The sequence below is a fragment of the Novosphingobium panipatense genome, from assembly GCF_900182875.1.
Taxonomy (GTDB): Bacteria; Pseudomonadota; Alphaproteobacteria; order Sphingomonadales; family Sphingomonadaceae; genus Novosphingobium; species Novosphingobium panipatense.
On record NZ_FXUI01000017.1, the window covers coordinates 1 to 55,525 of the forward strand.

At 61.8% G+C, this 55,525-nt stretch carries 59 protein-coding genes and 3 pseudogenes; 23 read left to right on the forward strand and 39 right to left on the reverse strand.

Annotation, left to right across the window (positions count from 1 at the left end):
- Positions 1-187 precede the first annotated feature (187 nt).
- Positions 188-763, forward strand: coding sequence for a DUF4142 domain-containing protein (locus tag QOL62_RS17045; RefSeq protein ID WP_230588529.1), 576 nt, complete (start codon positions 188-190; stop codon positions 761-763).
- A gap of 100 nt (positions 764-863) precedes the next feature.
- On the opposite strand, the gene QOL62_RS17050 is transcribed toward QOL62_RS17045, so the two are convergent.
- The 3 genes from QOL62_RS17050 to QOL62_RS17060 form a co-directional block, all read right to left on the reverse strand.
- The gene (locus QOL62_RS17050) at positions 864-2,444 is read right to left on the reverse strand and encodes an ABC1 kinase family protein (protein ID WP_025550796.1); all 1,581 of its coding nucleotides are present in this window, start codon (positions 2,442-2,444) and stop codon (positions 864-866) included.
- Entirely contained in the window at positions 2,441-3,121 is a 681-nt protein-coding gene (locus QOL62_RS17055; protein ID WP_283407081.1) for a TetR/AcrR family transcriptional regulator, read from the reverse strand. Before QOL62_RS17055 ends, QOL62_RS17050 begins: the two co-directional genes overlap by 4 nt.
- Before the next feature lie 185 nt (positions 3,122-3,306).
- Complete coding sequence (locus QOL62_RS17060) at positions 3,307-4,344, reverse strand: MlaD family protein (RefSeq protein WP_283407082.1); 1,038 nt, start codon at positions 4,342-4,344, stop codon at positions 3,307-3,309.
- Positions 4,345-4,383: 39 nt separating this feature from the next.
- On the opposite strand from QOL62_RS17060, the gene QOL62_RS17065 reads away from it, so the two are divergent.
- The 9 genes and pseudogenes from QOL62_RS17065 to QOL62_RS17105 form a co-directional block, all read left to right on the forward strand.
- On the forward strand, positions 4,384-4,794 hold the full coding sequence (locus QOL62_RS17065) for a PaaI family thioesterase (protein WP_025550801.1): 411 nt from the start codon (positions 4,384-4,386) through the stop codon (positions 4,792-4,794).
- Complete coding sequence (locus QOL62_RS17070) at positions 4,791-5,201, forward strand: PaaI family thioesterase (protein WP_188083125.1); 411 nt, start codon at positions 4,791-4,793, stop codon at positions 5,199-5,201. The genes QOL62_RS17065 and QOL62_RS17070 overlap by 4 nt, the downstream gene beginning before the upstream one ends.
- 386 nt (positions 5,202-5,587) lie before the next feature.
- Positions 5,588-6,814, forward strand: a complete 1,227-nt coding sequence (locus QOL62_RS17075; protein WP_283407083.1) for an HlyD family secretion protein — start codon at positions 5,588-5,590, stop codon at positions 6,812-6,814.
- Positions 6,811-8,337, forward strand: coding sequence for an MDR family MFS transporter (locus QOL62_RS17080; protein WP_188083127.1), 1,527 nt, complete (start codon positions 6,811-6,813; stop codon positions 8,335-8,337). Before QOL62_RS17075 ends, QOL62_RS17080 begins: the two co-directional genes overlap by 4 nt.
- The gene (locus QOL62_RS17085) at positions 8,337-9,770 is read left to right on the forward strand and encodes an efflux transporter outer membrane subunit (RefSeq protein WP_188083128.1); all 1,434 of its coding nucleotides are present in this window, start codon (positions 8,337-8,339) and stop codon (positions 9,768-9,770) included. The genes QOL62_RS17080 and QOL62_RS17085 overlap by 1 nt, the downstream gene beginning before the upstream one ends.
- A 127-nt stretch (positions 9,771-9,897) precedes the next feature.
- Entirely contained in the window at positions 9,898-10,323 is a 426-nt protein-coding gene (locus QOL62_RS17090; protein ID WP_188083129.1) for an organic hydroperoxide resistance protein, read from the forward strand.
- Positions 10,320-10,805, forward strand: a complete 486-nt coding sequence (locus QOL62_RS17095; protein ID WP_283407084.1) for a MarR family winged helix-turn-helix transcriptional regulator — start codon at positions 10,320-10,322, stop codon at positions 10,803-10,805. The genes QOL62_RS17090 and QOL62_RS17095 overlap by 4 nt, the downstream gene beginning before the upstream one ends.
- Positions 10,806-10,839: 34 nt before the next feature.
- The gene (locus tag QOL62_RS17100; RefSeq protein WP_188083130.1) at positions 10,840-11,304 is read left to right on the forward strand and encodes a DUF4126 domain-containing protein; all 465 of its coding nucleotides are present in this window, start codon (positions 10,840-10,842) and stop codon (positions 11,302-11,304) included.
- Between the two features lie 219 nt (positions 11,305-11,523).
- A pseudogene (locus QOL62_RS17105) lies at positions 11,524-12,167 on the forward strand (Tn3 family transposase); the annotation flags it as partial.
- Positions 12,168-12,248: 81 nt separating this feature from the next.
- Here QOL62_RS17105 and QOL62_RS17110 read toward each other — a convergent pair.
- From QOL62_RS17110 to QOL62_RS17140, 7 genes are all read right to left on the reverse strand, one after another.
- Positions 12,249-12,872, reverse strand: a complete 624-nt coding sequence (locus QOL62_RS17110; RefSeq protein ID WP_379511687.1) for a hypothetical protein — start codon at positions 12,870-12,872, stop codon at positions 12,249-12,251.
- 68 nt (positions 12,873-12,940) lie between these two features.
- Positions 12,941-13,579, reverse strand: coding sequence for an ABC-type transport auxiliary lipoprotein family protein (locus QOL62_RS17115; RefSeq protein WP_188083131.1), 639 nt, complete (start codon positions 13,577-13,579; stop codon positions 12,941-12,943).
- Positions 13,576-14,511 carry an MlaD family protein gene (locus QOL62_RS17120; protein ID WP_283407085.1) on the reverse strand — a complete coding sequence of 312 codons (936 nt, stop codon included), beginning with the start codon at positions 14,509-14,511 and terminating at the stop codon, positions 13,576-13,578. The genes QOL62_RS17115 and QOL62_RS17120 overlap by 4 nt, the downstream gene beginning before the upstream one ends.
- Positions 14,511-15,203 (reverse strand): ABC transporter ATP-binding protein, encoded by a 693-nt coding sequence (locus tag QOL62_RS17125; protein WP_283407086.1) that lies wholly within the window; start codon positions 15,201-15,203, stop codon positions 14,511-14,513. Before QOL62_RS17125 ends, QOL62_RS17120 begins: the two co-directional genes overlap by 1 nt.
- A gap of 92 nt (positions 15,204-15,295) precedes the next feature.
- Positions 15,296-16,447, reverse strand: a complete 1,152-nt coding sequence (locus QOL62_RS17130; protein ID WP_188083133.1) for an MlaE family ABC transporter permease — start codon at positions 16,445-16,447, stop codon at positions 15,296-15,298.
- 142 nt (positions 16,448-16,589) lie between these two features.
- Positions 16,590-17,222: a sigma-70 family RNA polymerase sigma factor gene (locus tag QOL62_RS17135; RefSeq protein WP_283407087.1), complete on the reverse strand. Its 633-nt coding sequence runs from the start codon at positions 17,220-17,222 to the stop codon at positions 16,590-16,592.
- 167 nt (positions 17,223-17,389) lie between these two features.
- Positions 17,390-17,980, reverse strand: a complete 591-nt coding sequence (locus QOL62_RS17140) for a recombinase family protein (RefSeq protein ID WP_037508635.1) — start codon at positions 17,978-17,980, stop codon at positions 17,390-17,392.
- Between the two features lie 317 nt (positions 17,981-18,297).
- On the opposite strand from QOL62_RS17140, the pseudogene QOL62_RS17145 reads away from it, so the two are divergent.
- Positions 18,298-18,675 (forward strand): annotated as a pseudogene (locus tag QOL62_RS17145) (replication initiator protein A); the annotation flags it as partial.
- A 77-nt stretch (positions 18,676-18,752) separates the two neighbouring features.
- Here the strand turns inward: QOL62_RS17145 and QOL62_RS17150 are convergent.
- The 8 genes and pseudogenes from QOL62_RS17150 to QOL62_RS17185 all read right to left on the reverse strand — a co-directional run bounded on the left by QOL62_RS17150 (position 18,753) and on the right by QOL62_RS17185 (position 24,746).
- Positions 18,753-18,935 carry a transposase gene (locus QOL62_RS17150; protein WP_325414928.1) on the reverse strand — a complete coding sequence of 61 codons (183 nt, stop codon included), beginning with the start codon at positions 18,933-18,935 and terminating at the stop codon, positions 18,753-18,755.
- Between the two features lie 244 nt (positions 18,936-19,179).
- Positions 19,180-19,581, reverse strand: coding sequence for a fatty acid desaturase (locus QOL62_RS17155; protein WP_325414929.1), 402 nt, complete (start codon positions 19,579-19,581; stop codon positions 19,180-19,182).
- A 209-nt stretch (positions 19,582-19,790) separates the two neighbouring features.
- The gene (locus tag QOL62_RS17160) at positions 19,791-21,134 is read right to left on the reverse strand and encodes an OmpP1/FadL family transporter (RefSeq protein WP_206046438.1); all 1,344 of its coding nucleotides are present in this window, start codon (positions 21,132-21,134) and stop codon (positions 19,791-19,793) included.
- 81 nt (positions 21,135-21,215) lie between these two features.
- The gene (locus tag QOL62_RS17165) at positions 21,216-21,581 is read right to left on the reverse strand and encodes an aldehyde dehydrogenase family protein (RefSeq protein WP_037508640.1); all 366 of its coding nucleotides are present in this window, start codon (positions 21,579-21,581) and stop codon (positions 21,216-21,218) included.
- Positions 21,582-21,600: 19 nt separating this feature from the next.
- A pseudogene (locus QOL62_RS19860) lies at positions 21,601-22,014 on the reverse strand (aldehyde dehydrogenase family protein); the annotation flags it as partial.
- A 50-nt stretch (positions 22,015-22,064) separates the two neighbouring features.
- Entirely contained in the window at positions 22,065-22,562 is a 498-nt protein-coding gene (locus QOL62_RS17175) for an aromatic-ring-hydroxylating dioxygenase subunit beta (protein ID WP_037508646.1), read from the reverse strand.
- Positions 22,559-23,734: an aromatic ring-hydroxylating oxygenase subunit alpha gene (locus QOL62_RS17180; protein ID WP_037508651.1), complete on the reverse strand. Its 1,176-nt coding sequence runs from the start codon at positions 23,732-23,734 to the stop codon at positions 22,559-22,561. Before QOL62_RS17180 ends, QOL62_RS17175 begins: the two co-directional genes overlap by 4 nt.
- Positions 23,735-23,744: 10 nt before the next feature.
- A complete protein-coding gene (locus QOL62_RS17185; protein WP_025548219.1) occupies positions 23,745-24,746 on the reverse strand; it encodes a dihydrodipicolinate synthase family protein in 1,002 nt (333 codons plus the stop codon).
- Positions 24,747-24,921: 175 nt separating this feature from the next.
- On the opposite strand from QOL62_RS17185, the gene QOL62_RS17190 reads away from it, so the two are divergent.
- A complete protein-coding gene (locus QOL62_RS17190) occupies positions 24,922-25,707 on the forward strand; it encodes a 1,6-dihydroxycyclohexa-2,4-diene-1-carboxylate dehydrogenase (RefSeq protein WP_170978350.1) in 786 nt (261 codons plus the stop codon).
- A gap of 16 nt (positions 25,708-25,723) precedes the next feature.
- On the opposite strand, the gene QOL62_RS17195 is transcribed toward QOL62_RS17190, so the two are convergent.
- Positions 25,724-26,950, reverse strand: a complete 1,227-nt coding sequence (locus QOL62_RS17195) for an NAD(P)/FAD-dependent oxidoreductase (RefSeq protein WP_037508656.1) — start codon at positions 26,948-26,950, stop codon at positions 25,724-25,726.
- Positions 26,951-27,067: 117 nt separating this feature from the next.
- Positions 27,068-28,825, reverse strand: coding sequence for a sigma-54-dependent Fis family transcriptional regulator (locus QOL62_RS17200; protein WP_283407088.1), 1,758 nt, complete (start codon positions 28,823-28,825; stop codon positions 27,068-27,070).
- Positions 28,826-29,030: 205 nt separating this feature from the next.
- Between QOL62_RS17200 and QOL62_RS17205 the strand changes: the two genes are divergently transcribed.
- The 6 genes from QOL62_RS17205 to QOL62_RS17230 all read left to right on the forward strand — a co-directional run bounded on the left by QOL62_RS17205 (position 29,031) and on the right by QOL62_RS17230 (position 35,145).
- Positions 29,031-30,266, forward strand: coding sequence for an aromatic ring-hydroxylating dioxygenase subunit alpha (locus tag QOL62_RS17205; RefSeq protein ID WP_283407089.1), 1,236 nt, complete (start codon positions 29,031-29,033; stop codon positions 30,264-30,266).
- Entirely contained in the window at positions 30,259-30,786 is a 528-nt protein-coding gene (locus QOL62_RS17210) for an aromatic-ring-hydroxylating dioxygenase subunit beta (protein ID WP_025548211.1), read from the forward strand. Before QOL62_RS17205 ends, QOL62_RS17210 begins: the two co-directional genes overlap by 8 nt.
- Before the next feature lie 19 nt (positions 30,787-30,805).
- The gene (locus QOL62_RS17215; protein ID WP_240511586.1) at positions 30,806-32,179 is read left to right on the forward strand and encodes an aromatic ring-hydroxylating oxygenase subunit alpha; all 1,374 of its coding nucleotides are present in this window, start codon (positions 30,806-30,808) and stop codon (positions 32,177-32,179) included.
- Between the two features lie 14 nt (positions 32,180-32,193).
- Positions 32,194-32,745 carry a 3-phenylpropionate/cinnamic acid dioxygenase subunit beta gene (locus QOL62_RS17220; RefSeq protein WP_037508662.1) on the forward strand — a complete coding sequence of 184 codons (552 nt, stop codon included), beginning with the start codon at positions 32,194-32,196 and terminating at the stop codon, positions 32,743-32,745.
- A gap of 108 nt (positions 32,746-32,853) precedes the next feature.
- Positions 32,854-33,981 carry an alkane 1-monooxygenase gene (locus QOL62_RS17225; protein ID WP_276207874.1) on the forward strand — a complete coding sequence of 376 codons (1,128 nt, stop codon included), beginning with the start codon at positions 32,854-32,856 and terminating at the stop codon, positions 33,979-33,981.
- Positions 33,982-34,104: 123 nt separating this feature from the next.
- Positions 34,105-35,145 (forward strand): 2Fe-2S iron-sulfur cluster-binding protein, encoded by a 1,041-nt coding sequence (locus tag QOL62_RS17230; protein ID WP_037508665.1) that lies wholly within the window; start codon positions 34,105-34,107, stop codon positions 35,143-35,145.
- Positions 35,146-35,245: 100 nt separating this feature from the next.
- Here the strand turns inward: QOL62_RS17230 and QOL62_RS17235 are convergent, their stop codons facing one another.
- The 19 genes from QOL62_RS17235 to QOL62_RS17325 form a co-directional block, all read right to left on the reverse strand.
- Positions 35,246-35,626, reverse strand: a complete 381-nt coding sequence (locus QOL62_RS17235) for a hypothetical protein (RefSeq protein ID WP_025548202.1) — start codon at positions 35,624-35,626, stop codon at positions 35,246-35,248.
- 72 nt (positions 35,627-35,698) lie between these two features.
- Positions 35,699-36,505, reverse strand: a complete 807-nt coding sequence (hcaB, locus tag QOL62_RS17240; RefSeq protein ID WP_229742712.1) for a 3-(cis-5,6-dihydroxycyclohexa-1,3-dien-1-yl)propanoate dehydrogenase — start codon at positions 36,503-36,505, stop codon at positions 35,699-35,701.
- Positions 36,506-36,542: 37 nt separating this feature from the next.
- Positions 36,543-38,042: an aldehyde dehydrogenase family protein gene (locus QOL62_RS17245; protein WP_025548198.1), complete on the reverse strand. Its 1,500-nt coding sequence runs from the start codon at positions 38,040-38,042 to the stop codon at positions 36,543-36,545.
- 19 nt (positions 38,043-38,061) lie between these two features.
- A complete protein-coding gene (locus QOL62_RS17250; protein WP_025548196.1) occupies positions 38,062-38,340 on the reverse strand; it encodes a 2Fe-2S iron-sulfur cluster-binding protein in 279 nt (92 codons plus the stop codon).
- Positions 38,341-38,344: 4 nt separating this feature from the next.
- Entirely contained in the window at positions 38,345-38,557 is a 213-nt protein-coding gene (thmT, locus tag QOL62_RS17255; RefSeq protein WP_037508667.1) for a 2-hydroxymuconate tautomerase, read from the reverse strand.
- On the reverse strand, positions 38,558-39,328 hold the full coding sequence (locus QOL62_RS17260) for a 2-keto-4-pentenoate hydratase (RefSeq protein WP_037508671.1): 771 nt from the start codon (positions 39,326-39,328) through the stop codon (positions 38,558-38,560).
- 10 nt (positions 39,329-39,338) lie between these two features.
- Positions 39,339-40,370 carry a 4-hydroxy-2-oxovalerate aldolase gene (gene dmpG / locus QOL62_RS17265; RefSeq protein WP_037508674.1) on the reverse strand — a complete coding sequence of 344 codons (1,032 nt, stop codon included), beginning with the start codon at positions 40,368-40,370 and terminating at the stop codon, positions 39,339-39,341.
- Entirely contained in the window at positions 40,367-41,305 is a 939-nt protein-coding gene (locus tag QOL62_RS17270; protein WP_037508677.1) for an acetaldehyde dehydrogenase (acetylating), read from the reverse strand. The genes dmpG and QOL62_RS17270 overlap by 4 nt, the downstream gene beginning before the upstream one ends.
- Before the next feature lie 25 nt (positions 41,306-41,330).
- Positions 41,331-42,143 (reverse strand): 2-keto-4-pentenoate hydratase, encoded by an 813-nt coding sequence (locus QOL62_RS17275; protein WP_037508679.1) that lies wholly within the window; start codon positions 42,141-42,143, stop codon positions 41,331-41,333.
- A gap of 4 nt (positions 42,144-42,147) precedes the next feature.
- Positions 42,148-43,632: a 2-hydroxymuconic semialdehyde dehydrogenase gene (locus QOL62_RS17280; RefSeq protein WP_037508681.1), complete on the reverse strand. Its 1,485-nt coding sequence runs from the start codon at positions 43,630-43,632 to the stop codon at positions 42,148-42,150.
- A gap of 53 nt (positions 43,633-43,685) precedes the next feature.
- Positions 43,686-44,117, reverse strand: coding sequence for a GlcG/HbpS family heme-binding protein (locus tag QOL62_RS17285; RefSeq protein WP_037508687.1), 432 nt, complete (start codon positions 44,115-44,117; stop codon positions 43,686-43,688).
- Positions 44,118-44,119: 2 nt separating this feature from the next.
- Positions 44,120-45,043, reverse strand: a complete 924-nt coding sequence (locus QOL62_RS17290; RefSeq protein ID WP_037508695.1) for a catechol 2,3-dioxygenase — start codon at positions 45,041-45,043, stop codon at positions 44,120-44,122.
- A gap of 19 nt (positions 45,044-45,062) precedes the next feature.
- Positions 45,063-45,914 carry an alpha/beta fold hydrolase gene (locus QOL62_RS17295; protein ID WP_025548183.1) on the reverse strand — a complete coding sequence of 284 codons (852 nt, stop codon included), beginning with the start codon at positions 45,912-45,914 and terminating at the stop codon, positions 45,063-45,065.
- A gap of 182 nt (positions 45,915-46,096) precedes the next feature.
- On the reverse strand, positions 46,097-46,702 hold the full coding sequence (gene gstA / locus QOL62_RS17300; protein WP_037508698.1) for a glutathione transferase GstA: 606 nt from the start codon (positions 46,700-46,702) through the stop codon (positions 46,097-46,099).
- Positions 46,703-46,750: 48 nt separating this feature from the next.
- On the reverse strand, positions 46,751-47,230 hold the full coding sequence (locus QOL62_RS17305; RefSeq protein ID WP_037508701.1) for an aromatic-ring-hydroxylating dioxygenase subunit beta: 480 nt from the start codon (positions 47,228-47,230) through the stop codon (positions 46,751-46,753).
- Positions 47,227-48,501 carry an aromatic ring-hydroxylating dioxygenase subunit alpha gene (locus QOL62_RS17310; protein ID WP_037508704.1) on the reverse strand — a complete coding sequence of 425 codons (1,275 nt, stop codon included), beginning with the start codon at positions 48,499-48,501 and terminating at the stop codon, positions 47,227-47,229. The genes QOL62_RS17305 and QOL62_RS17310 overlap by 4 nt, the downstream gene beginning before the upstream one ends.
- A complete protein-coding gene (locus tag QOL62_RS17315; RefSeq protein ID WP_230588532.1) occupies positions 48,498-49,454 on the reverse strand; it encodes a PdxA family dehydrogenase in 957 nt (318 codons plus the stop codon). The genes QOL62_RS17310 and QOL62_RS17315 overlap by 4 nt, the downstream gene beginning before the upstream one ends.
- A gap of 43 nt (positions 49,455-49,497) precedes the next feature.
- Entirely contained in the window at positions 49,498-49,992 is a 495-nt protein-coding gene (locus tag QOL62_RS17320) for an aromatic-ring-hydroxylating dioxygenase subunit beta (protein ID WP_025548174.1), read from the reverse strand.
- On the reverse strand, positions 49,989-51,503 hold the full coding sequence (locus tag QOL62_RS17325) for an SRPBCC family protein (RefSeq protein ID WP_283407090.1): 1,515 nt from the start codon (positions 51,501-51,503) through the stop codon (positions 49,989-49,991). The genes QOL62_RS17320 and QOL62_RS17325 overlap by 4 nt, the downstream gene beginning before the upstream one ends.
- 187 nt (positions 51,504-51,690) lie before the next feature.
- Here QOL62_RS17325 and bphC point away from each other — a divergent pair, with 187 nt between their 5' ends.
- From bphC to QOL62_RS17350, 5 genes are read left to right on the forward strand one after another with little or no spacing between them, the layout of a single operon-like run.
- Positions 51,691-52,590, forward strand: coding sequence for a biphenyl-2,3-diol 1,2-dioxygenase (gene bphC / locus QOL62_RS17330; RefSeq protein ID WP_037508711.1), 900 nt, complete (start codon positions 51,691-51,693; stop codon positions 52,588-52,590).
- Positions 52,591-52,640: 50 nt separating this feature from the next.
- Positions 52,641-52,967, forward strand: a complete 327-nt coding sequence (locus tag QOL62_RS17335) for a non-heme iron oxygenase ferredoxin subunit (protein ID WP_025548169.1) — start codon at positions 52,641-52,643, stop codon at positions 52,965-52,967.
- The gene (locus QOL62_RS17340; protein ID WP_025548168.1) at positions 52,968-53,456 is read left to right on the forward strand and encodes an aromatic-ring-hydroxylating dioxygenase subunit beta; all 489 of its coding nucleotides are present in this window, start codon (positions 52,968-52,970) and stop codon (positions 53,454-53,456) included.
- 21 nt (positions 53,457-53,477) lie between these two features.
- Positions 53,478-54,740, forward strand: a complete 1,263-nt coding sequence (locus QOL62_RS17345; protein ID WP_052076599.1) for an aromatic ring-hydroxylating dioxygenase subunit alpha — start codon at positions 53,478-53,480, stop codon at positions 54,738-54,740.
- On the forward strand, positions 54,737-55,330 hold the full coding sequence (locus QOL62_RS17350; RefSeq protein ID WP_037508713.1) for a 2-hydroxychromene-2-carboxylate isomerase: 594 nt from the start codon (positions 54,737-54,739) through the stop codon (positions 55,328-55,330). The genes QOL62_RS17345 and QOL62_RS17350 overlap by 4 nt, the downstream gene beginning before the upstream one ends.
- Positions 55,331-55,525 lie beyond the last annotated feature (195 nt).

Sequence of the window (55,525 nt, forward strand, 5' to 3'; positions counted from 1 at the left end):
GGCCTTGCGCCGACCGCGGAGAGAAGCGAGTGATCCATGGGAATGATCATAAAGTCGAGAAAGCAGCTTGACCCACTAGGCCCCAATCAGAGAAGACTCTGAGCCGATCCACAAAAGGAACCAACCGGTTTCCTTTTCGTTTGCGGACTTGAATTCAAATTATCAAGATAAGCCACCAGAAAGGAAAATGATGAAGATCGTGATCTCCGCCGCGCTGCTTTCTTTGGTGTCGGTTCCGGCTTTCGCCCAAGCAGTTGCCCCATCCACGTCAGGAACGATGACCAGCGCGGATGTCGGGGTAGAGCCGATTGCCAGCCAAAGCGGCCCAAACTACGTTCTCGCCGCGTCGGACGCGAACGTCTATCAGATAAAGGCTGCCCAGCTTGCCGCAACGCGCGCGCAGCGGGACGACGTCAAATCCTACGCCAAGCGCGTCCTAGCCGAGGCACAAAGCAGCCAGAAAGCACTGATGGCAGCGCTCAAAAACGATCAGCGCACGATCAAGGCACCATCGTCAGCGTTGTCGGCCGACCGCGCTGCTCTTGTCAAGTTGCTGCAAAAGGCACCGAAGAGCGCTTTCGATAACCTTTATCTCACCCAGTCGGCGAAGGTGCAACAAGCGGCGTGGGCAATCCACAAGGGATACGCCCAAGACGGCACCGACCCAGCGCTGCAGCAGATCGCCGGCACGGCTGTTCCCGTGCTGGAAAACGAACTCACCACCGGCAAGTCACTCACACCCTCCGGGCTTGCGGGAAGGTGAACCTAGCTGGGCCGGGCCGCATAGCTCCCGGCGGCCTGGCCCAGCGTTTTGAACACCTTTTTATGATGGCATAATTCGATGAGGATACAACCAGTAAAATCTATCGATTTCTAGTAAGTGCCAATATGACCACAGCAATTCCCCATGAAGCTAGCGATATGTATATTTGTTGACTAAAGAGAACCGCTCCGCCTACGATCAGACCGGCAGCGAGTATATCTCTTTGGGGCGACGGCCTCTCCTTGTTCGGTGATGGTAATGACACGTGAACCGGGATTGTACCTGACTTTGCTACTTTCTCCACCAGTCCAATCAGGTCGGGAGAGGCTGCGGCCAAGCGGCCGATCCCTGTTGCCAGGCGGCGCCCACCTTTTCTCAGTTCGGCAGGACTAATTCGCTCGCGCGCAAGCTCGCGGGCGATCGGCATCGCCCTAGCCGCGATATCGAACTCTGGGTCTAGAGTCCGTACCAATCCCTCGGCGGTCAGTAATGTGCGCAGGAGCAAAGCAAGGTCGGGCGGCAATGCCAGACGGTATTGGCGCAGTAACGTGAACACGCGCGAGAATATCTCGGACAGATCAACCTGTTTCAAGACAGCGCCACGAAATTGACCGATCAAAGACTCAAGATCCCTTTGCAACCCATCCACCTCAACGGTCCGGTCGCCTGACCAGTTTATCAGCACATCCGCGACCGCGCGCGGATTTTCTCCCGCGATAGCGAGGACCAAGGTAACCAGCTCCGAGCGACGGTTTGGAGTCAGCGTTCCGGTGGCACCGAAGTCGATGAAAGCGATCTTTCGGCTTGGAAGCACGAATACGTTCCCCGGATGGGGATCTGCGTGAAACCGGCCGTAAAAGATGATCATGCGCAATATGGCGTCCGCGTAGGCGCCTGCAATTGCGGCCGCGTCTGTTACCTCGTCTGCTGCTATAAGGACGCCGCGCACCGAGACTCCTTCAAGCCGCTCCTGGACGTTGACGCGGCGGCCGACATAGTCCCAAAAGAATTTCGGTGTCCTCACGCCTAGCGTGTCGAGAAATGACCCAATCCCCTCACATGCTGCCGCTTCGGCGCTCAGATCCATTTCTTGAGACAGGCTCTCGGCGAAGAAGCGAAGCAGTTCGTCAATCTTGAGCCGCCGCAGTTCCGGCGAGCGCCGTTCGGCCAGGCGCGCAAGTCGTCGTAGCAATCTCAGGTCGGCGTCGACGCGGGTCGCTATTCCCGGGCGGCGCACCTTGACGACAACTTCGGTTCCATCGGAAAGGGCTGCACCGTGCACCTGGGCAATCGACGCCGCGGCGATTGGTATCCGATCGAAGCGCGCGAAAACATCAGCAACGGGCGCACCGAGAGACGAGACGAGTTCGGGTTCGATCTCGTGGAATGGTACCGCAGGAACTTGATCCTGTAATGTCGATAGCGCATTCACCCACTCCGGCCCCAGAAGATCGCCACGTGTGGCGAGAAGCTGGCCCAGCTTTATTGCGACCGGGCCTAGGTCGCGAAGAAGCGCGACTACCCGAGTTGATGCGTCCGGCTCGACGGACCATGTCAGCGGACCGCTCGCCAACCCAACGCGTGAGGCGAGGCCGCCGAGTCCGTGACGTGCGAAGATTCGCGCGAGCTCTCCAAATCTTTCCCGCTCACTCAACGGAATATCATCTGCGACCTCGGTCATTGCATATTCTCGGTTCCGAGTGCGGGAGGTAGACAGCCAATAATAAAAAGCTCGATGCCCCGTCTGACTCGGGCGCGGGCGTTTTCATCATAGGCCGGGGGGGCGAGGCCGAGTGCCGCGCGGCGCATCGGTGCTACGACCACGAGGGTCACGAACTGTTCAGCGGCGAAAACGGGATCCGGTAGATCGAGTTCACCCTTGGCGGCAGCAGCCCCGAGAATGCTCGCCACCCACTGAGCGGCGCGCTGAAAGCCGAACTCGTGAATGTTGGCGGCAAGCGCAGGAAAGCGCACGGCCTGCGCGATCACGACACGTTCCATTGAAGCGATACGTGGCGTAAGCAGCCACTCGAGAAGCACATCGGCTATCGACTGCAGCCTGTCCACGACAGCAAGATCCGCATCGACGGCCGGCTCCAGCGCCCGAAGTTGCGTGTCAATCTCGTCGAGGATCACAGCTTCGAACACACGCGCTTTGCTGCCGAACCTGGCGTAAAGGGTCCGCTTCGAGATCTTTGCACCCTCGGCGATCATATCAGCGCTCGCGCCGTCAAAGCCATGTTCGAAGAACATTTCACGAGCGCTTTGCAGAATATGGGAGGTGAGGCGGATCGCTGCCTCTGCCGTTGGCCTGCCAGTCCGACCGCCCCGCTTGCCGCTCCCCGATCGCACCTTCATTTCAATCTCGCCTCCGCGATGCCTGATAGTCGCTGAAGCTGAAATCGGCGACCGGTTGCCAAGATGCGCCACCATGTCCTGCTCACGCGCTCACGGCCACCGCCTTGTTCAATATGGGGAGGTCCCTGAATACAATCGGGGGCGGTCCCGAGGATGAACGTCACTCGTACCACGAAACGCTGGCGCTAGCGCGATGGTGGTGGCGACTGTTTTGCTGAATTGTAATCGGGCAACTTTGGCGCCCCGAACAGCTGGAGTCCTTCGCGATCAACGCGCTCGACCTGGTCGCCGAGGCGCTGTGTCGTGGATCGCGCCGAGCGAACGGACTCTGTGACCTCACGGCTTCGGCCTTCGAGGGCGCGAACGGCCGGGCGCAGCGCCTCCACATCGCCACGAAACTCTTCCGCCGCGCGCTGAGCGCTGCTCAGCTTGTCATCGATTCCAAGGCTGGCATCGCGACGCGCTTCCAGCTTGGCACGGATGCGGCCCGCTCGCTCGCCAGCGCGAGCGATTGAAGCGCCAGTGCTGAGGATCCGTCCGCGCGACCCGGTTAGCGTTTCAGATAACCGCGTCGCCCTGTCCGGCCACGCCGAGGAGGCGGCGCTGAGCGCTGCCAGTCGCTCGCGCGTATGCTGCTGTCCCCGGGCATCCAGATTGCTGGAAACATTGTCGACGGAACGGCTGATCTTTTCGATGAGTGCCATCGGGTCTCCGCCGGAACCCAGGAGCCCTCCCTCCTTCGCGGGGATGACGGGCAAGCCGCCATCGGTGGAAGCAGTGATCGCCGCGGCGCCCTTCACACTGCCGTCGATCGTGATCGTGGCGTCATCCCCGAGAAGCGACCGCACTATTTCGGCCTTAGCTCCATCCAAGATCGGGATGTCTGGATCTAGCCGCACCGTGACGAGGGCTACTGACGGATCTTGAAGGTCGAGACGGACATCGGTCACAACGCCCGCCCGAACCCCGGCATATGTCACGGAAGCGCCGCCCTTCAGCCCCCGGACGTCGTCGCTGAACCGGATCACGAAGTCTTGGCCATCGGGACTTTTGGCCGTCATCAGCCAGAAGGCGAAAACCGCGAGGGTCGCAAGCAGCGTGCCGACGACCAAGAAAACCAACAAGCGGTTTGAGCGCGTCTCCATACCTCCACGCAACTTAGCCAAGCAGCCATCAGATGTAAACCGTCCGGTGTATTTCCATATTTGCTGTTGACGCCTCATTGGTGCTGGGAAAGATTGCGCCACCGTGAGGAGAGCGATTTGGCCGACGTTCCGGGTTTCGCAGGCATAATCATTCCATGGAGTGCCGAACTGGATCTTGTGACGATCTCGGCGGACGATGGGTTGTGTTCGATGAGATTGCCCAGTCGGGCCGCCTTGGCGGACCATGCCGACGGGATCGCGCCCGGTGCGGTGGCAAGCCTCATCGACCATGTGTGCGGAGCCGCCATCATGTCGCGGCAGATGCCGATCTCGATCTCGACGCTGAACCTGAAGATCGACCATATTCGACCGGCGACGCCTGGGTCCGATGTGACGGCCTGGGGACATTGCTACCGGATGACCGACGCATTCGCCTTCGTGCGCGTAGAGGTCTGGGACCAAGACCCTTCAGATGTATTCGCCACGGCACAAGCCGTCTTTTCGGTGAAACACCGGGCAGCGGCATGAGCGCCGACGCGAAGATACAAGCGATCCTTGCCTCGTCGGGGTTCAGCTCGAAGCTCGCCAAGATGATTTCGGTCGAGGAGGCTGGCGCGCTCTGGAAGCTGTCTCCGACCGCGGAACTCGTCGGCAATCCGTTGGCTCAGGCGCTTCACGGCGGCGCCATCACGGCGTTTCTCGAACTGGCATGCGGCGCTGTCCTGTCACACCGGCTCGACCGAAACTGTCTGCCCCAACTCATTAGCATCAATGTGCAGTTTCTTGCCCCGATGCGGCTCGCCCCGGTCACGGCGCAGCCAAATCTGCGCAGGATCGGGCGGCGCGTCGCGGTCGCCCACGTTGATGCATGGCAGGATAGCCCGGACACGATTGTATGTGCGGCACAGTGCGAATTTCTGTGTGAATTCGCCTGACGCTGATTGGTCTCGCCGCGCGTCGATATCGGGGGGTATAGGTTAGCCCGGCGGCGACCGAAAACTGATCGGCTTCGCCAACGTCGACGACGGCGGGGCTCTGCTTATGTCTTGCGAGCATTCGGCCGTAGGCACTCCAGTCCCTATCCCGAACCCACGGCGGAGATCCCTGCTCAGGTTCTGGAAAGCGAATGCTGTCAAGTTGAAGCGCTTCCAGCCGGGATTATGGTGGAATACGCCCACACGCTTGCAGCCGCGACCGCAGGCGTCATGTTGGATGGGTGCGTCAGCCGGCCAATCGCTTTTTTCCGATCAAAATCGAAGGTAGAAAACAGCCGCATCAATTACTATGATACGATACGGTTTACATATTACAAGGTTGAAGAGTGGCAGATCGCAACGAACCCGAGACAGATGCGAGCGGGCATGACGACGAAGGGGAAGAGCGCGGCGACCGACCGACTGGCACTGATGGGGATGCGCCAGATAAACCGGGTCTCCTGACGCGATATCCCGTTATCCGCTACGCGCTGATCGCGGCGCTGGTGGCCGGGATCGTCGCGGCCGCCATGTGGTATGTCAATTATCGGGAACGCGGGCAGTATCGTCAATCGACGAACAATGCGTATGTGCGGGCCGACTTCGTGACCGTTTCTCCCAAACTGGGCGGTTATGTCGAACGGGTTCTCGTGCGTGACAACCAGCCCGTGAGACGCGGGCAGCTTCTGGCAGTGCTTGATCCGCGGGACTATCGTGCAAGCGTCGCACAGGCGCAGGCGCAGGTCGCCTCGGCCGTTGCCGGCATCCGGACAGCACGCAGCACGCTCGACGAGCAGCGCGCGGCCATCGCGCAGTCGGCGGCGCAAGTGTCCGCAGCCGAAGTCGCCGCCGAGGCCGCAGCCGCGGAGGTCCGGCGGTACGAGCCGCTCGCGCAGTCCGGGGCGGAGTCGCGCGAGCGGCTGGCGGCCCTGGTGGTCGATCGCGATCGCGCGGTCGCCAACCTGCGCACCCAACGCGCCACCTATCTGGCGGCAAGGCGCGGGCTGGAAACGCAGAGTGCCCGCATCGGCCAGGCTCTGGCTCAACGGGAAACCGCGCAAGCGCAACTCGACCGCGCCTCGACCGACCTTGGCGCTGTCGAGCTTCGCAGTAGCATTGACGGCGTGGTTGCCGACAAGGCGGTGCGGGTGGGGCAGTTCGTCCAGCCCGCGACCCGGCTCATGTCGATCGTGCCGGCGAACCAGCTCTATATCGAGGCGAACTTCAAGGAGACCCAGGTCGCCCTCATGCGCGTCGGCCAGCCGGCGACCATCAAGGTCGATGCGCTGGACGGGGCCGAACTGCGCGGCCGGATCGACAGCTTCGCACCCGGCACCGGTGCGCAATTCTCGGTGCTGCCGCCCGAGAACGCGACCGGCAACTTCACCAAGATCGTCCAGCGTGTGCCGGTGAGGATCAGCATCGAGGCCGGACCCGAAGCGCGCAAGGTCCTGCGGCCCGGACTATCGGTGGAGGTCACGATCGACACCATCGGTGCGAAGGGCAGCCGCAAGCGGATCGAGGAGGAGAGCGAGCGGCTTGGGCGCGACGAGGCGCAGGTCCAGCGACGATGACCCGTGAACGCGCAAGCGCGCGGGACTGGCTTGCGGTCGCCGCGGGCACGATCGGGTCCTTCATGGCGCTGCTCGACATCTCGATCGTCAACGCGGCGCTGCCGACAATTCAGGGGGAAATCGGCGCCAGCGGGACCGAGGGGACCTGGGTGGCAACGTCATACCTGGTCGCCGAGATCGTCATGATCCCGCTCAGCCCCTTCCTTGTACGGCTACTGGGCCTCCGAAATTTCCTGCTCGCCGCCGCCGTTTCGTTCACCGGCTTCTCGGTGATCTGCGGCCTCTCGACGACGCTGCCCATGATGATCGCCGGTCGCGTCGGTCAGGGATTCACCGGCGGCGCGCTCATTCCGACCGCCATGACGATCATCGCCACGCGGCTGCCACCCTCACAGCAGCCGATCGGGACCGCGGCCTTCGGCGGGACAGCCATCCTAGGACCCGTGCTCGGCCCGATCATCGGCGGATGGCTGACCGACAATTACAGCTGGCACTATGCGTTCTTCCTGAACGTGCCCGTGTGCGCCGGCCTGGCTGTGCTGCTGCTCGTCGGCCTCGATCACGAGCGCCTGCGCCTCAATCAACTGCGGAACGCCGATTGGCTGGGCATAGCTGGGCTGGCGATCGGGCTCGGCTCGCTCACCGTCATGCTGGAGGAGGGGCAGCGGGAGATGTGGTTTGAATCGGCGATGATTATCAAGCTCGCCATCGCCACGGTCTTTGGGTTCACACTCATCGCCATCGGCCAGGTGAGGTCGCCTCAGCCAGTCCTGAAATTGTCATTGATCTTCAGCCGCACCTTCGGCAGCGTGTTCGTGCTGAGCCTCGTGATCGGCGTCGTTCTCTACGGGGTGACCTTCCTGATCCCTCAGTTTCTGGCGGTAATGGCCGGCTACAGCGCGCTGCAGTCGGGGCAGGTCGTGTTTGTGTCCGGCATCCCCGCGCTGCTGATGATGCCGTTTCTCCCGCTCGCCTTCAAATATCTCGATGTCCGCGTGGCCGTCATCATCGGAATGGTCGCCATCGGGATCAGTTGCGCGATGGATTGGAGCATGACGGCGGACACCGCTGGCGGCGACCTCGTCGGATCGCAACTGGTCAGGGGTTTCGGCCAGATCTTCGCGATGATGTTCCTCAATCAGGCCGCGATCAGCGCCGTCGCGCCCGAGGACGCGGGCGATGCGTCCGCCCTCTTCAATGCGGGCCGCAACCTGGGCGGGTCCATCGGTCTCGCGATGATGGCAACCCTGCAGGATCGTCAAACCTTCCTGCATTTCAATCGGATCGCCGAATCAGCGTCGGCGAACGCGGCGGCGACGCAGGAATGGTTCGGTCGCGCGATGGCGGGGGCGGCCGGCGAAGCCGGGGCGTATCGTCAACTGGCAGGCCAGATGCTCCAGCAGGCGACCGTGATGGCCTATAACGACCTCTATGTCGTCCTTGCGATTGCGATCGCCGTCACGACCCCGCTGGCGCTGTTCCTTCGCCCCATCCCCTCCGGCACCCAGATGGCCATGCATTGATGATCCGCTTCCTGATCCCTGTACCACTCCTGCTTGCCGGCTGCACGGTCGGACCCGACTATGCGGGGCCACGCCCCGTCGCGAGTGCCGAAAGAGCGGGTGCGACGTTCCGCCGCGCCGACCCTGCCCAGACGGTTGCCGATCGTCCGCTGGCGCGGTGGTGGGAGGCGATGGCCGACCCGCGCCTCAACGCGCTCGTCGAGCGTGGGCTCGCTGCCAGTCCCGATGTCGCGATCGCAGAGGCGAGAGTGCGCAAGGCCCGCGCCGCGGCGCGTGAGCAACGGGCCAACCGGTCGCCCTCGATATCAGCCACTGGGACCGCCATCATTGCGGACCTCCCCGCCGGATCTCTCGCTCTCCCATCGCAGGGAGAGCAGGACGACCGGATCAAGGCCGAGTTCTATAACGTGGGCCTCGACGCCTCCTGGGAGATCGACCTGTTCGGCGGGCGCCGCCGCGCCGCGGAAGCCGCCTCCGCGCAGGCGGACGCGGCCCATGCCAACGTGGCGGATGCGCAGGTTCGCCTCTCCGCCGAGATCGCCGATAATTACGTGACGTTGCGGGAACTTCAGCAGCGCCTGGTGCTGTCGCGCCAATCCTCCGAGTTGCTCGCACGGTCGCTTGCACTTCTCGAGCAGCGCGAGCGGCGCGGCGCGTCGTCGCGCGACGACGTCGTCCGCCTGCGCACCGAACTCAACCGGACGCAAGGCGGCCTGTTACCGCTCGAAGGCCAGATCGCGGTGACGCTCGACCAGCTTGCGCTGCTCACGGGCGACGAGCCCGGTGCCCATGATGCCACCCTCTCCTCCTCCGGGGCCATCCCCTCCGTCCCGGCGAGCGTCGCGATCGGCGATCCTGAGGCGATGCTGCGGCGCCGGCCCGACGTCCGGGCCGCCGAACGGCAACTGGCCGCTGCCACCGCGCAGATCGGCGTCGACGTCGCGCGCCAGTTCCCCTCGGTCAGCATCATGGGAATCATCGGACTTGGCGGCCCGAATATCGGCGACGTCGTGGATACCGACAACGTGTCGAGCTTGTTGTTGCCGCGGATCAACTGGAGCTTTCTCGACTTCGGCCGCAATCGCGCCCGGGTGGAGCAGTCCCGCGCCGGACGGGACGAGGCGGAGGCGCAGTATCGCAAGTCCGTCCTTGCCGCCCTGTCCGATGCCGAGACGAGCCTGTCGCGCTTCGGCAATCTGCGCGCGACCCTCCTGTCGAGCTACCGGAGCGCTGAGGGCGCCCGGCAGTCTTCTCGCTTCGCAGACCAGCGGTTCGAGCGCGGAGCTGCACCGCTGACGTCGTCCATAGACGCAGAACGCGCGGCGCTGACGGCGGACATCTCCGCAGTGGAAGCGCAGGGACAGTTCGTTCGTGCGTTTGTGGGCCTCCACAAAGCGCTCGGGCTCGGCTGGGAGGGGTCCAAAGACCGCTAGTCCATGCCATCCGTCAGTGTCTGCTGAAGGAGCGACTAGCGTCGCTGCCAACGATAATGTCTTGCGTGCGATTTAATTGCCAGCGATAGGACTGCGTATAGGAATCGAAAGTCTGGCAGGAGAACCTATGGGTCATCTCTATACTACCAAGGTCACGGCTATCGGAGGTCGCAGCGGGACCGTTCGCAGCGAAGACGGGATCCTCGATCTGCAACTGGCGATGCCAAAGGAACTTGGCGGCAAGGGCGGTGCCACCAACCCCGAACAGCTCTTCGCGGCCGGCTATGCCGCCTGCTTCGGGAATGCGGTCATTCATGTGACCCGTGCGCAGGTCGACAGGGTTCGCGACGAGGATGTCGAGGTTACCGGCGAAGTGGGGCTGCTCCCCGACGACCGGGGTGGCTTCAGGCTCACCGTAACGCTTGGCATTGCGATCACGGGCGTCGATCAGGCTGCAGCCGAGAAAATCGTTCAGGCTGCTCATGCCGTCTGTCCCTATTCGAACGCGGTGAAAGGCAATGTCGACGTTCAACTCGACGTTACCACGCGGTGAGCGACGCGGGGCTGACCTTGGGGCTGGAGGAAGACCCGCTCCTGCTCGACCGCCAGATCTGCTTCCCGCTCTATGCAGCGACCAATCTGTTGGGCCGCCTCTATGGCCCGGTGTTGGGGAAGTTGAACCTCACCTATCCACAATATCTCGACATGCTGGTTTTGTGGGAACAGCAGCCGCAGACGATCGGGGCTCTGGGTGCACGACTCTATCTCGACAGCGGCACGCTGACGCCGCTGCTTAAGCGGATGGAGGGTGCGGGTTTGCTTTCCCGCGCCCGCGACCCGAACGATGAGCGGCGCGTTGTGGTCACGCTGACCGAACGGGGCAAGACGCTTCGGAGCCAGGCCTTGCACGTTCCTGAGACTATGGCGAACGGCTACAACGCTGAAGGCGTAGATGCGCTGCGCGACAGCGTGCGCGATCTGGTTTCCATCCTGGCGCAGCACAGCACGCGTTCCCGAGGTTCAAAGACCGCCTGAAAAAAACTCCTCGTTCCTTGATCGGAGAATTCATATGCTACGCTCCTTCCTTATCGGTCTGGTGGCGGGTCAGCGCGGCATGACCCCGCTGGCCGTGATTGCCACGGCCACCCGCCGGCAGGAGATCGCGCCCCACCTTCCGCTCCAGGAATTGATGCTGAACCCGATCATCGCCGCCGGCACTGCTGCCATGGCGGCAGCCGAGATGGCGGGCGACAAGATGAAGACAGCGCCCGATCGTACGGTGCCCATCGGTCTGGCCGTTCGCAGTGTCACCGCAGCCTACGCGGGTGCTGCGCTGGCGCCGCGCGACAAGCGCGTGTTGGGTGCTGTTATTGCAGTTGGCGCAGCGCTGGCGTCCTCCCACGCCGGCCTTGCGGCGCGCAGGTGGTCCATGCGGCGTTTTGGCCAGACCGGCACCGGCTTTGTTGAGGATGCGATCGTCTTCGGCAGCGGCTTAGCCGTTAGCAATCCTTCCCTGGTCTCGCATCAGGCTTGATCGTTCCTACTGGGCTTAGCGTCAGATCGAGAAGACCAAGGGCCTCGCCCAATACTTCATTGCTGGGATTCATCCCCTTCTCCCTCCGCGCCGATGCCGGAATATGTCGGTAGAGTGTAGGTATCGACACGCCGATCGCCGGCGCGACTTCACGCGCCGCATCACCGTCTTTAGCCCAAGACTTGCTGCCGATCGAGCGCAAGAACCGGGTCTGAGGCCGGCCTCACCAGCCACGGCACCGAACTGAAAATCGCCGAGCATTACACCGACACCGGCGGGGCGACCGATCATGTCTTCGCCCTGTGCGCCATGCTGGGATTTCGTTTCTGCCCGCGCTTGCGCGACTTTCCCGACAGACGGCTCGCGCCGATCGCGCCGGTCACGGCCTATCCGTCCATCACCCCGCTGTTGGGCAAGCGTATCCGCACCGACATCATCGGCGAGCAATGGGATGACGTGCTGCGCCTCGTAGGATCGATCAAGGCCGGCCACGTCGCCCCATCGATCATGCTCCCGAAGCTCGCCGCCTATGAGCGGCAGAACCAGCTCGACGTCGCGCTACAGGAAATCGGCAAGATCGAGCGGACGCTGTTCATGCTCGACTGGCTCGAAAACCCCGATCTGCGTCGGCGATGCCATCCCGGCCTCAACAACAGCGAACAACGCCATGCCCTGACGCAGGCGATCTACACCTTCCGCCAGGGCCGTATCATCGACCGCAGCCATGAGGCGCAACAATATCGGGCATCCGGCCTCAACCTGGTCATCGCCGCGATCGTCATTGGAACACGATCTACATGGACGCCGCCGCTTCCGCTGGCCGCAAGGTCCTCAATCTGCCGCCCGATAGCCGCGTCGCCTGAACGTTCGCTGATTGTTCGCCCTAAGCGTTGTTTAGCGTACCATCCACGCTATGCCCTCTAAAATGGAGGTATCCAACTTTATCATCCCTTTATCGGCCGAGCGGTAGTCAGTTTGCAACCGCGTGCAACGGCCAGTCCGCGAAGAAAGCCGCGCCTGACAAGTCCCGCGTCCAGCGCGGCATTGTAGCGGCGTTCTGCCGGTGCCGCCCCGCTCACCTCCCGAACTAGCCCGCGAAACGGGATGAGCGCGTTCACGACCGTCTTACCGCCGGCTTCGGCGAGCTTGCCAGCGCGATTTTCCTTCGTGCCATGTCCCGGCACATAGTCTGGGCCAAGGACCTCGCCGAGTTCGGCCATGGAAGCGCTGATCTGGGAGCATGTACGCGCCCCAGTAGTCGCATATGGGTCTTGAGCAGCGCGTTCTAAAACGGGAGGTATTTCGCGTTTTTTGGCGCCCACGTCGCGCACTGGCTGGGTCGCGATGTCGCCCGCCTTGTTCAAGGTGTTAGCAACGGGCCTCTTGTCCTCCTCCGTGGATGGGGTCGTTGGACGCACTTCTTGAGCCTGAGCGGTTGCTGGAAGAACTAAAATGGCCATAAGCGCCAGTTTGGGAATACGTGATAGCATGCGCACGTAACGCAATAGGCGTTTGAACGTTGCAATCAAATTACCATGGCAGTTTGAAATCTCCGTACCAATAATCATAGCTTGGCACTTCCATTCAAGTTTTCGGGGCAAAACGCCCGAGAAAAACTCGGGCACAATTTACGTCACTACGGACTGCTTGATTGAGTACGGACCCTCGTCCATTCGACGAGCTGGACGAGATATTGATCCGTGGCCACGCTGAACGCCGAGACGATCGCACTCACCCGATTGTCCTGCGCCGGAGCATCGGTCTCGAAGCGGCGGGTCGCCACCACCGTCCGGTCGCTCATGCGGAACAGGCGTGCCTCGCCCTCCACGCGCACGACCGGCGGGTCCTTTTTACCCGCTGCGGGTACGTAAACGGCCTCGAACCGATCGACCGATAGCTGAAGCGCATAATCGACGCCGGATGCCTGGCGCGGTGTCGTCAGCAGAATTTCGGATGCATGCGCGGCGAACACGGTTCTTGCCAGTCCAGCCAGCATGTCCGGTGCCGGAGTGACCCATCGGGCATCCTTGAGGTACAAGGTTTCAGCCCCGCGGCTGACGAGGATCCGATCGCTTCGCGCCTCGGCTGCGAAGTCGATCGGCAGGAAAATGATCGCCCGGCGGGCAGCAGGGTCGGATGCTTGCTGTACAGGCGGATCAAGAGCGGTTTCCAGCCGAAAAAGATTGTCGGGCTTCCCGCCGCCGAGCAGTGAGCCCACACAACCGCCGAGCAGCAAGGCGAGGCCCAAGGGAGCGATTTTCCCGATCCGGTTCACCGTGGTAACTCCAGTTCCTTGCCAGAGCCCTTTGTCAGCGTGGCGCGCGGATCGCGCCGAATGTCGCGTATCAGGCTATCCAGTGATCTCGCCGTTTCCTGGAGCTCTAGCATTGTTGCGTTGATGTTAGGCAAGGTTGTCGTCCCGATTGCGCTGCTCTGCGTGTCCAGCTTTGCGATGACTCCGCGCGCGTCGCGGATCCCGAGCTTTAGTTCAGCGGCAGCATCGGAAATGTCGGAGAAGGCCTGGCGCCCGTCGCCGTTGGCGATGGTTCGCACGGATCGCGCCGCGTCCTGGATGTCCGTCGCGGCCATGTCCAGTTTGGCCAGTGCCGAGCTTGCACGATCGAACATTTCGCGATTCTCGACGAGCGCGTCTGAGGTTTCCCGGACGTTCTGAAATGTTTTCTCGGCATTGGCGATAGTTCGGTCGGACAGTACACGGTTGACGCGGTCAAGCGCATCCGCGGCCTTCTGGATCAGTTGTCCGCCCCCCTGTAGGAGTGACGAGAGCGCATTGCCCTTGCTACGGATGACGGGGCGCTCCTCCTTCGAGACCTTATTCAACAAAGGACGACTGGGCGTGCCGGCGCTGATCTGGACGATGCTTACGCCGGAAATGCCCTCGCTTTCGAGAGTGGCGACCGAATCATCGCGCACCGGCGTTCCTGCCTTGATCTGAATATCGGTGATGACCCGATTGGGGTCACGTGGGTCCAGATCGATCCGTTCGATCTGGCCGACCTTGATTCCGTTGAACTGGACTTCCCCGCCCTCGCTCAGGCCTCGGACGGGTCCGCGGAAGAGGATCCGATAGTCATCGACCTTCCGGTTGATTTGCAGGCTGCCGAGCCAGATCACGAAGGCGGCAGCCGCGATGAAGACGATTGTCGAAATTACACCAACCAAGGCGTAGTGGGCGTGACGCTCCATCAGTTATAAGTCCTTTGCGCGGCGCGCCCGCGCGGCCCCTGAAAAAAGTCTCTTACCCATGGATGTTCCGACCGTTCGAGATCTTCCACGGGCGCGATGGCAATGACCTTCCTTTCGGCGAGGACGGCGACCCGGTCGCAGATCGCATGGAGCGTATCGAGATCATGGGTGATCAGGAAAACGGTGAGGCCAAGTGCGTCGCGCAGGGTCCGGATCAATTCGTCGAACTCATTTGCGGCAATGGGATCGAGACCGGAAGTCGGCTCATCCAGAAAGAGCAGCGCTGGATCGAGCGCGATCGCTCGCGCGATTCCGGCCCGTTTTCTCATTCCGCCCGACAGCTCTGCCGGCTTCTTCGCACCGGCGTCTTCGGGTAGTCCTGCCAATTTGATCTTGAGCGCAGCCAGCTTTCCAACAAGTTCCATCGGCAGGTCTGAGTGCTCGAGGAACGGCGCCTCGACATTCTCCTGCACGGTCAGAGCCGAGAACAGCGCGCCGTTCTGGAAAAGGACCCCGATCCGCCGCTCGACTTCGTCGCGCTCGCTCCCCTCCTGAATGTCATGGCCGAACAGTTCGACTTTACCAGCATCGGGCGTCTTTAGTCCGAGTATCGTATTTAGCAGAACCGACTTGCCTGATCCCGATCCGCCGACGAGCCCGAGGATTTCCCCCGCCTTCACGTCGAGATTCAAATCGTCGTGAATAAGCGCGTCGCCGAACTCCGTTCGCAGACCGGTGACGCGGATCGGCGGCGCTGCGCTTCCACGATCGGGAGCATCACTGGTCACAGATCAAGCTCCATGAAGATCACGGCGAAGATCGCGTCAAACATGATGATCAAGAAAATCGACTGGACGACGGCGGAGGTGACACCCTTTCCGAGACTTTCCGTATCGCCGCTGACCGCAAGTCCCTTGCCGCATCCCGCGGCGGCGATCACCAAGGCGAAAAAGGGCGCCTTGACGAGCCCGATCCAGAAATGCGTCAAGCTCACGGTGTCGACCGTGCGTTCGAGAAAGAAGACCGGGCTGATGTCCATCGTGGCCCAGCTGACCAGCAGTCCGCCCAGGATGCCGCCGATGTCGCCGCAGAAGGTCAGGATCGGAACCATCAGAAGCGCGGCAAGGACCCTCGGCACAACGAGGGCGTCGAATTCGTCAACGCCCATAACCTTCATCGCATCGACTTCCTGGTTCATGCGCATTGCGCCGATCTCCGCCGCGAAAGCAGAAGCGGACCGGCCGGCAAACAGGATTGCGGCGATGACCGCCCCGAACTCTCGCAAGATGGCTACGCCGACCAGCTCCACGGTGAAGGCGGAAACGCCAAACGTCGAAAGCAGGTTGGCGCCGACAAGCGCCACGATTGCGCCGATGAAGAAGCACATCATCATCACGATCGGAATTGCATTGATGCCCGCCTGCTCCATCACGCTGAAAAGCGGTGTCAGGCGCAAGCGCTTCGGGTTCCTGAGGTGCCGGCCTAGCGCGACAACCAGGCGCCCTTGGAAATCCATCACCGCCCAGATTTGGCCTATGAATCTTTCAACCTGCCTGCCGATACGAGCAAAGAACGTGTTAATGGCGGAGGCTGCGGGCTCGGTAACCTGGCGGGCTTCGGACGGTGCGCCCACCAGATCCGCGAGCCGGCGAAGATCCTGACGATCACTGGCCTCCAGCGGCGCTGTTGAGCCGAGCGCTTCGACGAGTGCCAAGGCACCCGCACTGTCCACGTGACCGAGGCTCTGAACGTCCAGCGCTTTGGGCCGGGAACCTTCGGTGAGCGACCGCATGATTTCCGTTGGCAGGTTGCCCAGTCCGAATGCGGTCCAGTCGCCGCCAATCGCAAGGCAGAGCCCTTCGCCAGACTGGCGCAGCTCGTAACGTGCGGACTCGACGCCGACTTCAAAGGGGGGGTTGTGGCCCGGCACGCTCATCAAAAACCGATATCTCCCCTAAACGCTAATCATCGAGGAACAAGCCCAGAATGAGCAACTTATGGAACTAATCATGTCGTCATGTCCTTGTCGCCTAAAATCTTTAAAGATCCCCCGCCCTCCCCCATGTCAACAAACAGAGTTATCCGATCTTTACGCCCCGCCAGTCCCGTTTCTTCTTTCTCGGTCTGGCAGACCGATCGGCCGCTGGTGCGGCCTCGTCCCGGCCGTCTCTGTCCGCCAACAGCGGCGTCGATCGCTCCTCGATGAGCGCGCGCAGCCGAGTGCGGCCCCGCGCTATGCGACTTTTGACCGTTCCTGTGGTAACGCCAAGCCGCATCGCGGCCTCTTCGATCGACGCGCCCTGGCTCGCCAGCAGCACCGCCTCGCGCTGATGGGGCGGCAGTTCGCCGAGCGCCCAATCCGTATCCCGCAGCCAGATGGCGAGGCTCTGGGTCTCGTCCACCTTCAGCATCCGGTCGCGCGCCTCCTCGGGAAGGTCCGCCTGAAAGCGGGCGCGACGACGACCGGTGAGGAAGTTGTTCTTCATCACGGTTCGAGCCCAGGCAATCAGGCTCGTCCCGGCCGCGAAGCTGGCCCGCGCGCTCCAGCAGCGTAGCAGGGTATCCTGCAAGAGGTCGTCGGCGTCCGCACCGCCCGCGGTCAGCCGTCGGGCATAAGCGCTGAGCGCGGCCGTCTGCTCGATCAGTGCCGCTCCGAAATGATCGTCGGGCATGGCGACTGGGGAAGCATGGACGGGCACCTCGGGCGGCATCTTGTTCTCCGGACAGGCTTTTCCTGCCCTCAGGTGATATAGGGTACGCAAGGCGGGAATGTTGCCGGCTAGAATGCTTCGAGCCCGGTTCGTCCCGTCCCGGGCGATCGGAGCTGTGCCCGCTATAGAGTAAGATTGATACGGCCGAAGATCGGCAAAGATCTCTTTTAGGCATCGTCGCCTTTCTTCTCCGCGCCGATTGCATCCTGCGCAGACGCCGGAAAATGCCGGTAGAGCGTAGGGACCGATACGCCGATTGCCGGCGCGACTTCGCGCACCGTCATCCCCGACGCGAACAGCCTTCGAGCTGCTTCAATACGCTTGGAGGTCATCACTGTCTTTCTCCCACCGACCCTCCCCTCGCGCCTTGCGGCTATCAGTGCGGCTGTAGTGCGCTCGCGAATGAGATCACGCTCCATTTCAGCTAATGCAGCGAGAATGCGGAACACGAACTTGCCAGCCGTTCCTGACGTGTCGATACCGTCGGTTATCGAGCGCAGACCAATGTCGCGCATCTCCAGCTCGATTGAGAGATCGATTAATCCCTTGGATGTTCGACCTAGCCGATCCAGTTTCCAGATTACCAGTATGTCACCGGAGCGCGCATGCGAGAGGGCTTCAGCTAGGCCGGCACGATTGGCATTGGACCCACTAGCCTTGTCGGTGAATGTACGCTCGCAACCCACCGCGCGGAGCGCGTCGAGCTGAGGTGTTAGATCCTGTTCGGGCGTCGAGACGCGGGCGTAGCCAATCAGCATGGGTTATTCTCAAAACTTACCGTCCGCACCTATCACGAGCCAGCTCAATCGAGAAAGTGTTTTGATACGTGCTGCACGCCTGCTATGCTTTCTCACATGGTCCCGCTTCATAATCGATCGTTTGTGAGAAGGCCGCGGGGGCTGTCCCGTCCGTCGGTTTCCGAAAGCACGAATGGCGATGCCAACGCCGTCGTCCGGTTATCGAAAGCACGAACTTTGACCGTAAAATCGGCCATCACAGGGGAGCGCCACCGGGCAGCAGCCCTAATCTTCGTGCTTTCGACAACCGGCCGGAACCCGATGGGGCTGCGGACCACATGAGCTTGCCTATCCAACAGGGCGACCTGTTTTCGCTCGATAGCCCGCTGTTGAAGGAGGTTCGCGGCGAACGGTCGCTGATGGCGTTCCCGTTCTTTGCGTTGGGCAAGGGTAAGTGGACCAAGCCGCTCGCCTACAAGACCGACGCGGTTTCGATCGAGATCGTCGCCACCGCGAAGGGCGTTGCGACGATCTACGACAAAGAGGTGTTGCTTTACATCGCGAGCCTCATGGTGGCGAAGCTGGAGGCCGGCGTGGACGTCTCCCAGGACTTCTATTTTACCGCTCACGACCTATTCCACGTCACCGGCGTCAACGGCTCGGCCCGCTCCTATACGCGCCTGTCGGACGCGCTGGAACGGCTACAGGGCACGAAGACCGGCGCTTCCGAACGAGGTGTTGCCGGAAGACGACCGTCAGCCTCGAACTGCTTCCGCAAATCCCGTCGCCAGGCCTAGACTTGCGACGGATCCAACCCGTGACGGCGCGCGACGGCGCTGACACCTTCACCTACGTAACACTCGGCGACAATCGAGGCCTTTACCTCAGGCGGCCAGTCCCGTCGCTTGCCCGCGCCCGTGAATACCTCAAACCGCTGCGCGCCCTTGCTCACAGGATCATCACTCGTGATCATCATAGTAGCAGCGCACCCCAGTCCGTCAGGGCGCGGAGACTCGGCGCTGCTTCCTACGACCGCAAGGTGGGGTCAGGGCTCCGCTTACGGACAAGCCAAACTCGAGCGGGCCACAATTGCCACGGTGACGAGCTGGGTGCGCCACCGAGATTTACCAGCATGATCGGAAGCTTGTTGACTATGAACACCATGCGGCCGGCAAAGTTGATATAGCGCCGCCTTAAAACTACGCTGTCTAGAGTCGTTCCTACTCGGCAGGAACCGCTATCGCATCCTTCATCCGCCGGAATGCCCGGTGCGATTCGATATTTTCCGGTGCCAGCCCAAATGCAGTCTGCCGCGGAATGTCCTGCGCGTTGATCTCATCGTAGCGCAGGTAATAGGCCTTGTGCATCCGGTAGAAGGGTATCTCCGGATAAAGGTGATGGATCAGGTGATAGTTCTGATAGACCAGCAGGGGGGTCAGCAGCCATTCGAGCCCGAACCGCATGGTCGTCGCCATATAGGGCCTGCATCGCAAGTGGGCCGATGCCACCGAGTTCCGCTTCGGCAAGGAGCCTGCCGCGTTGGCGGCATAACCCTGAAAGAAGGATCTGAGGCATACGCAGAACAAATTTTTGCCCGAGAGGGCGAAATCCGGATCGTCCACGGGGACGATGGGCGAGGTGATCTCGTTGAGAGCCCCCAACCTGCAGCGCCAATCCCCGCAAGGTCGTGAAACAGATTGAGACGCCTTGCTCTCCTGACCCCATCATGCGGCGGCCACAGCGCCGACCGCGAAGAGAAGCGCGTGACCCGTGCGATGAACCGGAAAAGCCGACAGGAGTTGACTTCAACAGCCCCAATCAGAGAGGACTCTCAGAAGTGCTTCCGGAAGGCGATCGAGGCCGCGATCTGGCTATGCGTCGCTTCGATCGGCGCGGCCGTGTTGGGAGGCCCGTCATTGGACACGCTCTTGGGAAAGGCATAGGTCAAAGCGAAATCGAGGGCACTGTTCTTGCCGAGCGCCCAGGAACCGCCGCCCGTGATGTTGGTGGTCGGTGTGGACGGGATGATCGCCAACACCCCGTGGCCCGGGGTGGGCTCGTCCGCATAGTGAAAGCCGCCCCGCACCGCGAAGCGCGGGGTCAGTCGATATTGCACACCCACGCCGACCACATTGGTGTCCCGGTAGTTGGTCGGAAAGGACAGATTGATGTCGGCGCCCGAAGCGTCGTCCTTGAAACCCACCGAGACATTCTTCATCGCGCTTCCCCAGAACACGCGCTGATAGTCGACCGCCACGGAGAGCCTGTCCGAGAACTCATGGAACACGCCCGCCGTGAATTGCGCGGGGCCCTGGAAATCGCGCACCCGCACCTTCCCGCTGAGCGGGATGTTGCCGGCCACCGCACTCACCGCGGTAAGCGTCGAGTGGCCGGTGAGATCGCTGACCGAGGTCTTAAAACTATAGACGATGCCCAACCGCGTTCTGCGCGATACCTGATAGGTCGCGCCGAGCTTGCCGCCGATGCCCCAACCCTCGGCCGCTCCGCCGACGATGCTGTGGTTGGTGAAGTTCAAATAGCCACCCGAGAGCTGGGGAATGCCGAGCAGGGTCGGCACCAGCGACCCGGACAGGCGCTGTTGGGCGGCGAGCGTCCCGATCTGTGATGTGTCGAGGAGCAGCCCCACGTTCATCGAGGTCCAGACCACGTCCAGCGAGCCGCCGACCGCAAGCCTGTCCGTCACCTGGTAGGCGGCTGAAACCGGAATCCGCAGCGTCAGCATGCGAGAGAAGTTTCGCAGGCCCGTGTCGGTGGTATTGGTGACGGTGCGCGACAGAAAGCTGTCCGCGGCATATTGGGTTCCAACGCCGGCTGCCGCGAAGGAGCCGATGCCCAGCGTGTATCGCCCCTTCCGGCAGACGAAGGCGACCTCCGGCGCATAATAGGGCCCGTTATTGGTGCCCTCGCTGTTGGAATGCGCGACCTCGCCCGTTGCGGTATTCCGGATCTTGAGATTGCTGGTGATGATGTCGCCACCGATCTGGCCGTCGCATCCGTCCGGCATCAGCGCGAGCGTTGCGGGATTGATCATCATGCCGGCCGGGCCGATGTCGTAGGCCGCGCCGGTTCCGCCCATCGCGATCGACGTCGGGCCATAGCCGATGAAATTGAAGCCATCTGTGGCATGAGCGCTGCCGGACCAGAACAGCGCCATGCAGAAACCCGATGCCAATACTAACTTGCTTTTCATTCCCCGTCTCCCTTCTTGCGCGTCGCCTATGCTGACGATCGCGGCCTATTGATCCCTGCTGTCTGTGAACTTGTCGTAGTGAATGTCGTCGACCGAAATGCCATGGTGGGTCAGCCCGGTAATGGCCGCATCGACCACCTTGTCGTAGACGCTGTCCTGGACGAACAGCCGGATGGCCGCGAAGCAGATTTGGCCCGAATTGAAGAACATCGCCAGTACGGCGCCCAGCCCCACTTGATCGAGATCGGCATCGTCAAACACGATTCTCGGCGACTTGCCGCCAAGCTCGAGCGTGACCCGCTTCATGTCGCCCAGCGAATATTCGACGATCTTCTTGCCGACAGCGGTCGATCCGGTGAAGGTGATCTTGTCGACACCCCGGGTGGCTGGCGAGCGCCTCGCCCGCTTCATGGCCATAGCCGTTGACGATGTTAAGGTCGCCCGCGGGCAGGCCCGCCTCGAGGCACAGCTCGGCCAGGCGCATCGTGCTGAGCGGGGTCAGCTCGGAAGGCTTGACGACCACGGTGCATCCGGGGCCAGCGCCGAAGCAATCTTCCAGGAACCGAGCGCCAGTGGATAGTTCCCAAGGCGTAATGGCCCACCACGCTGACCGGCCCACACCTCGTGCAGGCATTCCACCGGACAACTGCAGGTCTGGCCCCCACTGCATCCATAATCTTGACGTTCTGGTCCGCGCTCTCATCCAGCAGACGATCGGAAAACTGCGCACGATAGCTACTGCCATATTGCCCCTGAAACCACGAGGTTGCTCCCTGTACGCGTCGAGTGCTGCAGGCGCGACAAGGCGCGCATGGGCGCCGATCATCGGCACTTTGCTATCCATTGAGAATTCCAACCATGGCTGGCGCTTTCAGCAATGTTCAGCAGCCGATATCAAATCGGATATACCAGATACCGGGGCAGAACGGACGTATCGAGCTCGGCCCGTCTGGACAGCAGCTTCAACGCACCGGCTTTTTCCAAACGGATGGTATCAAGATATTGACCCGCAGCCAGGACTTGGGTGATGCCGCTATCGGTGGGCGTCATGAAGAGCGAGAAATTCGATCGCATCGAGATAGTAGAGGCATCGGCGCGTTGATACGCGACGCGCTGGACGAAGTGACGGGTGCGATAGTCCTGGAACGTACCGACCCAGATATCGTTCACGAAAGTGACGCGATCCTCGAGCCGGGATCGGCAATCGTCGTACATGAACCCCAGGGCGAGACCATTTTCCGAATTTTCGGCGGCACGGCAGATATAGGAGGCCTCGTCTTCCTCGGAATAGTTAGCGAGCCAGCCCATCATGTCCTTGCTATCGAGCGCGCTTGCATCGGCCATCAAAAGGGCGTCGAGCGCGGATTCGAGCGTGGTGTCGGTTTGCATCATGCCTCGGCCCTCTCAAAACCCATCACCGATCGGTAATATTCCCAACGGGGAAGATTGCCGCTCTCGTCGTTCTGGAGGAACTCCGACTCCAGCTTCGACTGGTCGTGCACGCCCTTCTGGAAAATCGCATTGCCGGGCGTATGGTTGCCAATATGGATGCGATGGAAGATCGATGCGTCCTCCATGCTGATCAGGCCGCAGGGTCCCAGCAGGTTGGAGCTTTGCCGCAGACGATGGAGGACCATGTCCTCATCGTCGTCCTGGTGCGCGAAATAGGCGTAGTGGACCTCGACCGTCTCTTCATCGACCGGGGTTGCGAAGCGCAAATTGATGACATCGAGATGCTTAGTCGAAACGAAGGTCGGGAAGAGCGAAACGATGCGCGAGCCGACCGCAGGGTCCTGCCCCTTGAAGGCGATCAGCGAAGCATCCTTGAGCACTGTGGGGCCGCTGACCACCGACAGCGCCGATTCGAAACAGATGTGGCCATGTTTCGTCGCGGTGAACTGACGTCCCTTGCCGCCTTGCCAATTGAGCATCTTGAATGCCTGGTGGAGCAATGGCGCATGGTAGCCGTCGTTGTCGGTATATGACTTCCAGTTGCTGTCGTAGCGCACCTTCTGATAGCCCAGCAGCTTGAGCCTGCCGTCCCCGCCGAGAAGTTCGCGCAAGGTGTTCTGCGACGCGCCGAGGAACTCCGTCAACGTTTCGGTTTCAGCCGAAAGGGTCACGAAAATCAGGCCATAGAAACTGTCGAACCGGGGCTGCGCCAGGGGATAGTCGGACTTGTCGAAGCCGGGCAGAAAATCGCGATGGTTGGGGCAACCGACCAGATCGCCCTTCGCATCGAACAGCCAGCGGTGATAGGGGCATTCGAATTCGGTCTTGTTCCCCATCACCGCGGTTTCGAGCTGGTTGCCGCGATGCGAACAGGCGTTGTAAAACACCCGCACGACGCCTTCCCTGTCGCGGGCGATCAGCAGCGGAACGCCGGCCAAGCGGAAGGTCTTGAAATCGCCTGGATTGGGCAACTCGCTTTCATGCGCGACCGGGTGCCATTCCTGCCCGAAAAAGATGCGCTTCATCTCTTCGGCGTAAATATCCTTGCGGGTGAACGCCGCCTTCGGAACCTCGTTGAAGTTCTTGGGCCAGGTCAAGCCAATTTCGCTCATCGCAATCCTCCTAGGCAGCAGCCCCCAATGCTTCGGCTTCGAGCGCTTTGCCCAGTTCGGCCCACATCTGACCGGACTTGCGCGCTCCCGCCAGATAGGGCTCCGGACAGAGATGGTAGGGCGGACGTACAGGCCCGGCCTTCATCCAGCCACCGGCGTCCATCCGCGCCTTTTCAAGCGCAATATTGTAGGTCGAGAATTCCTTGAAGCTGCCGTTCGGGAACAAGGGGGCTGCGGTCGGGCCGAGGCGGCCCATGAACGCCTTGGCCGCGCTCCAGTCGCCGCTTGCGCGGGCCTGGGCGACCAGGTCGCGCAGGGTGGTCGTCACCAGCGGGTGGCAGACCGCTCCGCTCGACCAGAAAGCGTCGACCGAATCATCCATCCGCGCCGCGCCATAATAGTCGAAGTCGATCGGCAGCAGCTTGATCCGGCCCCGGATCGCGGCCAGATCGGGCAAGAGGTTGGCGACGCCGATATATTTGGCGGTCACGACCTGCGGAATTTCAGCCACTTGAGCCCAGAACGGACGCGGGAAATCGAATTTGAAGGCTTCCGGGTTCGCGTAGATCGCGATGTTCATTTCCGGCACGGCTTCGGCAACGTCCTTGTAAAACTGGACAGCGACGTCGAGGCTAGGCGCGCACCACATCGGCACGCCAAGCATCGTGCCGTCGGCACCGAGCGCGAGCGCTTCCCGCGTCAGCGCCACCGTATCGCGGGTGTTGATGCAGGTCGTGCCGACGAAAACCGGAACCCGACCGGCCGCCGCGTCGATCAGCGCACGCATGAAATCCAGCTTTTCGTCATGGGTCATGGTCGCGGCTTCGCCCAGCGTTCCCATGCTCAGGATGCCGTCGATCCCGGCATCGATCAGCCCGTTGACCACGCGAGCAGTTTCATCGAGATCGACGGTCTTGGTCGCACGCCAGTCCGACGCGTTATCCTTGGACGGGGTCGGAATGATTGCCCAAGCGCCCTTGACATCGGCGGCGCTCAACAACGGTTTGGCCATGACTCATACTCTCCCAATGGAAATTGCCCGCCTCGAGCGGGACGTTCGCTATTGTGTAATGCTTTTCCTTATGTCACTTCAAGTCCTAATATCGGGCTCTTGCCGCTAATGGCAGGAATTGCCGAAGATCGAATAGGTCTCGTTCGCTGGGGCGGACGACGGGGAGAATGTGGACGTGACTTTGCTGAATCGATTCCATGACAAGGTGGCCGTGGTCACGGGTGGAGCGCAAGGTATTGGCTTGGCGACCGCAAGGCGCCTGGCCGTGGAAGGCGCCAGCGTGGTCATCGCCGACCGCGCAGCGGAGGCGGCCGAGGCTTCGGCCGCACAGCTCCAGGCGGAAGGCAGCAATGCCCTGGCAGTCGCGGTGGACCTGGAACACTGCGAAGGCGCTGTTGAACTGTATCAGACGGTCATTGACCGATTCGGGCGAATCGACGTCGCCGTTCACAACGTCGGCGGCACGATCTGGGCCAAGCCCTACTGGGACTACACCCCGCAGGAAATCACCGCGGAAATCAACCGGTCTCTGTGGCCGACACTGTGGTGCTGCCACGCGGTTCTGCCCCACATGCGGACTGCAGGGCGGGGTGCGATCGTCAACATCGGCTCGGTTGCGACACGCGGCGTCAACCGGGTCCCCTATGCCGCCGCAAAGGGCGGGGTCGCCGCGCTGACCGCAGCCCTCTCACTTGAGCTCGAAGCCAGCGGCATCCGCGTCAACTGCGTCGCGCCGGGCGGAGTCAACGTGACCAGGGTCACCCCCCGCAATCCGGCTGCGCCCACCGAAGCGGATCGCCTGGGCTTCAGCCAGGTGTTCGAACAGACGCTGCGCGATACGCCGATGGCCCGCTTTGGCGAGCCCGATGAACTGGCCGCGGCGATCTGCTTTTTCGCCTCCGACGATGCGTCCTACGTCACAGGCCAGACACTTTTCGTCGCCGGGGGCGGCATCGGCTGACCGCGCCGCGGGCTAATCAGCCCGCCTGCTTGAGCAGATCCCGCAAGGACATACCGGCGTCGGCCAGGCTCGCAGCGCTGGCGCGGGCCCGGCGTTCAACGAGCCGTTTTCCCACCCCCATATCGGGCGCGCGGTTGACTGTCAGCACACCTTCGATCGCCTCGCCGGCCAGGAAGAAGGCGACGAAGGCGTTGCTGTCCATCTCGCCGCGGATCGCCACCTCGGCTTCCACCGGAATCTGCCCGCAGAACTGGATGTTGAGATCGAACTGGTCGCTCCAGTACCACATCGGCTTGCAGTAGGAGACCTCCTGCCCCAGCATCGCCAGAGCAGCCGCCTGCGCCTGGTCCGCCGCGTTTTGGTAGGTTTCCTGCCGGAACCGACCGCCGAAAAACCCGTCCTGCTCGGCCACGTCGCCCGCCGCGAAAACCGCCAGGTTGCTGGTCTGGCAGCGACGGTCGACGATGATCCCGTTGTTGACCTCGATCCCGGCATCGCGGGCCAGCGAGGTGGCCGGCACGATTCCCACCCCCACGATCACGGCATCGCACGGGATCACGGTGCCATCGTCTGCCTCGACCGCGCTGACACGGTTGTCGGAAAACCTGAAGCCGGTCACGCCGCAGTTGAAATGGGTCGCGACTCCCCGCTTGCGATGTTCCTCGCCCAGCCATTGCCCAAAGCGCCGGCCGAGCGCTCGCTCCATCGGCACCGGCATCGGCTCGACGACGGTGACCTTGCAGCCGAGTTTCACCGCACTGGCGGCGACTTCGGCGCCGATCACGCCCATGCCGACAATCACGATGCTGGCCCCTTCGCGCAGGTCGAGGGCCATGCGGGTCGCATCGTCGCGCGTACGCAGATAATGGACGTTGGCGCAATTGGACCCGGCAAGGTTGAGCTTGCGGGCATGGCCGCCAGTGGCGAGCAGAATCCGGTCCGCCTGAACCAATTCGCCGCCCGACAGGCGAACCCCGCCGCCCGCAAGGTCGATCGCTTCGGCGCGGGTGCCCAGCCGCATGTCGATACGGTTGTCATCGTACCAGGCCTCGTCCTGGAGGAAGAAATTGTCCGGGACGTTGGCCGGGTCCCACAGCACTTCCTTGGACAGCGGCGGACGTTCATAGGGACGCCAGGGTTCTTCGCCGATCAAGGTGATTCGCCCGTCGAACCCCGCCTGCCGCAGGGCTTCGACTGCGCGCCCACCGGCCAGATTCGCACCAACAATCGCAATCGAGCGCACTTGGTTCTCTCCCCACTTTCTGTTTGCCACGTCCGGGCTGCTCGCCGCATCCCCAAATCAGCGGTTTTCATTGCACATTATACAACTCCTTGCAAGTGATGGACGCCAAGGCTCTCGCTACCGTCCGATCTTTTCCAGGCGCGATGCAAGCTGCCGCCGGGTCAGGCCTAGGTCTCGAGCTGCCTGCGCGACATTGCCCCGCGCAGCTTCCAGCGCGGCTTCGACGATCCTGCTCTCAACGGCTTTCAGCCCTTCCCCTTTCTGCCGCAACAGTCCGACCAAGTGACTGATTGACTGATCCTGTTCTTTACCGACCTCGGCGCCTGACACCCGTCCATCGTTGGTCAAGGCCAGGCCGGCCCTGATGCGCATGCGATCCGAGCCGAGGAAGAGGTGCCGAAGGTCGATCGCCTCGCGATCGTTCACCAGCAAAACCGCGCGTTCGACCATTCGTTCGAGTTCCCTGACATTGCCTGGATATTCGTGCATCAGCAGGGCATTGATCGATCTGGCAGTGAAGCCGGCGACCTCACGCCGATGGCGCCGTGCGTACTTCGCGCGGAAATGTTCCATCAAGCCGGGAATGTCCTCGCGGCGGTGACGCAAGGGAGGAACCTGGATCGGCAAGGTAGCGAGCCGGAAGAATAGATCGGCGCGGAAATGGCCTGCTTCCATTGCCGTTTCCAGGTCGATGTTGGACGCCGCGAGCAACCTCACATCGACCCTCGTGGTCCTGGTATCGCCGACTCTCTCGAATTCGCCCTCCTGAATGACCCGCAGAACCTTGCTCTGGGCCAGCGGGGACAGCATCGAGATTTCATCAAGGAACAGTGTGCCGCCATGCGCCAGCTCGAACCGTCCCGGGCGGCTTGCCACCGCGCCCGTGTAGGCACCCTTTGCCACGCCAAACAGTTCCGCCTCGATCAGCCCTTCGGGTATGGCGGCACAGTTGAGCGCCACGAACGGCGCGTCCTTTCGGAGACTGGCGCGATGCGCCATCTTGGCGAACACTTCCTTGCCGACGCCGGTCTCGCCCAGGAACAGTAGGCTGGCATCGGTCCCGGCGGCGCGTTCAATCATGTTCCGGACGGCGTGATACCCGGCTGAAACGCCGGGGACGAATTCGTGCCGATCGGCCTGCGAGTTCGCCAACATCTGCGGCGGCACCGATTTCTCGACGTCGTCGAGTTCAGGCCATTCCGCTTCCGGCCTGGCGTGCAGCAGACAGGCGCCGTCTCCCATCCCCTGGCATTCGATCTCCCGCATGACGATCGGCTGGCCCGCGAAGGAACTGGCAAAGCCGCTCGCAAAGCCGGTTTGCAACCAGCAGACCGAATCGGCGCTGACGCCATCCGTTGCCAGATGGACCGCGGCCTCGATCGAATCGTGGACGACAAAGCTGCCGTGGAAATGGCCGCTCGCCGAATCGCTGTCCAAGGTCTCAATCTCGGTCCAGCCAAACCCGGTCAGCGCATGGGCCTGGGGCCCAACCGCAAAGGCTTCGAGAAACCCGCGATCGGGGCGCAGTTCCTTCGCCTCGACCGCGCACCTCGCGCCTTCCGCAAAGCCCATGTCCCAGAACAGGCGTCGCGCCCGCGCCAGTCCGAGTTGCACCACCAGCTGGCTGCGCAGCGTGGTCAGCGCCGATTGGCTCAAAAGCACGCATCGTTCGCTGTCGCGCCAGATGCGGCCCTGCTCGGGCGAAAAGCGCAAGCGTTTGGTAAGGTCGGCGTAGCCGGGAAGCTGTTTCATCGCCATCCTTTTTACCAAAATGTCAATCCTGCACCACGATTTTCTGAACAATTGACGCAAATGACAATCCCTGAAAGCAATCGAGCGTGAGCCGATCCCCCTTATCGAGCATGTTTGCGCCATTTTTCACCTTGGCATGATCTTTGCTTTATCCATGGCTACGTGGAACCGCCCGCTCCAAGCCGGGAGGTCCAACGGAGGAGAGGAGAAGGCCAATATGGATGTTGCAGATCTGGTCGATACGAGCACAGGCCGCTAATCACGCTCGATCTATTCCAGCGAGCCCATCTACCGCCAGGAGCTTGAGCGCGTCTTTGGCCGATGCTGGCTGTTCCTTGCCCACACCAGCCAGATTCCGCAGCCCAACGACTTCTTCCGCACCTACATGGGCGAAGACGACGTCATCGTCATCCGGCAGAAGGACGGCTCGGTAAAGGCCTTCCTCAACACCTGCACTCACCGCGGCAACCGCATCTGCCGCGCCGATCGCGGCAATGCCCGGTCCTTCACCTGCAACTACCACGGCTGGTCGTTCGCCCCAGATGGCGCGCTGGCAGGCGTGCCGCTCGAAAACGAGGCCTATTTCGGCGAACTCGACCGCAGCAAGTTCGGGCTCGTGCCGGTGGCGCAGGTCGCCGAATACAAGGGATTGATCTTCGGCAATTTCGATCCCGCCGCGCCGTCGCTCGAAGACTATCTCGGCGACGCCAAATTCTATCTCGACGTCTGGCTCGATGCTCTGCCCGGCGGCACCTCGCTGGTTGGCGAAACCCAGAAGATGGTCTTGAACACCAACTGGAAGCTGCCGGTCGAAAATGTCTGCGGCGATGGCTATCACCTGGGCTGGGCCCATGCCGGGGCGATGATGGCGGTGCAGTCGATGGACCTGTCCGGCCTCAGCGTCGGCAATTCCAGCGCCAACCTCGAAGGCGGGCTGTCGGTAGCCGGGCTCAACGGCCACATGGCGCTGACGTTTCTCGACGGCGTGTCCGGCTATGCTTTCTACCCCGATCCGAAGCCGATGCTCGACTATCTGGAGGCCAACCGGCCGACCGCGATCGAGCGGCTCGGCAAGACCCGCGGCGAACAGCTGTGGGGCTCTCAGATCAACATCACGATCTTTCCCAACCTCCAGTTCCTGCCCGGCCTCAACTGGTTCAGGGTCTACCATCCCAAGGGACCGGGCCAGATCGAGCAATGGACCTGGGCCATGGTCGAAAACGACATGCCCGAAGAGATCAAGGCGACAATCCTCGACAACCAGTGCCTGACCTTCGGGCTGGCCGGCCTGTTCGACAACGACGATGGCGACAACCTTGCCGCCTGCACCGAACAGTCGCGCGGCTGGCGCACTTCGCAGATGGATGTCTACACCAACATGGCGCTGGGCCGCTCCGGCGCGCGCGAAGGCTTTCCGGGCGACATTGCCGCCGGCCTGGTCAGCGAACACAATCAGCGCTACTTCTACCGCCGCTGGCAAGAACACATGCAGGCCTCGAGCTGGAGCGACGTTCCCGCCTACAATCTCAATTCGCTGGCATCGCGGGAGGCCGTCGATGCTTGACGTACGCCCCCAACCCGCCCTGCATGACACGGTAACCGCCCTTACCCAGCGCCTCTTCCATGAGGCGCGGCTGCTCGACGACGAGCGCTTCGAGGAGTGGCTGGAGTTGCTGTGCGAGGACGTGTCCTACCATATGGCGCTCAAGAGCCGTCGCTTCCGGGCCGATCGTTCCGCCCCGATCGCGGTCGGCGCGGGGAATGTCTTCAACGACAATCTCGCCCGGCTGAAGCTGCGGATCGATCGCCTGCGCTCCGGCTTTGTCTGGGCTGAGGATCCGCCGAACTTCGTGCGCCGGGTGGTCTCGAACGTCGAGGTTTTGGACGCGGACGAGCCGAACGAAGCGGTGGTTCATTCGGTGGTGGTGATCCACCGGAACCGGATCGACGGGCAGACCCGGTTGCTCACCGCCGGACGCACGGATCGCTGGCGCAAGGGGGGCGAAAGCTGGCTTCTCGCTGCGCGCGAAATCGCGCTCGACCATTCGGTGCTGCCCGACAGCAACGTCAACGTATTTTTCTAGATCAATACAACGGGAGACGATGACCATGCGTTTGGAACGGATCGGCCGTGAGCCGGAATTTTCGCGTTACATGGACCTCAAGGAAGGCTGGCTCGACCGCCGCATCTTCAGCGACGCGGAAATCTACGAGGAGGAACTGTACCGCATCTTCGCGCGATCCTGGCTGTTTGTCGCCCATGAAAGCCAGCTGCCCAAGGCCGGCGATTTCCTGACCACGCACATGGGCGAGGACGCGGTGATCGTCACCCGTCAGCCCGATGGCTCGATCAAGGTCTACCTCAATTCCTGCCCGCATCGCGGCAACAAGGTCTGCTTCGCGGATGCCGGCAACACCCGCCGGTTCGTCTGCAATTATCACGGCTGGGCCTTCAACACCGCCGGAGAACTGCAGGGCATGCACGAGGAATACTGCTACGACGAAGGCGACATCGACCGCAAGAAGAACGGACTGCGGCAGGTCGCCCGGGTCGGCAGCTACAAGGGGCTGGTGTTCGCCACCTTTGCCGAGGACGGCCCCAGCCTCGACGCCTGGCTCGGCGATTTCCGCTGGTACCTCGACATGCTGCTCGACAACGAGGAAGGCGGCACCGAACTGATTGGCGGCTGCATCAAGTCGGTGATCAGCGCAAACTGGAAGTTCGGGGTCGAGAACTTCATCGGCGATGCCTACCACGCGGGCTGGACCCACGATTCGGGCTGCCGGTCGATGAACAACGGCCAGCCCTTCCCGCCGATCGACATGGATAATTCCTACCATGCCAGCGTCAATGGCCACGGCTGGGAATTCGGCACCGAGGGCGTGGGCGACCTGTTCCTGCTCGGCCGCCCCAAGGTGATGGAATATTACGAGAAGATCCGCCCGAAGATGGCCGATCGGCTGGGCACGATGCGCTCGCAGATCTTCGGCTCGGTGGCCTCCGCCTCGATTTTCCCGAACGTCTCGTTCCTGCCGGGCATTTCAACCTTCCGGCAATGGCAGCCCAAGGGTCCGATGCAGTTCGAGCTCAAAACCTGGGTGATCGTCAACAAGGCGATGCCCGACGACATCAAGGACGAAGTGACCAAGGGCGTGATGCAGACTTTCGGCCCCGGCGGTACATTCGAGATGGACGATGGCGAAAACTGGGAGAACTGCACCACGGTCAACCGCGGCGTCGTCACCCGGCACGAGAAGCTGCACTACCGCTGCGGCATTGGGCGCCAGATCGATCACGATACCCTGCCCGGAATCGTCTATCGCGGCCAGTACAACGACGCCAACCAGCGCGGCTTCTACCAGCGGTGGCTGGACATGATGGAGGCCACCGATCTCGGCGCGATGCCGCCGCGGCCCGAACCCCGCCTGACCGGGGTGGCCGAAACGCGCGACCTTCCCGGCCTGTTCGCGCTTTGAGAGGATATTTGACAATGAACCAGACCACCACTCTCGAACGCCCCCGCACTGGCGCAACCGCTTCGCTGGAATTGACCCATGCGCTGACCCAGACGCTTTATCGCGAAGCGCGCTGCCTGGACGATGAAGACTATGTCGGCTGGGTAGCAATGCTCGCTGACGACCTGCATTATCACATGCCGGGGATCGAGACCCGCTATCGCCGCGATACGACCGATCAGGTCACCGACCTGACACGGATGGCCTATTACAACGACAGCCTCGACGAGATCAAAAAACGCCTCACGCGCCTGGAAACGGGCACGGCATGGTCGGAAGATCCGGCCACGCGCTACGCCCACATCGTCACCAATGTCGAAGTGGAACACACCGACAAGGCGGATGAGTTCAGGGTGTTCTCGAACTTCTACGCCTATCGCAACCGCAACGAACGTGACGAGGATTCGCTGATCGGCAGCCGGATCGACATCTGGCGCGAGACTGGCGGTGCCTATCAGCTGGTCAAGCGCCGGATCATCCTCAAGCACAACGTGATGCTCAGCAAGAACCTGAACATCTACCTCTAGTAATTCCCGGCGCGACATCGGGTGAACCCGTCTGTCGCGCCGTTCAATCAAAAGACAATCGGACGCTCCCCGCATCCGCGGGCAGGTGCCCAAAATCGGAGAGAAGCCATGGATGCTCTGCGCTATTTTCTGGTCCCCGCCATGACCCTCACCGGCGTTGCGGGTTTCATCCTCGGCGGCCCGTTCGTCTGGCTTGGGCGGCCCGTTCGTCTGGCTTGGCATCGCCACCTTCGCGGTGCTGATGCTACTGGATATCGTCCTGCCGAGCGATCACAAGGCGCGCTCGCGCGGGATTGCACTGGTTGCCGATATCGCACGATTTACTTGCAATTCCCTTTGATGGTTGCACTCTATCTGGCGTTCGCGAATTCGGTGGCGACCGGAACCAACCCGATCTGGGGAACCGATGGTTCGGCATGGCAATTGATCGGTTCGATCGCCAGCCTGGCCTGGCTGTCGGCTGTCCCGACCCTGCCAGTGGCGCACGAGCTGATGCATCGCCGCCATTGGTTCCCACGGGCCGTGGCCAAGGGCCTGAGCGCCTTTTACGGCGATCCCAACCGTGATGTTGCTCATATTGTCACCCACCACGTCCATCTTGACACCGCGAAGGACAGCGACACCCCGCTACGCGGACAAACGATATACAGCTTCGTGTTCCAGGCGACCTGGGGTTCGTACAAGGACACTTGGGAAAAGCAGGGCGAAATCCTGTCGCGTCTCGGACATTCGCCGTGGAGCTGGCGCAATGTCATGTGGCTCCAGCTGGTGCTGGTCGGCGCGATCATCCTGGGGGTTGCCGCGGCGGCAGGGCCGATCGCCGGATTCGCTACTGTTGGCGCAATGTTCTTTGCCAAGATGTTCGTCGAAGGCTTCAATTATTTCCAGCACTATGGCCTGCTGCGCGTGGAAGGCGATCCCATCGCGAAACACCACGCCTGGAACCATCTTGGCATGATCGTGCGTCCGATAGGCGTGGAAATTACCAACCACATCAACCACCATCTCGACGGCCACATTCCCTTCTACGAACTTCAGCCCGAGCCGAAGGCGCCGCAGATGCCTTCGCTGTTCCTTTGCTTCCTGTGCGGCCTTGTCCCGCCCGTCTGGCACCGGTTCATCGCGCAGCCGAGGTTGAAGGACTGGGATCTACATTTCGCTTCGCCAAGCGAGCGCAAACTAGCGATGGCGGCGAACGCACAGACTGGTTGGCCCGCTTGGGCCACCACCGACTGACGGTTCCACCCGCATGGGGGTTTTCCTCTCCGATTGCCCCCATGTAACCTTGGCGGGTCCCTTTAACGGGGATCCCGCTTCTTTTTCACAATTTCTTCATGTCCATGCAAGGCGACCCATGCAATGTTCTCAATTCTCAAGAAGCAGCGATCAAGCAAGGTCAGTATTGCCGGAGAACCGGCAATCCTGGAGATCCCACGAGGCAAAACGCTGCTTGAAGCGATGCTGGCAGAGGGGCTGGCCATGCCGCACGACTGCAAGGTCGGTTCATGCGGCACTTGCCGGTTCAAACTGATGGACGGCAAGATCGGGGAACTGAGTCCTTCGGCCCTGGTTCTCGAACGCGATGCGCTTTCACAAGGGTACCGCCTGGCATGCCAGGCGATGCCGCGCTCGGACCTGGTCATCGCACTTGATGCCCCTTTATCCCGCCAGCAGGCTGTGGAAAGTTTCACTGCGACCATCGTTGCCACGTCCCGGCTTTGCCCGGACATCATCAATCTTGTCGTCAAAATCGATCGCCCGATGCAGTTCTCGCCGGGCCAATATGCCGACCTCACGGGACCGGGCATGGCCGAACCGCGCAGCTATTCCTTCGCATTCGCCCCCGAACGAGGAGAGGCACAGCGGCTCGAATTCCATGTCCGGCACGTCCCCGGCGGCCTCTTCACCGATTGGCTGTTCGGTGAAGATCGCATTGGCCAGACGCTTGATCTCTCAGGTCCCTTTGGTCAATTTCGCCTCAATGACAGCTCAGCGCCGATGCTGTGCCTGGCAGGCGGCAGCGGCCTTGCCCCGATCATGGCGATCTTGCAGCAAGCCCAGTCCATGGGTGCGAACCGTCCGGTAACCCTGCTCTACGGGGCCCGGACCCGCCAACACCTCTATTGTCTGGACGAGATCGAAGCGCTTAGCGCGGCCTGGGATGCGCCCTTCGAATTTGTTCCGGTACTTTCGGAAGAGGATGCGGGCAGCGACTGGACCGGGGGCCGAGGGTTGGTCACCGAGCCGATCGCACGGCTTCCCGGCCTGACCCGCACCGAGGCTTATTTGTGCGGACCTCCAGCCATGATCGACGCCGCCGAAGCCCAGCTTATACAACACGGCGTGTTGCCGGAAATGATCGCCGCGGATCGCTTTCTCGACAAGAGCACGATGCGCTGAACCCCGGACTTCGGATGCGGTTCGAAGATTGAACGGATCCGTTCCTGGCCTCGGTCCGATACGCCGGAACCGGACCGAGGCCGGCCCGGGCGCGCAGTGCTCAGTTGTCGACCAGAACCATCTTTCGCACCATGTCCTGAACATCCACTTTTGCCTTGTTGTCCAGCAGCACAGCAACCCGGTTGAGGGTCGCGATCACCGAGGTGTACTGGCCATGCGCGTAATAGGCATCGATCGGGTAGACGACTGTCTTGTCGACCGGCGCCCGCTGGTAGCTGAGCTGGCCGATGCCATAGATCGCAAGCCCGCCTGCTTCGGCATGCCCCATCATGCGTTCGGCCCGATCCCGAGTGATATCGCCGCCGAATTCGACCAGTTCCGGCGGAGCAATCGTTGGTCCCACATGGGTTGGCTTCCACCGCGCGGCGCCGATCACACCCGCCACGTTCAGCAGTTCCTTGAACTCGAATTTTTCGGCCATGGTTCTCGATCCTCCACATTCGGATACAGGGTGTCGTTCCTGCGGTGTTTGCCGTCTGGCCGAACCAGCGGATCAGGCGTCGGGGCGCTTGCCGATGCCGACGCCGCCGTCGCTGAGCAGAACCGTTCCGGTCATGTATGCGGAATCGCGACGCGAAGCCAAAAGCGCGTAGAGACCTGCATGATCGTCCGGCTCGGCGATCCGCGCCAGTGGCGTCATGCCCGCGATCATTCCGTCCAGGCCAGGCATCTCCTCCATCTTGGTTTCGGAAAACCCGCCAGTCTTGGTGCCGCTGAGCGGAGTTCGGGTGCCGCCCGGCGCGACGCCATTGACCCTGATATCGGGTGTCAGTTCCCAGGCCAGCTGCCGGATCAGGCCAAGCACCGCGTGCTTCGATGCGACATACAGTGTCCCGCCGCCGCCAGTGTAGTAGCTCGACGTCGAGGCAGTAAAGACGATGCTGCCTTTGGTTTTCCTCAGTTCGGGAATCGCGGCGCGCGCACCGAAGAAATACCCCTTCAGGTTGACGTCAAAGATTTCGTCGAATGTCTTTTCCAGAAGCTCGGGATCCTGCTGCTCAAGGGGCACCATGAAATCCCAGATCCCGACATTGCCGACAAAGACATCCAGCTTGCCGAATGCCCCGACTGTCTCGGCGACGGCCCGGGCATTGTCTGCAAAGGAACGGACGTCGCCCGCGACCACGGCGACCTTGTCACCGTGGCGCGAACGCACCAGCTGGGCCTGCTCGTCGTCTCGGACGAGCACACCAACCCTGGCCCCTTCTTCAATATAGCGGGCGACCACCGCCGCACCAATTCCGGTTGCGCCGCCAGTCAGCAGCGCAACCTGTCCTTCAAGCCTTGCAGACAATGCCACTCTCCTCTTCAAGCCGGTTGTGCGGGGTTGCTCGGCCTTACTGGTCGAACATCCCCACGCGACCTTCCTGCAGATTGATGACCACCGACTTCGTCTGCGTATAGTGGTGCAGCACCTCATGGCTGAATTCACGGCCGAAACCGCTCTGCTTGTATCCGCCCAGCGGCATGTTGGGCTTGAGATTGTAGTAACGGTTGACCCACACGGTTCCGGTTTCGAGCTTGCGGGCAATCCGGTGCGCGCGGGAGATGTCCCTGGTCCAGACGCCACCGGCCAGGCCATAGGTCGTATCATTCGCCAGCGCCATCATATCGTCTTCGTCGTTCCAGGTCAGCACGCTGGTGACCGGGCCGAAGATTTCCTCGCGGGCGATACGCATCGAGTTGCTGACGTTGGTGAAGACCGTTGGCTTGATGAAATGCCCGTCGGCGAGGCTTTCGTTGCGACTGCCTCCGGTGAGGACCGTGGCACCTTCCTCGGTAGCCAGCTGAAGATAGCTCTGGACCTTGTCCATCTGCATCTGCGAAGCCTGCGCACCAAGCTGGGTGGCAAAGTCCAGAGGATCGCCCTGGCGGATGCCTTCGAGGGCCACCTTGAACTTGGCGAGGAACTCGTCCTGGATCGATTGGTGCAGGAACAGCCGCGAACCGGCCAGGCAGACCTCACCCTTGTTCAGCACCGTCGACATCGTGGCGCTCTCCACTGCCGCATCGATATCGGCATCCGCGCAAACGATGTGCGCCGACTTGCCGCCCAATTCCAGAGTCTGGGGAATGATGTTCGAGGAAGCATACTGGATGATCCGGCGAGCCGTCGCCACCGAACCGGTGAACGCGACCTTGCGGACATCCTCGTGGGTCACCAGCGCTTCACCGACGTCGGCGCCGTAACCGGTCACGACGTTGATTACGCCCGGGGGCAGAAGGTCGGCCATTTCGACGAAGAATTCGATAACCGAAAGGCAGACGGTTTCCGCGGGCTTGAGCACCACCGTGTTGCCTGAAGCCAGGGCTGGCGCGATCTTGCAGGCCATCATCAGGATCGGGACGTTCCATGGAATGATCTGCGCGCAAACGCCCAGCGGCTCGCGGTGGACGATGCCGATCGCATCGGGATAGTCCAGCGTCTGGCCGTGTAGGCCATAGGCTGCGCCGGCGAACACTTCGAATTGGCTTATAGCCTGCGGCATGTCAAAGTACATCGATTCGCGGATCGGCTTGCCGTTGTTCAGAGTTTCGAGCGTTGCGTAATGTTGGTGGCGCGCCTTGAGCCGACGGGCGACCTCGATCAGGATTTCCTGGCGCTCGGCGGGCGAGCTTTCCGACCACTTCGGGAAGGCGGCCTTGGCCGCCGCGACCGCGCGCTGAATGTCCTTGGCGTTGCCCGCCTGGATCTTGGTGAGCACCGCCCCGGTCGCCGGATTGATCAGGTCGATCGTCTTGCCGCTGTCACCCGAAACCCATTCACCGCCAATGAAGTGGCCGTATTCCGGCTTGATGCCGTATTCGTTTTCCGCGCTTTTCAGTTGAGTAGCCATCTTAAAACTCCTTCCAACCTTATTCCACTGCAATGACCAGATCTTCGGCCGGGAACAGACGGCAAGCCAAGGCATAACCTGCCTGGCGATCGCTATCCGACACCTTCGCCGCACTCATCTTGCCGGTCCGGTAATCGCCTTCGACTACCCTCACCCGGCAAATTCCGCATCCGCCGCCCCGGCAACCAACCCCGATATCGCCGGCACCACAACGTTCCATTGCGAGGAGGACCCGCTCGTCCCCGCCGCAGGTGAACTCGCCGCCGCCAACCACGCGGATTTGATAGAGGCCGGTCACGGTCCTAGCCTTGTCCAGCCGCCTTCGCGGCCGCTTTGGCAGCGAAGGTCTCTCCACCCACCGCGAAATGGCCCGGCGGCATCTCGCGCAGGATGATGCGAACCGATTCGCGCGGCGCACCGATCGCTTCGATGGCGGCAGCGGTCAAAGCCTGGATCAACCGCTCCTTGTCGTCGGGAGTCCTCCCTTCGAGCAAGTTGACCTCGATGATCGGCATTCAGGCCTCCACCTGGAACATGACCGAACCCAGCCCCTGGACGGTCGTGCGCACCGTTTGACCAGGTGCCAGATTGGGCGCGGCGGTGATCCCGCCCGCCATCACGATGTCCCCGACCGAAATCTCCTCACCAGCTTCGGCAACAAGCCTGGCTGCCGCGACCAGCGAGCGTAGTGGGTGGCCGAGAATCGCGGCGGTCGAGCCGATTTGCTTCACTTCCCCGTCGATTTCGAGGTACACGCCGAGGTTCGAGAAATCCATTGCTGGATCGTTCCAGGAGCCGATCACCAGCCCGGACGACGAGGTGTTGTCGGCGATGACATCGGACAACGCGAACTTGAAGTTCTCATAGCGGCTGTCGATGATTTCCATGGCCGGGGCAATCGCCTCGACCGCCGCCAGCGCGGCCGCCGCCGTCACCTTACCGGCCAGCGGCGCCTTCATCAAAAAGGCGACTTCCGGCTCGACCCGCGGATGGACAAAACGCGCCCGCGACATGGCCGTGCCCTCCTCGATCAGCATGGCATCGGTCAATCGCCCCCAGGCGACCTCGTCGACCCCGACCTGCAGCATCTTGGCGCGGCTCGTCAGCCCCATCTTGACCCCGATGCGGCGTTCGCCCCGCGCCAGCCGCCGATCGACCGACAGCTGCTGGACCCGGTAGGCATCCGCGACGCTCAGGTCGGGATCGGTATGGGTGAGCTGCGGTGTGGCACGCGCGTGCAAAGCGGCGCTGTCGAGGATTTCGGCGTATCGCTCAAGTTTGTCCATTGCCTTGGGCCTATGCTGCACGTGCGGAAACAAGATCGAGCGCGACATCGACGATCATGTCTTCCTGCCCCCCGACCATCCGGCGCTTGCCCAGTTCGATCAGGATTTCGCGCGTATCCAGCCCATACTGTTCGGCGGCCTTTTCCGCGTGACGCAGGAAGCTCGAATAGACCCCGGCATAGCCCAGGCTCAGCGTTTCGCGATCCACGCGCACCGGGCGGTCCTGCAACGGACGGATGATGTCCTCTGCCGCGTCCATCAGGGCCATCACGTCGCAGCCATGGTTCCACCCCTTGCGGTCGGCAGCGGCGACGAACACCTCGAGCGGGGCGTTGCCAGCCCCTGCCCCCATTCCGGCTAGGCTCGCGTCGATCCGCACCGCGCCTTCCTGGGCAGCGACGATGGAATTGGCGACACCGAGCGAAAGGTTGTGGTGGGCGTGGATCCCGCGTTGGGTTTCCGGCTTGAGGACGCGGTCATAGGCCCGCAGGCGATCGCGCACCCCGTCCATGTCGAGCGCGCCGCCGCTGTCGGTCACATAGACGCAATGCGCCCCATAGCTTTCCATCAGCAGGGCCTGCTGCGCCAGCGCCTCGGCATCGATCATGTGGCTCATCATCAGGAAACCCGAGACATCCATGCCGAGGTCGCGGGCAATGCCGATGTGCTGCTTGGCGACGTCGGCCTCGGTGCAATGGGTCGCCACCCGCACCGAGCGCACGCCGAGCGCATAGGCGCGGCGGAGTTCCTCGACCGTGCCGATACCCGGCACCAGCAATGTGGTCAGCACGGCGTTCTTGATCACATCGGCGGCGGCCTCGATCCACTCCCAGTCGGTATGCGCACCGAACCCGTAGTTGAACGACGTGCCGTTGAGGCCATCGCCGTGCGACACCTCGATCGCATCGACGCCGGCATCGTCCAGCGCCTTGGCAATGGTGCGGACACTTTCGGTGCCGTACATGTGAAGAATGGCATGCATGCCGTCACGCAGGGTGACGTCCTGGATGTAGAGCTTTCCGGTTTCGGGATTGAAGGTCATGCTGCCACCTTTTCAAGGCGTTGTTGGGCCAGACGCTCACCCGCTGCCTTGGCGGCGGCGGTCATGATGTCGAGGTTGCCGGAATATTTCGGAAGATAGTCGCCAGCGCCCTCGACCTCGAGGAACACGCTGGTCTTCAGGCCGACGAATTCGCCGTATCCGGGGATCTTCAGCGGCCGGTTCGAGCCGAACCGTTCGAACTGCACTTCCTGCTTGAGGCGATAGCCGGGCACATAGGCTTGCACGGTTTCGACCATTTCCTTGACCGAGGCGCGGATGGCGTCCTCGTCCACCTGATCGGTCAGCGTGAAGATCGTGTCACGCATGATCATCGGCGGTTCGGCGGGATTGAGGATGATGATCGCCCGGCCGCGGCCGGCACCGCCCACTATCTCGATCGCCTGCGCGGTGGTCCGGGTGAATTCGTCGATGTTCGCGCGGGTGCCGGGCCCGGCAGAACGCGAGGACACCGACGCGACGATTTCGGCGTAGTGGACCGGGGTCACCCGCGAAACCGCGGCGACAATGGGAATGGTCGCCTGGCCGCCGCAGGTGACCATGTTGACATTGCGGATTTCGCTGTCGAGCACTCCGCCGACCGGCGGAACAAAAAACGGCCCGATCGCGGCAGGGGTCAGGTCTACAACCAGCTTGCCGTCGGCTTGCAGGGCCGCATCGTGTTCCTTGTGGGCGTAGGCCGAAGTCGCATCGAACGCGATGCCAATCTCGGGGTAGGCCGGCAGCTTGCGCAGCCCTTCAATACCCTCATGGGTTGTCGCCACGCCGCGTTCGCGGGCCATGGCGAGGCCTTCCGAGGCCGGGTCGATCCCGACCACCGCCGCCAGTTCAAGGGTATCGGACCCCTTGAGCAGCTTGATCATCAAATCGGTACCAATATTTCCGGAGCCGATGATGGCGCATTTCATCTTGGTCATTCTTCGATCTCTCCGTTCATCTGCGTCAGCCGGCCTCGGCAGCGAAAGCCGCCCGCACCGTTCCGACGCCATTGATTCTCGCTTCCACGACATCGCCGCGCGCGATCCCGGCCATGGGCCCGAGCGCGCCGGACAGGATCACGTCGCCTTCAAGCAGCGGGCGTCCGACCCGGGCCATGACCCGCGCCAGCCACAGCGATGCGGTGATCGGGCTGCCGAGGCAGGCAATCCCCGCCCCTACGGAGATCGGCTCGCCCTTTGCCTCCATCACCATGCCGCATTCGCGCAGGTCGAGCGCTTCGAGCTTGCGCGGCACCGCCCCCAGCACGAACAACCCGCTCGAGGCGTTGTCGGCGACGGTGTCCCAGATGCGGATGTCCCAGTTGGCAACACGGCTATCGACGATCTCGATCGCGGGTACGACATATTCGACCGCGCGGATCATCTCGGCCGTGGTGAGATCGGGATAGAGCAGGTCCCGGCCGACCACGATCGCGATTTCGGCCTCGACCTTGGGCTGGATGACCTGATCGAGCGAGATCGGAATTCCCTCGGGCACGTCCATATCGGAAAACAGCATGCCGTAATCGGGCTGATCGACGCCAAGCTGGCGCTGCACCGCCAGCGAGGTCAGGCCGATCTTGCGGCCGACCAGGCGCCGTCCGCTGTCAAGGGCGTGCCGGGTGTTGATTTCCTGCACGGCGTAGGCGGCATCCACCCCGCCGGCCGAAATGACATCGCGAATCGGCGCCACCGGCTTGCCGCTGGCAGCCGCGCCCCTCAATTGCTCGGCCGCCTGCTGGATGGCCGTGGGATCGATAGTGGTTTCAGTCGTCATGGTCTCAGAGCTTCACGCAGATGTTTTCGGTTTCGGTGTAGAATTCGAGACTGTGCACGCCGCCTTCGCGGCCGATCCCGGAATGTCCCGAACCGCCGAATGCGGTGCGCAAATCCCGCAGGAACCAGCAATTGACCCAGCAGACGCCAACCTGCATCGAGGCGGCCACGCGGTGCGCCCGCGAGAGGTTTTCGGTCCAGATCGTCGCGCACAGCCCATAGTCGGTATCGTTGGCTAGGCCGATCACCTCGTCTTCGCTATCGAAGGGAATGACCCCGCAGCACGGCCCGAAGATTTCTTCGCGCATCACCGAACTGTCGTGCGCCAGGCCTGTCCACAACGTCGGCTCGACATAGAAGCCGCCCGTTTCGTCCCCCGAAAGCGCGGGAACCCCGCCCCCGGTGACGACAGTGGCGCCTTCGGCCACCGCGCGCGCATAGTATCCCAGCACCTTTTCCTGATGCTCCGCACTGATCAGCGGGCCAAGGTAGGCGGGATCGCCGGTTGCACCTGGTTTGAACGCCTTGGCCGCCACCGTCATCCGCTTCACGAATTCGTCGAAAACCGGCCGTTCGACATAGACCCGCTCGGTCCCGAGGCAGACCTGCCCGGTGTTGAGAAATACCGAACGCGACAATCCTTCGACCACCTTGTCGAGATCGGCGTCGGCAAACACCACGGCTGGATTCTTGCCGCCCAGCTCGAACGAAATGTCGCGCACCCCGACCGCGGCCTTCTGCATGATCGCCTGGCCGGTGCCGGTTTCGCCGGTAAAGGTGATTGCATCGATGTCGGGGTTCGAGGTCAGAAATTCACCGGCCGAACCCGCCCCGAAACCGTGCACCACGTTGTAGACCCCTTCGGGCATCCCGACCGCGTTCATGACCTCACCCAGCAGCGCCGCGGTCCGCGGCGTCTCTTCGGATGGCTTGACCACAACCGTGTTGCCGCAAGCCAGGGCAGGTCCAACCTTCCAGGTCATCAGCAGCAGGGGAAAGTTCCACGGGCAGATCACCGCGATCACACCCTTGGGCTTGCGCACCACGTAGTTGAGCGCCTGCCCGCCATCGGGCGTTGCCGTTGCAAAGGATTCGGTCGGGGTAGTGGAGATGACGTCGGCAAACATCCGGAAGTTCGCGGCACCGCGCGGAATGTCGATATGCGAGGCGACATGGCGCGGCTTGCCGGTATCCGCCACTTCGGCTGCGAGGAAATCGTCCGCGCGGCGCTCGATCTCGGTGGCGACCGCGGAGATGAGCTTGACCCGTTCCGCCGTGGTCATCTTGCCCCAGGGGCCGTTGAGCGCCGCCTTGGCCGCGGCAACCGCATCGGCCACATCGGCCTCGCTCGCCTCGTGGACAGTACCGATCCGAAGGCCGGTCGCAGGAGCGAAATTGTCGAAGGTCTTGCCGGTGCTTCCACGGCGATAATCGCCCCCGATGAAATTCAGGATGGTGTCGGTAACAGCCGGGATATTCTCATGTGCCATGGGCTCTTCAATTCTCCGTAGCGTCTTGTTTCAGTGCCGCGATGGCCGGACACTCAATATTGCGTCGCCCCGATCGAGATGAGGGCTGCGTTTGCGCACTGCGTATCCTGTTCTTCGGTTCCGCCCGACACTCCGATCGCGCCGACGATTTCGCCGGCGATCGCGATCGGCAGTCCGCCGCCGAACATAGCGATTCCGGGCTTCGCGGCGATACCTCCGCTTAGCGCGGGATTGCCTGCGACCATCTTGTAGACGTCCGGCGACGGAACCTTGAAGCTGGCAGCGGTATAGGCCTTGTCCTGCGCGATCTGAGAGGAGGGAAACGGGGCCCCGGTGGCGCGCAACAGGGCGACCAGTTCCCCGGTGGCGCCAACCACTGCGGCGACGAGGGGACAGCCCGCCTCGCCGCCTTTCGCCACCGCGACCTGCACCGCCTTGGCGGCAAGATCGTGTCCCACCGACCGGATTGTCGCCACTCCGTTCATGCTCAGGTGTTCACCGTCATGAAGCGGTCGTTGAGCGCCTTCTCGTAATAGAAGATCGCCTTGCCGGCATTCTCGGCCTGCCACATCCGGCGCGGATTGTCGGGATAGTAGGTGTAGCCGCCGCTGAACGTCTCGTTCCGGTTGCCCGAGGGGTCGAAGAAGTAGATCGTCTGCCCGCGTGTGATCCCATGGCGGGTCGGGCCGATATCCAGCGAAATGTCGTAGCGGCTGATGATATCCGCTGCATGGCCAACATCGTGCCAGGAATCGAGAAAAAACGAGGTGTGGTGAATCCGACCGTCCTCTGGATAGCCGAGGAACGCCACGTCATGGGCCTTGTTGCTGCATGACAGGAAAATGCCCATGCGTACACCCGAAGTCTCGTCCACCAATTCCTCGGCCACCGAAAAATCGAGAGCCTCGACAAAAATCTTTGCGCTCGCCGAAATATCGACACCATTGAGGGCGCAGTGATCGAACCTGGTCGCGCGCATACCGCGCGGTTCGGCGATCCAGACGTCCGGATTGCGCACGGCCGGACCGCTCTCGGACAGCTCCATCTCGGCATAGAGATCGAACACGTGGGAGGTTGGCGTATTGAAGCGGATCTTGCGGCCAACACCAGGATCCTCTCCGGCCGCAATCACGTCGACATGAACCCCGATGTCGAGCAGCCGTTCGGCAAAGTGGTCGAGATCGGCATCCCTGGCGACCTTGAAGGCCATCCGGTCGAGCCCGGCAGAATCGGCTTCGCGCAAAATGATGCTGTGGCGATCGAACTCGTCGAAGGCCTGGAAGAAAGCCCTGCCTCCCTCGACGCTCACCAGGTTGAGGCCGATACGGTCACGATAGTGCTGGATCGCTTCATCCAGATCGAGGACGCGCAACTGGACATAGCCAGGGCGAAGTACACCGGTCAGTGCCATTTCAGTTCTCCTTGTCCCTTCAGGCCTTGAGGCCGTTCTCGAAAAATTCGGCCACCATGCGGTTGAAGCTCGTCATCCGTTCGATCTGAACCCAGTGGCCGCATTCCGCGAACACGTGCAGGTCGGCGCGCGGCAACAGGCTGGCCAGGCGAACGGTCGATTCCAGCGGAATCACCTGGTCGAACAGGCCATGCAGGATGAGCGTTTCGTGCTTTAGCGCCGCCACGTCTTCCTCGCGGCTTGCCAGCATCGCGATGTTGCGCTGCCGGTCAGCCCCGCCGAACGTCGCGTGATACGGCTCATGCGCTTCGGGACGCGCACTCGCTTCATAGCGCGACTGGACCAGGTCTTCGGTCAGCCGGCTGTGATCCCAGGCGAGGTACTTGAGCGAGGTGCGCATTTCCTCTAGCGAAGGCTGATAGCCCCAGACCAGGTCGAGCGCAGGCGTGATCGGGAAATCGAGCCCGGCCGGACCCATCAGCACCGCCCTTTCGACTCGATCGGGATGCGCGATCATGAACGCCAGGGTTATGCCGCCGCCGAAGGAATTGCCGACCATCGAGACCTTGTCGATCCCGAGGCCATCCAGCAGGGATGCGACCTGATCGACCCACACCCGCTTATCTTCGATCCGCCCCTTCGAATCCGAATAGCCAAACCCGAACATGTCGGGCGCGATGACGCGGAAGCGCTTCGCTAGCTCGGGCATGTTGAGCCGCCAATTGGCCCATGCAGTCACCCCGGGTCCCGATCCGTGAATCAGCAGGACCGGTGCGCCATCGCCCACATCGTGGTAGTTCGTGACGCTGCCATCAACCGTGATGGACTTGCCAATCTCCGGGCGTGCGATGTCGTTGGCTACGGCAGTCATGGCTCTCCCAATCGATTTTCAACTGTTTTTTTGACGCTAGCATTGCCTGTGTTCGCGCCAGGTCATGCACACAGCTTTCGCGTCCATCCAATTTCTCGTTACTATTGCACTAAATAGAACGCATTTGCAAATGGAGAATGATTCAGCTCCATCGCATAATGCCGGAAGTCGGACTGTCCGGCTCACGCCAAGCCTTCGGCCTTGAGCGCGGCACCCACGGCGGCACGCTGCGCGATCTTGCCGGCATAGGCGCCGAGCGAGGGGTAGGCGGCCATGTCGATACCGACATAGGCTGGCCAACCCAGCATCACGAACAGATAGATGTCGGCAACACTGAAAGCATTGCCGGCATAGTGGTCCCGCCCGGCCAATTCCTTGTCGAGCGCGGCGAGGTGGTTCTTGACCGATTCCGCGGCCGCCGCCTTCGCTTCGTCGGAAGTGCCGGGGGCGAACAGCGGAACGAATGCCTTGTGGAATTCGGAACCGAGGAAGCTGAGACGGCTCAGCAGTCGGTAACGATCGAGGCTGCCTTCGGCCGGCGCCAGGCCAGACGCGGGGTTCTGGTCGGCAATGTACAGCAGGATGGCGGGGTTCTCGGTCAGGGTCTCGCCGCTGTCCAGGGTGAGGGCCGGGACCTTGCCGGACGGATTGACGGTGAGGAAATCCTCGCCCGCCTCGGTCTTGCGCAGGGCCAGATCGACCTTGACGGCTTCGAAATCGGCTCCGGTTTCGCGCAGGGCAATGTGCGGGGCGAGGGAACATGCGCCGGGGCTGATGAACAGTTTCATGGTATTTCTCCTCTAGATTTCTTTTCGACGCCAGACGATGGTCGGCCGTCAGATTGGGGTCGCCAGCAGCGTCGCGATCCTGTGTGTGTCATAGACGCACATTCGGCTCACCAGCTTGGCTACGCCGTCATTGATTAGCAGGCGGTCGGCATATTTCCCGGCGTTGTAGATGCGAGTCTCACCGTCGTTGCGCGTCTGCAGCAAGGCATAACTTGCTTCGGCCGACACGGTATCCCCGTCGATCCCGGTCAAGACCGCTCGCGAAATCAGGTGACGGCTGAAATGCTCCGGAAAGACGTTGGCTCGGCGCAGCGCTACCACCCGATCGACCAGCATGCCCTTGCTGTCGCAATACATCACCGCGGCCGGCAGCCCGTTATCGACATTTTCGCGGGCGATCACCTGATAGAGACAATCGTCCACGAAGAACTCGGGCCACTCCTCAAGCCGGCCGTCATCCAGACACAGTCCGTAAGCGGCGTTCAGGGAATCCACGAGGCCTTGCAAAACAGGATCGACCATGCTCATGCCGATGCCTCCGCACTGACGGCAAGTGCATCGCCCATCAGGTTCAGATAGCCTTTCCAGAATCCGCGCACTGCGTTTTCGTCCATGCCCATCGGCGCGTAATAGCCGCGCACGTCGTCGCCCCCCATTTCGATGAAACTGTGCTTGCCTTCGGCCCCGACCGTGCCCTGCTGGCAAAGCTCGACCGCTTCACCGTCCTCCATCGAAATCAGTCCGGAAGGACCGACGAGGTTCAGGTTGCGCAGGCGGTGACGCGTGGTTTCCTCATCGTCGTCGGCATAGCCGAAATAGGTCCAGACCAATTCGGTCTTGTCGACGCCGTGAGTCACGATCTGGCGTGTCGCCAGGGTGTTCTGGATCTGCTGCAGCACGACCGACGGAAACAGCGACTGGATGTGCAAGCCGACATCGTCCTCGATCTCGGGCCGGAACTGCAACAGGCTTTCGTCCTGCAATTTGGCAGCGCCTTGCATTTCGCGATTGGCTTCATCGCCGAACGAGCCGTAATCGATGTCGCCCTTGGGCTTGGAGACGGTAAAGACGTTGTGAAAACCCTGCTCGGCCAATTCTCCGGCGCTGTCCTGGCTTTGCCGGTAAATGCCGAAGGTCGGATAGAACAGGTGGAGCAAGGCGCCGTGGTAGCTGTCACGGCTGTTTTCGGAGTAGAGCTTCCAGTTGCCCGCCATATATTGCCGGGAATAACCGAGCACCCTGATCGGGCGGTGAAAAACGCGGTCGATGTACTTGCGCATCACCGGGCCGAGAAAATCTTCAAGCGGCTCGATCTCGGCTGAAAAGGTGCCGAACACCATGCCTTTGTAACTCTCCACCCGGAGCTTTTCGAGCGAGTGATTGGCTGGATCGAAATCCTTGTCGTACCCCCCTACTCCCTTGAGGCCGCGCCGGAACGGCACGCCAACCAGTGTGCCTTCCGAATCGTAGGCCCATTGATGGTAGACGCAGACAAACGCGCCGTCGGCCTGGTTGCCGCGCAGCGAGCGACACACCGTTGCGCCCTTGTGCGCGCACCGGTTGACCCAGGCATGGATCTTGCCTTCCTGCCCGCGCACGAGCACCACCGGCGTTTCACCGACATGGGTCGCGCGAAAATCTCCGGCGTTGGGAATCTCGGCCTCAAGCCCAAGGTAGCACCAGGTGCGACCCTTGAAGACACTGCGCTGCTCGGAGGCGAAAATCTGCGTATCGTGGTAAACCTTGTAGTCCACCGCCGTTGGGAGCGAGGGCGCCCCCACTGGTGCCATGGCATTCATTGTGCGTCTCCCGAAAAACCCTGGCCCGATGCAAGCTGGCCGCAGGTGCGCATCGCGCTGAGCATCATCGCCGCGTCCGCCTGTCCGGTGCCGACGATGTCATAGGCGGTGCCGTGCGCAACCGACATGTGCAGATAGGGCGGCCCCATCATGATCACACAGTTGCCCGAAAAGCCCCAGGTCTTGACCGCAATGTGCCCCTGATCGTGGAACATCGCGAGGACCATGTCGTAACGCCCCTCGATGCACTGCCGGAACACCGAATCGGGCGCAATCGGGCCTTCCACGGCAATGCCCGCTGCCCGCGCCCGCTCGACCCCGGGAGCAATCGCAAGCCGGTCTTCGTCGCCCGTGGCGTGCGGGTTGAGCCCCGCCACGGCGATCCGCGGACGGGCGATACCCCACGACCGCATGGCATCGTTGACCTGCCCGATCGCCTTGGCCACGAGATCGGCGGTTATCACGTCGATCACCTGGCGCAGCGACATGTGATCGGTGAGATGCGCGACCCGCAAGGGTCCGGTCAGCAAAACCAGATAGCTTTCGCCAGGGGTCGGACTGATGACCTTGTCAAGTTTTCCGGCCATCTTGAGCGAACCGGTGCTGATCGGTCCCATGATCGTCGCGGCAAAGGACCCGTCCCGGGCCAGCGCATCGAGTTCGTCCAGCCATTGCGCCGAGGCATGACCGGCCACTTCGGTATCCTCGCCCAGCGGCAAAACGCCGTCCGGCAAGGCGCCGGTGTCGATCACGTCGATCACCCGGACATCGTCGCTCGGCCGTTCGAACGAACGCATCCGGCGCACCCGGGCCTTGACCCCGGTCATGTCGAGCGCACGCTCCACCGCCGCTGCCGAGCCAAGCAGCACCGGAATCGACACCTCGTGTACCGAACCGTCCGCGAGGGCCTTGACCGTCACTTCGGGTCCGATTCCCGCAGGATCGCCGATCATGGTCCCGACAACGGGACGCCCTGCTGTTGCTGCCATGGGTGGGTCAGATGCTGTAGACATCGAGCATGGTCTGCGCGAGGTCGTTGATGATCACGGTCTTCTTGCGCTTGATCACATAACTCCTGCCGGCAGGCTCGAGATCATAGAAGGCCGATCCGCTGTAGACGGTTACCGCCCCATCGAGCACGGATGTCACCGTCCACGATGTGCGCGCCCGCACCAGGCCATCGCCTTCTTCCGTCGATAGCAGCGTGAACACGTGCGAAGTGCGCGGCCCGGGCGTGCTTGCCGAGGACCGCCCGGTGCGAATGCGGAAAACCCGATCCTCCAGGCCGCCGCGATTGTGATAATAGATCAGCGAGATTTCGCGCTGCGGATCGGCGGTCAGGCGCTCGCGGTCATCCCACGCCGGCGCCCAGTATTCCGCGTCTTCGGCATAGAGCGACAGCCATGTGTCCCAGTCCTTGTCGTCGAGCGCTACTGCCTCGCGGCCAAGAAAACGGTGAACGGCAAGCCATTGCGTATCGGCAGCCGTCATCGCGCCAACTCCAGGTCGCCCTTGGCAATAAGTTCTGCAGTCTCCTGGTCGATTGCGGTGTTCATCCGGCTGATCCATTCGTCGTGGATTGCGACATAAAGTCCCTCGTCGGCCACCGCCGGGCTGCTCATCACCGCATCCACGGCGAGACCCGCGCCGAATTGACCGGCGTCTTTCTCCCACCGGGTCGCACCGCGCGACATGTCGTTCATCCGGCCTTCGCCGGCACCAAACCCGGCCTGACAGTTGTTGAATTCGGTCAGATCGTCCGGCGTCGCCATGCCGCTGGCATTGAAGAAGTCCTCGTATTGCCGGATCCTCAGGGCCCGTGCCGAGGCGCTTTCACCCACCGGAGCGATGCAATAGGTCGTGACTTCGGTCTCGTCGACGGAGATCGGCTGGATGATCCTGATCTGGGTGCTGGTCTGATCCATCAGGAAGACGTTGGGGAACAGCTGAAGATTCCGGATGCGTTTGTTCATCCACAGCGCCTTCTCCTCGCCATGGGTTTCCTCGATCCAGTCGAGGGCCTCGAAATTCGGCCGATCCCGGAAATTGGCGTAGTCGGCCCAGAGCACTGAATGCCCGTTATGGAAGGAAAAAGATCCGCCGTCCTGCCGGTTGAAATTTGAAAAGTCGATCGCCTTGGTGTCGTTCTTGGAGGCCCCCTCGACCCGACGCATCACCGTCATGAAGTAATTGGCGTGGACCGTTCCGACGTGATACCCGTCCAGACCGTTTTCCACCTGCATCTTCCAGTTGCCGCGATAGCGGTACCGCGTAGCGCCCGGCAGCACCTCCATTTCGCCTTGCTGAGACTGGTCGACCAACAGATCGATGAACGCCTTCGAGCCGGCCAGATATTCCTCGAGTGGCAAGACATCGGGAGACAGGCTGCCGAAGATGAAGCCGCGGTAAATTTCCAGACGGGCGATCCTGGGAAGTCCGAAATCGGCGCGGTCGAAGCCAGGCGCATAACCCCCCGCCCCTTCTTCGGTGACGTCGAGAAGGTCCCCTGCAGACGAGTAGGTCCAGCCGTGGAAGGGGCACATGAAATTCTTCTTGTTGCCGGCCTTTTCGCGGCAGACCTTGGCGCCGCGGTGGGCGCAGGCGTTGACCAATCCGCAGACAGTGCCCGTCCTGTCCCGAGTGATGATGACGGGCGTCCGTCCGATCTTGGTCGTCAGGAAATCGTGGGGCTTGGCGACCTGACTTTCATGCGCGAGAAAAATCCAGTTGCGCTCGAAAATATACTTCATCTCGATATCGAACAGCTCGGCATCGGTGAAGGCGGCGCGGTCGATCTGGAAGATTCCCCTAGCCTGGTCTTTCACGAGCCACGACTTCAGTCGCCGTTTGATCGCTTGCAAATCGGCAATCCGACCGACGCGCTTTTCTGCGGCTTCCATAACGCTCCACTCCCAAGATGCGAAAGCCGGATCGGTCGGCTGTCGCTGGATGACCGGGCACCTTGGCGGTGCTCCCAAACGCTGCCCCGCGCCGCCGCCCATCACGGGCGAATCGCTGGTTTGACGTTCTGCTGCGCATTCCTACACCAACAAATTTCCCGGTGCAACGTATTGCACCATGGAGAATTATCGACTAAATAGGTCGAGTCGGTCGGGTAAGCCCGACTACAACACAATTCGGTGATGACGGTCCCGCGCGACGCGGGCCGCGTCTTGGGAGAGAAGGCAAATGGTAGCAGTCACGGAACTCGGTTACCTCGGGTTGACCGTAACAAATCTCGATGCATGGCGCAGTTATGCTGCCGAAGTGGCCGGCATGGAGATTGTCGACGAGGGCGAAGGCGACCGCCTCTACCTGCGCATGGACCAGTGGCATCATCGCATCGTGTTGCATGCCTCCGACTCCGACGATCTTGCCTATCTGGGCTGGCGCGTTGCCGATCCGGTGGAATTCGACGCCATGGTGGCAAAGCTGACCGCCGCCGGAATCTCCTTGACGGTGGCAAGCGAGGCCGAAGCTCGGGAGCGGCGCGTGCTCGGTCTTGCCAAGCTGGCTGATCCGGGTGGGAACCCCACCGAAATTTTTTACGGGCCGCAAGTCGACACCCACAAGCCTTTCCATCCTGGGCGCCCCATGTACGGAAAGTTCGTGACCGGATCGGAAGGAATCGGGCATTGCATCCTGCGTCAGGACGATGTTCCCGCGGCGGCGGCGTTCTACGGACTGCTGGGGCTGCGCGGGTCGGTCGAGTATCACCTGCAGCTGCCCAACGGGATGGTGGCGCAGCCGTACTTCATGCACTGCAACGAGCGGCAGCATTCGGTCGCTTTCGGGCTTGGCCCGATGGAAAAGCGCATCAACCACCTGATGTTCGAATATACCGACCTCGACGATCTCGGCCTCGCGCACGACATTGTGCGGGCGCGCAAGATCGACGTCGCGCTCCAGCTCGGCAAGCATGCAAACGACCAGGCGCTGACCTTCTACTGCGCCAACCCGTCGGGCTGGCTGTGGGAGTTCGGCTGGGGTGCCCGCAAGGCCCCAAGCCAGCAGGAATACTACACCCGCGATATATTCGGTCACGGCAACGAAGCCGCGGGCTACGGAATGGATATTCCCCTCGGCTGATCATCCATTTGATCGCCGGTCCATAACCTAGATTGGAATTGCCAGACGCCATGTCGAACAAATTGCGCCTTTGCCAAGTAGCCTCCGTCAAGGACGGTGAACCGGTCGCGGTCTACCAGGAAAAAATGCCTGCGCTTGCAGTCTACAACGTCGATGGCGAAGTGTTCGTCACCGACAATCTTTGCACCCATGGCAATGCCATGCTGACCGATGGCTACCAGGACGGCACAATTATCGAGTGCCCGTTTCACGGTGGTTCGTTCGACATCGCCACCGGAGCTGCCAAGGCCTTTCCCTGCCAGATCCCCATCAAGACATACCCCGTCACGATCGAAGACGGCTGGGTGTGCATCGATCAACCGAAAGAGAGCGCCTGAATGCTCCTCGACACCCCTTCCCGCTATGAGCTGCAGCAGCTCACTTCCGAGCTCAACGCGCTCTACGCCGAACTCATTGACGATGATCGCTTGGAAGAGTGGCCCGAACTCTTTGTTTCGGACTGCGTTTATACCGTGATCTCGCGCGAGAACTTCGAGCGAAACATGGATTCAGCGGCGATCTATTGCGACAGCCGCGGAATGCTTGTGGATCGCATTGTTTCACTGCGCAAAGCCAATATCTTCCCGGTGCATGCCTACCGTCATATTCTCGGTCCGACCCGGATGGTTTCCACAACGGGAGCACTTGCAAAGACGCAAACCAATTATGCGGTCCTTATGACCCGTACTGACGGACACACAACAATCTACAATTCGGGCAAGTATATAGACGAGATCGACTTGTCGGGCGAGCGCCCCTTGTTTCGTTCGAAGATCGCCGTTTTCGATACCAACCTCATCGACACGATGATGGTTCGCCCGATTTAGTTCGCGACCAGGATTTTGATCATGACCGACACAGCTCTGCCAGACGAAAATACCTCGAGAACCGCAAACGGAACTGGTCGCCGGGTTCCCTACCGGGTTTTCACCGATCCGGAGTATCACGCGCGCGAGCAGGAAAAGATCTTCCAGGGCGAGGCCTGGTCCTTCGTCGCGCTCGAGGCAGAAGTGCCCGAGGCTGGCGATTTCAAATCAACCTTCATCGGAGAAACCCCGGTCATCGTCACCAGGGCCGCTGATGGCGCCGTTCATGTCGTGGTCAATCGCTGCGCTCATCGCGGGGCACTGGTATGCCGCGAACTGCGCGGCAATCGCCCCAATCTCGAATGTGTTTACCACCAATGGGCCTATGACCTCGCCGGCAATCTGATCGGGGTGCCGTTCCGCCGCGGTCTCAAGGGCCAGGGCGGAATGCCCGGCGATTTCGACATGAAACAGCATGGCCTCAAGCAGTTGCGCGTCGGGATCGTCGGCGGGCTTGTCTTCGCCAGCTTTTCTCAAAGCGTGGTGCCACTGAACGATTTCCTCGGCCCGCTGGTTGTCGAGCATATCAAACGGATCATGCACAAGCCGATCAAGGTTCTGGGCGATCAGCGGCAATATGTTCACGGCAACTGGAAGCTCTATGCCGAGAATACCCGCGATCCCTATCACGCCAGCCTTCTGCACCTGTTCCACAATACGTTCGGGCTCTACCGATCGACCCAGACCGGCAAGTCACTGATGGACAGCGAGAAGCGGCATTCGCTCCTTTATTCCATCGCCGCCAGCAACGACGATGCCGCCGACAAACAGGCCTATGGCGATTCCAGGACTTTCGATACCGAGTTCAAGCTTCAGGACATGTCGCTGCTCAAGGGCCGCCAGGAATTCGATGACGGCATTACCCTGGTTATCCTCGCGGTTTTCCCGAACCTGGTCCTCCAGCAGATTCAGAACACGCTCGCCGTGCGGCAAATCGTGCCAAAGGGACAGGAAGCGTTCGAGCTGGTCTGGACCCACTTCGGTTACGCCGACGACGATGCAGAAATGCAGGCAATCCGGCGCAAGCAGACCAACCTGATCGGTCCGGCCGGCCTGATCTCGATGGAAGACGGCGAAGCGGTGGAAATCGTCCAGAACGCCATTGTCGGCGAACAGCAGGCCACCTCGTTCATCGCGATGGGCGGTGGCCGCGCCGAGGATGCCGACCACCTTGTCACCGAAGGCGCCATTGTCGGCTTCTGGGACAGTTACGAGAAGCTCGTCGGCTTCGGGACCGCACGATGAGCCGCAAGATCGACTTCTATTTCGACTTCATCAGTCCCTTCAGTTACCTCGCGCAGCTGAAGCTCCCGGAAATAGCCCGCAAGGCCGGTTGCGAACTCCAATATTGGCCGATCGATATCCCCGAGGCGAAGATTGCGGCGGGGAACTACGGCCCGTCCAATCGCGAGGTGGTTCCGAAAATCAAGGTGATGATGGCGGACCTCAACCGGTGGGCCCACAAATATGACGCTCCCTTGCGTTTTCCGGCCAGCTTTGCCTGCAAGGACTGGAACTGCGCCACGCTCTACGCGCGCGAGCAGGGCAAAGCGGAAGCATACGTCGCTGCCGCTTACAATCTGATCTGGGGGCAGGGAATCGACCCAAGCGACCGCGAAGAACTGCGCGCCTGTGCAACAGAAGCTGGACTCGATCCAGAGGCGTTGACAGCCTTCGTGGACTCTTCACTTGGCCAGAATGAATATCGCAAGGCTCGCAGCCTAGCCTATCAGCGGGGAGTCTTCGGCGCGCCGTTAATGTTTGTCGACGATCAAATATTCTGGGGCAATGATCGTCTCGACTTTCTGCAGGAGTATCTATCTCAACAGAAGTAATTCTTAGAATAAGAAAATGCGGCGAGGGGAGAGGGAATGAAAGAACTTCAGATTAACTTGTTCGTAACTGCGGCTGCCGTCCTTGTGCAATCGCTTGTTCCTAGTGGTTTCCGCCTGACATAAGAGTCCGGTTCGGGATTCCCTTTGTTGCGTTCGCATGCGAGTCTGGCGCATGCGCACAGGAATATCGTTCAC

Bases quoted from the DNA above. Each gene is read 5' to 3' on its own strand.
- thmT (WP_037508667.1), bottom strand. From the start codon at position 38,557: ATGCCGATCATCGAGGTCAACTTGCTCGAAGGGAGGACTCCCGACGAC.
- QOL62_RS17220 (WP_037508662.1), top strand. From the start codon at position 32,194: ATGAACCAGACCACCACTCTCGAACGCCCCCGCACTGGCGCAACCGCT.
- QOL62_RS17080 (WP_188083127.1), top strand. From the start codon at position 6,811: ATGACCCGTGAACGCGCAAGCGCGCGGGACTGGCTTGCGGTCGCCGCG.
- QOL62_RS17085 (WP_188083128.1), top strand. From the start codon at position 8,337: ATGATCCGCTTCCTGATCCCTGTACCACTCCTGCTTGCCGGCTGCACG.
- QOL62_RS17305 (WP_037508701.1), bottom strand. From the start codon at position 47,230: ATGAGCATGGTCGATCCTGTTTTGCAAGGCCTCGTGGATTCCCTGAAC.
- QOL62_RS17070 (WP_188083125.1), top strand. From the start codon at position 4,791: ATGAGCGCCGACGCGAAGATACAAGCGATCCTTGCCTCGTCGGGGTTC.
- QOL62_RS17275 (WP_037508679.1), bottom strand. From the start codon at position 42,143: ATGACGACTGAAACCACTATCGATCCCACGGCCATCCAGCAGGCGGCC.
- QOL62_RS17165 (WP_037508640.1), bottom strand. From the start codon at position 21,581: ATGAAGCGGGCGAGGCGCTCGCCAGCCACCCGGGGTGTCGACAAGATC.
- QOL62_RS17230 (WP_037508665.1), top strand. From the start codon at position 34,105: ATGTTCTCAATTCTCAAGAAGCAGCGATCAAGCAAGGTCAGTATTGCC.
- QOL62_RS17270 (WP_037508677.1), bottom strand. From the start codon at position 41,305: ATGACCAAGATGAAATGCGCCATCATCGGCTCCGGAAATATTGGTACC.
- QOL62_RS17260 (WP_037508671.1), bottom strand. From the start codon at position 39,328: ATGGACAAACTTGAGCGATACGCCGAAATCCTCGACAGCGCCGCTTTG.
- QOL62_RS17120 (WP_283407085.1), bottom strand. From the start codon at position 14,511: ATGGAGCGTCACGCCCACTACGCCTTGGTTGGTGTAATTTCGACAATC.
- QOL62_RS17345 (WP_052076599.1), top strand. From the start codon at position 53,478: ATGACCGACACAGCTCTGCCAGACGAAAATACCTCGAGAACCGCAAAC.
- QOL62_RS17335 (WP_025548169.1), top strand. From the start codon at position 52,641: ATGTCGAACAAATTGCGCCTTTGCCAAGTAGCCTCCGTCAAGGACGGT.
- QOL62_RS17290 (WP_037508695.1), bottom strand. From the start codon at position 45,043: ATGGCACTGACCGGTGTACTTCGCCCTGGCTATGTCCAGTTGCGCGTC.
- QOL62_RS17135 (WP_283407087.1), bottom strand. From the start codon at position 17,222: ATGCCGCCCGAGGTGCCCGTCCATGCTTCCCCAGTCGCCATGCCCGAC.
- QOL62_RS17140 (WP_037508635.1), bottom strand. From the start codon at position 17,980: ATGCTGATTGGCTACGCCCGCGTCTCGACGCCCGAACAGGATCTAACA.
- QOL62_RS17150 (WP_325414928.1), bottom strand. From the start codon at position 18,935: ATGATGATCACGAGTGATGATCCTGTGAGCAAGGGCGCGCAGCGGTTT.
- QOL62_RS17110 (WP_379511687.1), bottom strand. From the start codon at position 12,872: ATGATTATTGGTACGGAGATTTCAAACTGCCATGGTAATTTGATTGCA.
- dmpG (WP_037508674.1), bottom strand. From the start codon at position 40,370: ATGACCTTCAATCCCGAAACCGGAAAGCTCTACATCCAGGACGTCACC.
- QOL62_RS17200 (WP_283407088.1), bottom strand. From the start codon at position 28,825: ATGGCGCAAACATGCTCGATAAGGGGGATCGGCTCACGCTCGATTGCT.
- QOL62_RS17175 (WP_037508646.1), bottom strand. From the start codon at position 22,562: ATGATGCAAACCGACACCACGCTCGAATCCGCGCTCGACGCCCTTTTG.
- QOL62_RS17185 (WP_025548219.1), bottom strand. From the start codon at position 24,746: ATGGCCAAACCGTTGTTGAGCGCCGCCGATGTCAAGGGCGCTTGGGCA.
- QOL62_RS17130 (WP_188083133.1), bottom strand. From the start codon at position 16,447: ATGAGCGTGCCGGGCCACAACCCCCCCTTTGAAGTCGGCGTCGAGTCC.
- QOL62_RS17310 (WP_037508704.1), bottom strand. From the start codon at position 48,501: ATGAATGCCATGGCACCAGTGGGGGCGCCCTCGCTCCCAACGGCGGTG.
- QOL62_RS17225 (WP_276207874.1), top strand. From the start codon at position 32,854: ATGGATGCTCTGCGCTATTTTCTGGTCCCCGCCATGACCCTCACCGGC.
- QOL62_RS17215 (WP_240511586.1), top strand. From the start codon at position 30,806: ATGACCATGCGTTTGGAACGGATCGGCCGTGAGCCGGAATTTTCGCGT.
- QOL62_RS17320 (WP_025548174.1), bottom strand. From the start codon at position 49,992: ATGACGGCTGCCGATACGCAATGGCTTGCCGTTCACCGTTTTCTTGGC.
- QOL62_RS17180 (WP_037508651.1), bottom strand. From the start codon at position 23,734: ATGAGCGAAATTGGCTTGACCTGGCCCAAGAACTTCAACGAGGTTCCG.
- QOL62_RS17235 (WP_025548202.1), bottom strand. From the start codon at position 35,626: ATGGCCGAAAAATTCGAGTTCAAGGAACTGCTGAACGTGGCGGGTGTG.
- QOL62_RS17160 (WP_206046438.1), bottom strand. From the start codon at position 21,134: ATGGCGCTGTTCTGGTCCGGCAGCGCTCATGCCACAGATGGCTTCAAT.
- bphC (WP_037508711.1), top strand. From the start codon at position 51,691: ATGGTAGCAGTCACGGAACTCGGTTACCTCGGGTTGACCGTAACAAAT.
- QOL62_RS17045 (WP_230588529.1), top strand. From the start codon at position 188: ATGATGAAGATCGTGATCTCCGCCGCGCTGCTTTCTTTGGTGTCGGTT.
- QOL62_RS17055 (WP_283407081.1), bottom strand. From the start codon at position 3,121: ATGAAGGTGCGATCGGGGAGCGGCAAGCGGGGCGGTCGGACTGGCAGG.
- gstA (WP_037508698.1), bottom strand. From the start codon at position 46,702: ATGAAACTGTTCATCAGCCCCGGCGCATGTTCCCTCGCCCCGCACATT.
- QOL62_RS17210 (WP_025548211.1), top strand. From the start codon at position 30,259: ATGCTTGACGTACGCCCCCAACCCGCCCTGCATGACACGGTAACCGCC.
- QOL62_RS17090 (WP_188083129.1), top strand. From the start codon at position 9,898: ATGGGTCATCTCTATACTACCAAGGTCACGGCTATCGGAGGTCGCAGC.
- QOL62_RS17350 (WP_037508713.1), top strand. From the start codon at position 54,737: ATGAGCCGCAAGATCGACTTCTATTTCGACTTCATCAGTCCCTTCAGT.
- QOL62_RS17325 (WP_283407090.1), bottom strand. From the start codon at position 51,503: ATGGGCGGCGGCGCGGGGCAGCGTTTGGGAGCACCGCCAAGGTGCCCG.
- QOL62_RS17340 (WP_025548168.1), top strand. From the start codon at position 52,968: ATGCTCCTCGACACCCCTTCCCGCTATGAGCTGCAGCAGCTCACTTCC.
- QOL62_RS17280 (WP_037508681.1), bottom strand. From the start codon at position 43,632: ATGGCACATGAGAATATCCCGGCTGTTACCGACACCATCCTGAATTTC.
- QOL62_RS17295 (WP_025548183.1), bottom strand. From the start codon at position 45,914: ATGACTGCCGTAGCCAACGACATCGCACGCCCGGAGATTGGCAAGTCC.
- QOL62_RS17100 (WP_188083130.1), top strand. From the start codon at position 10,840: ATGCTACGCTCCTTCCTTATCGGTCTGGTGGCGGGTCAGCGCGGCATG.
- QOL62_RS17050 (WP_025550796.1), bottom strand. From the start codon at position 2,444: ATGACCGAGGTCGCAGATGATATTCCGTTGAGTGAGCGGGAAAGATTT.
- QOL62_RS17315 (WP_230588532.1), bottom strand. From the start codon at position 49,454: ATGATCGGCGATCCTGCGGGAATCGGACCCGAAGTGACGGTCAAGGCC.
- QOL62_RS17245 (WP_025548198.1), bottom strand. From the start codon at position 38,042: ATGGCTACTCAACTGAAAAGCGCGGAAAACGAATACGGCATCAAGCCG.
- QOL62_RS17060 (WP_283407082.1), bottom strand. From the start codon at position 4,344: ATGAGGCGTCAACAGCAAATATGGAAATACACCGGACGGTTTACATCT.
- QOL62_RS17285 (WP_037508687.1), bottom strand. From the start codon at position 44,117: ATGAACGGAGTGGCGACAATCCGGTCGGTGGGACACGATCTTGCCGCC.